The following is a 56139-nucleotide window of genomic DNA, read 5'->3' as shown; positions in this document are numbered from 1 at the left end:
GCAACGTCGCCAGAACTCCGCTTCGACGCAATGTCACTCATTGCATGCTCCGGCGCGTTGCAGGCTGTCCTCGTCCCGATGCCCGACATCCGAGAGAATCGTAGTGCCGTCGAGGCTAGCCTGGGCGCGCCGGGGGCGTCAGAGGGCGGCCGCACGGGCCGTGGGTTGTCCCCATCTTCCTGCGGCGAGGCGCCGCGGGCGGCCCATTCCACGTGTCATGGACCATGCGGGCCGGGGCCTGGCACCGAGCCGCGGAGCGAACCGGCCGGCTATTCGCCCGGGCGCAGCCCGGGATCGGTGCGCGCCGGTGCCGCGCCGCCGGCGGTTCTCAGGCCGCGGCACCAGAGGCGGAACCGCTCGACATAGATATAGATCACCGGCGTCGTGTAGAGCGTCAGCATCTGGCTGAGGATCAGGCCGCCGACGATCGAGATGCCGAGCGGCCGGCGCAGCTCGCTGCCTTCGCCGAGGCCAATGGCGAGCGGCAGCGCGCCGAGCAGGGCCGCCATGGTCGTCATCATGATCGGCCTGAAGCGCAGCAGGCCGGCCTCGTAGATCGCATCGAGCGCCGACAGCCCGCGCGTGCGCTGCGCATCGAGGGCGAAATCGATCATCATGATGGCGTTCTTCTTGACGATGCCGATCAGCAGGATCACCCCGATCAGCGCCATGATGCTGAATTCGGTGCCGAACGCCATCAGCGCCAGCAGCGCGCCGACGCCGGCGGAGGGGAGGGTCGACAGGATCGTCAGCGGGTGAAAGGTGCTCTCGTAGAGCATGCCGAGGACGATATAGATCGTCACCAGCGCCGCGAGGATCAGATAGGGCTGGTTGCCGAGCGAGTCCTGGAACACCCGCGCCGTACCCTGGAAGCTGCCGTGAATGGTTGCCGGCACGCCGATCCGGTTCATGGTCGCGTCGATCACCGCCACCGCCGTGCCGAGCGAGGTATCCGGCGCGAGATTGAATGTGATCGTATTCGCGGCGAGCAGGCCCTGGTGATTGACGGCGAGCGGCGTCGCGCCCTGGGTGAAATGGGCGACGGCCGAGAGCGGGATCATCGTCTCCTGGCCGGTGCTCACCGCGGTGCCGGTCGACACCGCGCCATGGCCGGTGGCGCCGATCGAATTGGTCGCGAGATTGCGCGCGGCATCGGCCGCGACGCTGTTGACCGAGCTCGCCTGGCCCGCCGCGCTGACCGTGCCGGCGACCGCATTGGTCGCCGCCGAGCCGCCGACGGACCCGCCCGAGGTGCTGATATAGACGTCGTTCAGCGTCGCCGGATTCTGCCAGTAGCGCGGCGCGACCTCCATGATCACGTGATACTGGTTGCGCGCGACATAGATGGTCGAGACCTGGCGCTGGCCGAAGGCGTCGTAGAGCGTGTTGTCGATCTGGCTGACCGTGATGCCGAGGCGCGCGGCGGCGTCGCGGTCGATGACCAGGTTGGATTCGAGGCCCTTGTTCTGCTGGTCGCTGTTGACGTCGGTCAGGCCGGGCGCGGTCTGCAGCGCGGCCAGGATCTTCGGCGTCCACGCGTTGAGTTCCTCCAGGGTCGCGCCCTGCAGGGTATATTGATATTGCGCGTTGCTGGCGCGGCCGCCGGCGCGGATGTCCTGGACCGCCTGGAGGAAGAGGGTCGCGCCCGGCACCACGGCCAGGTCCCGCCTCAGGCGGGCGATGACGCGGTCGGCGGAGATCTTGCGCTCGGCGAGCGCGCGCAGCGACACGAAGACGAAGCCGGAATTGGTCTGGCCGCCACCGGTGAAGCCGACCACGGTCTCGACCGCCGGGTCGGCTTTGACGATCGAGACGAACTGATTGAGCTTCTGCTGCATCAGCTGGAACGAGATGCTCTGGTCGGCCTGGATCGAGCCGACCAGCCGGCCGGTATCCTGCTGGGGAAAAAAGCCCTTGGGGATGACGTCGTAGAGGTAGAAATTGAGGCCGAGCACGGCGAGCAGGATCAGCATGACCGAGCGCGGATGGCTGAGCGCGACGATCAGGCTGCGCCGGTAGCCGGCCAGCATCCGCTCGAAGAAGCCCTCGCTCGCCCGATAGAGCCATCCCGGCGGCCGCTCGCCCTTGGCGCGCAGCAGCACGGCGCACATCATCGGCGTGGTTGCCAGCGAAACCGCCAGCGAGATCAGGATGGCGACCGAGATGGTCACGGCGAATTCGCGGAACAGCCGGCCGACAATGCCGCCCATCAGCAGGATGGGAATGAAGACCGCGATGAGCGAGACGCTCATCGACAGCACGGTGAAGCCGACCTCCTGGGCGCCCTGCAGCGCCGCCTGGATCGGCGACAGGCCACCCTCGATATGGCGCGTGATGTTCTCCAGCACCACGATGGCATCGTCGACGACGAAGCCGGTCGCCACGGTGAGCGCCATGAGCGACAGATTGTCGAGACTGTAGCCCATGAGATACATGGCCGCGAACGTCGCGATCAGCGAGACCGACACCGCCACCACAGGGATCAGCGTGGCGCGGCCGTTGCGCAGGAATGCGAAGACCACGATGATCACCAGCAGGATAGCGATGAGCAAGGTCACCTCGACGTCGCGCAGCGACGTCCGGATGGTGGTCGAGCGATCGACCGCCACCGCGATGTCGATGGCCGGCGATACCGAAGCCCGCAGTTGGGGCAGCAGCGCCTTGACCCGGTCGACGGTGCCGATGATGTTGGCGCCGGGCTGCCGGTAGAGCACGATCAGGACCGCCGGCTTGCCATTGGCGAGGCCGGCATTGCGCAGGTTCTCCACCGAATCGGTGACGGTGCCGACATCCGACAGGCGCACCACCGCGCCGTTGCGATAGGCGACGACCAGCGACTGGTATTGCGCGGCCCTGTCGGCCTGGTCGTTGGCATAGATCTGATAGCGCCGGTCGGCGACGTCGATGCCGCCCTTGGGGCTATGGGCATTGGCACTGGCGATCGCCGCGCGCACGTCCTCCAGGCCGATGCCATATTTGTACAGCGCCTGCGGAATGAGCTCGACCCTGACCGCCGGCAGCGAGCTGCCGCCGACCACGACTTCGCCGATGCCCTGGACCTGCGACAGCTTCTGCGCCAGCACGGTGGAAGCCGCGTCATACATCGGCCCGCGCAGCAGCGTGTCGGAGGTCAGGGTCAGGATCATGATCGGCGCGTCGGCCGGATTGACCTTGCGATAGGTCGGGTTGGACCTGAGGCTGGTCGGCAGGTCGGCGCGCGCCGCGTTGATCGCCGCCTGGACGTCGCGGGCGGCGCCGTCGATGTTGCGGTTCAGGCCGAATTGCAGGGTGATGCGGGTCGATCCGACCGTGCTCGACGAGGTCATCTCGGTGACATCGGCGATCTGGCCGAGATGACGCTCGAGCGGGCTGGCGACCGTTGTCGCCACGTCCTGCGGACTGCCGCCGGGCAAGGTCGCCTGGACCGAGATGGTCGGAAAATCGACCTCCGGCAGGGGCGAGACCGGCAGTTGGAAAAACGCCACGACGCCGGCGGCCGCGAGCCCGAAGGTCAGCAGCGTGGTGGCGACCGGACGGCGAATGAAGATGCTGGAGAGGCTCATGGGTCCATTCGGTTCATCGTTCCATGCGACGCAGGTCTCGGTGCGTTTCCGCGCGCTTCAGTTGGGGTCCTGGACCTGGCCGAGGCTCGCCGGACGACCGGCGAAGCGCACGGCCAGGCGGTCGAACCAGAGATAGATGACCGGGGTGGTGAACAGCGTCAGCAGCTGGCTGAGCAGCAGGCCGCCGACGATGGAGATGCCGAGCGGATGCCTGAGCTCCGAGCCGGCGCCGGTGCCGAGCATCAGGGGCAAGGCGCCCAGCACGGCGGCCATGGTGGTCATCAGGATCGGCCGGAAGCGCAGCAGGCAGGCCTGGTGGATCGCCTCGCGCGGCGACTTGCCCTCGTTGCGTTCGGCATCGAGGGCGAAGTCGATCATCATGATGGCGTTCTTCTTGACGATGCCGATCAGCAGGATGATGCCGATGATCGCGACGATGGTCAGGTCCTGGCCGGCGGCCATCAGCGCCAGCAGCGCGCCGATACCGGCCGAGGGCAAGGTCGAGAGGATGGTCAGCGGGTGGATGAAGCTCTCATAGAGCACGCCCAGCACGATATAGACGGTGACGATGGCGGCCAGGATCAGGAAGGCCTGGTTGGCGAGCGAGGACTGGAAGGCGAGCGCGGCGCCCTGGAAGCTGGTGATGATGCTCGGCGGCAGGGCGAGCTCGGCCTGCGCCTGCCTGATCGCGGTCACGGCCCCGCCGAGCGCGGCGCCGGGCGCCAGGTTGAACGATATGGTGGTCGCCGGAAACTGCCCGAGATGGGTCACCTGCAGCGGCGCGACGCCCTCCCTGATCTTGGCCATGACCGAGAGCGGCACCGGCGTGCCGCCGACGGATGAGGGCAGGTAGATCCAGGACAGCGTCTGCAAGGAGGTTTGCAGCACGGGATCGGCCTCGAGAATGACCCGGTACTGGTTGGAATTGGTGAAGATGGTCGAGACGATGCGCTGGCCGAAGGAATCGTAGAGCGCGTTGTCGATGGTCGCGGGCGTGATGCCGAAACGGGCCGCCTGGTCGCGGTCGATATCGACGAAGACGGCAAGGCCCTGGGCGGCGATGTCGCTGGTGACATCGGTGAGTTCCGGCAGCGTGCGCAGCTTGTCGACCAGCCGCGGCGTCCATTCGGCGAGTTGCGCGGCATCGGCGTCCTGCAGCGAGAACTGGTATTGCGTGCGGCTGACGGTGCCCTCGACGGTGAGGTCCTGCACCGGCTGCATGTAGAGGGTGGTGCCGGGCAGGCCGGCGGTCCGGTCCTTGAGGCGCTGCATGACGGTCGCGATATCGGAGCCACGCTGGTCGTGGGGCTTGAGATTGATCAGGATCCGGCCGTTGTTGAGCGTGGTGTTGGTGCCGTCGACGCCGATGAACGAGGACAGGCTCTCGACGTCGGGATCCTCGAGAATGGTGCCGGCGAGCTCCTGCTGGCGCGCCGCCATGGCGGCGTAGGAGACCGATTGCGGCGCCTCCGAGATCGCCTGGATGACGCCGGTGTCCTGCAAGGGGAAGAAGCCCTTGGGAATGACGACATAGAGATAGCCGGTCAGCGCGAAGGTGCCGAGCGCGATGAACAGCACGAAGGTCTGGCGGTCGAGCACCCAGTTGAGCATGCGGCCGTAGCCCGCGATCAGCCGGTCGAAACCCACCCGGCTCAGCCGCTGCAGCAGGTTCTCGCGGGCCTCGGTCGCCGGCCTGAGCAGCTTGGCGCAGGCCATCGGCACCAGGGTCAGCGACACCACGCCGGAGATCAGGATGGTGACCGAGAGCGTGATGGCGAATTCGCGGAACAGCCGGCCGACCACGTCGCCCATGAACAGCAGCGGGATCAGCACGGCGATCAGCGACACCGTCAGCGAAATGATGGTGAAGCCGATCTGTTCGGAGCCGCGCAGGGCGGCCTGGAGCGGCGTTTCGCCCTCTTCGATGTAGCGCGAGATGTTCTCGATCACGACGATGGCGTCGTCGACCACGAAGCCGGTGGCGATGGTCAGCGCCATCAGCGAGAGATTGTTGAGGCTGAAGCCGAACAGGTACATGGCGCCGAGCGTGCCGACCAGCGACAGCGGCACGGAGAGGCTCGGGATCAGGGTCGCCCGCGCGCTGCGCAGGAAGACGAAGATCACCAGCACGACCAGGATGACGGCGAGCGTGAGCTCATATTCCACGTCGCGCACCGAGGCGCGGATGGTCACGGTGCGGTCGGTCAGCACGGTCACGTCGATGGCACTCGGCAGCGAGGCCTGCAATTGCGGCAGTAGCGCCTTGATGCCGTCGACGACCGAAATGACATTGGCGCCGGGCTGCCGTTGAATGTTCAGGATGATCGCAGGCACCTTGTTCATCCAGGCGCCGAGCTTGTCGTTCTGGGCGCCGTCGACGACGTCGCCGACATCGCTGAGCCGGATCGGCGCGCCGTTGCGATAGGCCACGATCAGCGACCGGTAGCCGCTGGCATCGCGGATCTGGTCATTGGCGTTGATCGTCGAGGCCCGCATCGGCCCGTCGAAATTGCCCTTGGGCGTGTTGATATTGGCATTGCCCAGCGTGGTGCGCAGGTCGTCGATATTCAGGCCATAGGCGGCGAGCTTGCGGATGTCGGCGCGGATGCGCACCGCCGGCCGCTGGCCGCCGCTGATGCTGACCAGCCCGACGCCGGGAAGCTGGGAGATCTTCTGCGCCAGGCGGATGTCGACGACATCCTCGACCTGGGTCAGCGGCATGGTTTCCGAGGTGATGCCGAGCGTCAGGATCGGCGCGTCCGCCGGGTTCACCTTGGCGTAGATCGGCGGCGCCGGCAGATCGGTGGGCAAGAGGTTGCCGGCGGCATTGATGGCGGCCTGCACCTCCTGCTCGGCGACGTCGAGGGAAATGGCGAGGCCGAACTGCAAGGTGATGACCGAGGCGCCGGCGGAACTGACCGAGCTCATCTGGCTGAGATTCGGCATCTGGCCGAACTGCACCTCCAGGGGCGCGGTCACCGAGGAGGTCATCACGTCGGGGCTGGCGCCGGGATAGAAGGTCTGGACCTGGATGGTCGGATAGTCGACCTCCGGCAGGGCTGCGACCGGCAGGAAGCGGAAGGCGAGGATGCCGGACAGCATGATCGCCGCCATCAGCAGCGTCGTCGCCACCGGTCTGAGGATGAAGGGCCGTGAGGGGCTCATGATCTCGCCCGCCTATGTCTGGCCGCCTTGCGGACGCCGCCCCGTGCGACCGGGAGTAGGAGTGGGAGTGGCGGCCGGAGCGCCGGTTTCGGTGCGAATGTCGATCCTGGCGCCGTCGCGCAGCTTGTCGGCGCCGTCGATGACGACGCGGTCACCGGCGGCGAGACCGGCGCGGACCTCGACCCGTTCGCCCTCGGTCACGCCGAGCTCGACCTTGCGGACCGAGACGGTGCTGTCGGCATTGACGAGATAGACGAAGGTGCCGGGCACGCCACGCTGGACGGCGGCGGTCGGCATCACCACGACGTCCTTGCGCGTGTCGAGCAGCAGCCGGACATTGACGAACTGGTTGGGATAGAGCGTGCGCGCCTCGTTGGCGAACAGCGCCCTGAGCTTGATCGTTCCGGTCGTCGGGTCGATCTGGCTGTCGAAGGTCTGCAGCGCGCCATCGGCGATCCTGGTCGCGCCGCTGCGGTCGAGAGCGCTGGCGGGCAAGGTGGCGCCGGCCCGCATCCGCGCCGAGATGGCCTGCAGGTTGTCCTCGGGCAAGGTGAACAGGACGCTGATCGGCTGCAGCTGGGTGATCACCACGATGCCGTTGGCATCGCCCGGGGTCACGTAATTGCCCTCGTCGACCTGGCGCAGGCCGACCCGGCCATCCGCCGGCGAGACGATGCGGCAATAGATCAGGTTGACCTCGGCAGCCCGGACCAGGGCACGGTCGGCCAGCACCGTCCCCTCGTCCTGGGCGACGAGGGCGACCTGGGTGTCGAGCGTCTGGCGCTGCACGGCGTTCTGCGCCGCCAGGCCGCGATAGCGGGCGAGATCGACCTGGGCGCCCTTGAGCAGCGCCTCGTCGCGGGCCAGCTGGCCTCTCGCCTGGGCGAGCGCCGCTTCATAAGGGCGTGCGTCGATCTCGGCGAGCAGGTCGCCCTTCTTGACGTCCTGCCCTTCCTTGAAGGCGATGTGGATCAATTGCCCGTTGATCTGCGTCCTGATGGTGATGGTCGCCAGCGAGGTGACGGTGCCCAGCGCATTGAGGTTGATGCCGATATCGCCGGTGCCGACCACCGCCGGGACGATCGACACGGTCGCGGCATTGCGGCCGGCGCCCGGCGGCCGGCCCGTGCTGTCCGGGCGCGCCCACCAGACGATGCCGGCCAGGATCAGCAGAAGCAGCAGCGACAGATAGGGAAAGCGCAGGCGCGACCTTCGCTTCGCGGTCTGCGGAACCTCGACGGGAGGCGCCGCCTTCGGGGGCTTTACTGGCTGGTTCATGGTCGCGCCACCAAAGAGGCAATGTTCGCGCCGGCACTGCACTGACCGAAATCCTCTTGACGCATGCGGTGCCCCGGGAGATCGGGTGGCGGCGTCGAGGAGACCATTCAAAACATAAGACAAAAAGGGCCGTTTCCAAGGCGAACAGCCTTCCTCTGGGGCCGCCATGGGCGCCGGCGGCGGCGCGTCCGCTGGCCGAGAAGGGGCCGGCCGCCCGGCAGGCGAGGCTCGCGCCGGCGCCGGTCGCGCGACGATGCCGGGAACCGGAAAACTCTCTGTCGATGTTGATTTTAAAAGGATAATTGTCCGGCGCCGCGCGTGTTCCGGCCCCGTTCCATCGCCGTGCGCGGGTAACTGCGGCTATCCCGTTCGCGCTGGATTGGGCGTGTCTTGGCCTGGTTGGCCTATAGGTTTCCCGATGTTTCCATCAAGCACATTCTTGTGTTCGACTTTGCGCGTTCTTGTGTTCCATTACGGCTGACGCTGGGTTGAGCGGAGGAGGGGACTCGAAATCAGCCAATGGGCACGATGTATGGATGGTCTATGCGCTCCAGGGCGGAGCGCCTGTCCTCCGGGGAGGCCGGCGAAGCGTTGCCGCGGTTCGGCCGCGCAGCATCGCGCGACGGGAGATTGTCCATTCCGGCGGTTCCGAGCCAGGGTGCGTGGGGCGAGGGGCCGTCATGCACGGATCCTCAGGTTTTGATTCTGAGTCCGGGTCGGACTGGAAGTCGTTGTGGTTTCGGGCGATTTGAGTACGGAGCCGGCCAGCGGGCTGCCGGCATACGCTCTACGTCATCCTCGGCCGGGGGTGACGTAGAGGTTCACATGCGAGAGCAGCTACGTCGCAACAGCTGCGGCAGCCACACTCCTAAAGCTTCAGTTCGCACCAGACCGGCACGTGGTCGCTCGGCTTCTCGAAGGCGCGGACATGTTTGTCGATGCCAGCGGTGACCAGCCGGTCGGCGGCCAGCGGCGACAGCATGAGATGGTCGATGCGGATGCCGTTGTTCCGCTGCCAGGCGCCGGCCTGGTAATCCCAGAACGAATAGAGCCCGGGCGAGGTGTCGCAGGCGCGGATGGCATCTGTGAAGCCGAGCGCCGCGAGTTCGCGCAGCTTGCCGCGGCTTTCCGGCTGGAACAGCGCGTCATTGACCCAGTCCTTGGGGTTCCTGGCGTCTTCCGGCATGGGAATGACGTTGTAGTCGCCGCAGAGCACGAAGGCCTCTTCGAGCTCCAGCCGGTTGCGGGCATGGGCGATCAGCCGGTTCATCCAGGCGATCTTGTAGGGGAATTTCTCGGTGCCGAGCGGGTTGCCGTTGGGCAGGTAGATCGAGCCGACGCGCAGGGCGCCGCTCGGCGTCGAGATCACCGCCTCGATGTAGCGCGACTGTTCGTCGCCGTCGTCGCCGGGCAGGCGCGGCGTGACGTCCTCCAGCGGATGTTTCGACAGGATGGCGACGCCGTTATAGGTCTTCTGGCCGTGCACCGCGACATTATAGCCGGCGGCCTCGAAGGGCTCGCGCGGGAAAGCCTCGTCGACGCATTTCAATTCCTGCAGGCAGACGATGTCGGGATCGCGCTCCCTGAGCCAGGTCAGCGTGTTTTCGACGCGAATCTTGATGGAATTGACGTTCCACGTGGCGATGATCATGGCGGGCTCGCGATTCTGATGATGCCAGTCTAGCCGGAACCTGAAATAAGGTCGCGGTCGCGTGCAACCGCGGGCTGGAGATGATCATGTGGATCGATGACGAGGCAACGCTGACCGCCCTCTACGGCGAGCCGGGCGAGGCCTCGATCCTCAAGGAAGTGCCGCGCCTGACGCCCGAATACCGCGCCATCATCGTCGCCTCGCCGTTCTGCGTGCTGGCGACGGCCGGTGCCGAGGGGCTCGATGCGACGCCGCGCGGCGACGCGCCGGGGTTCGTCGACGTGATCGACGACAAGACCCTGGTCATGCCGGACCGGCGCGGCAACAACCGCGTCGACAGCCTGAAGAACGTGGTGCGCGACCCGCGTGTCGGGCTGCTGTTCATGGTGCCGGGCGTCAACGACACGCTGCGGCTCAATGGCCGGGCCCGGATCTCGGTCGATCCGGAGCTGCTCGCGCGTTATGCGGTCGACGGCAAGGCACCGCGCAGCGCGCTGGTGATCACGATCGACACGGTGTTTTTCCAGTGTTCGCGGGCGCTGCACCGGTCGAAGCTGTGGGATCCCGGCCAGCACCGGGCGCGCGGCGAATTGCCGAGCGCCGGGCAAATGCTGAAGGGCGCCTACGAGCCGTTCGACGGCCAGGACTACGACAAGGGCCTGGCCGAGCGGCAGAAGGCGACGCTGTACTGAGCGGCGCTAAGGCTCAGGTTCGCCCGCATCTCGCACATCTGCGTTTTTCAGCAGCTATGCGGCATCTTTCCATCTTTCGAGGCTTGCGCCGGAACCACTGCCCACGCCTCTCCCCGGCGGGGAGAGGTCGACCGCGAGTGTAGCGAGCGGTCGGGAGAGGGGGCCAGGCGCTCGACGAGATGTCACCATGCGAAACGCGTAAAGCCTTGTTCTGAAGCTACAAATCCCCCTCTCCCGGCGCTACGCGCCGACCTCTCCCCGCCGGGGAGAGGTCAGGAGTGGTGCTTCCCGCGCGAAATCGCGAGGGGCGATGTCTTCAGGCTCACCTGAAAGATGCCTACGGGCGCTGGCGCGCCGTCCCTCGCCTCAAACCGAGAAGCTGGTGCCGCAGCCGCAATTGGCGGTCGCATTGGGGTTCTGCAGCTTGAACGCCGAGCCGATGAGATCGTCGACCCAGTCGAGCTCGGTGCCGGCCATGTAGGGCAGGGAGATTTCGTCGACCAGCACGGTGGCGCCGGCCTTTTCGATGACCAGGTCGTCGTCGTTGCGGGCGGTGGTGAAATCGAACTTGTACTGGAAGCCCGAGCAGCCGCCTCCCTCAACCGAGATGCGCAGCATCGAGCCGGGAGGTTCGGTAACGAGGATCTTGGCGATGCGCTGGGCGGCGCGTTCCGTGACGGTGACGGTATCGGACATCAATGTCTCCCCGGTTCAAGGCCGGAAACACAGGCGTTGAAATTCGGCTACGTCTTGCGAGGCCGCTGTCCAATAGGTATGTGCGACCAAGGCCCTGGTCAATGTCGCAGGGCGTGGTGAAGAGGCAGGTCATGGCGGTCGCGAGTTATTTTTACCCGCCGCTCGCCCCCTATGCCAGCGACGCGCGCGCCAGCCGGGGCCGGCTGATCGACGAGCCGGCGTCGCCGACGCGCACCGAATTCCACCGGGATCGCGACCGCATCATCCACACGACGGCGTTTCGCCGGCTGAAGCACAAGACCCAGGTCTTCGTCGCCCCGGAAGGCGACCACTATCGCACCCGGCTGACCCATACGATCGAGGTGGCGCAGATCGCCCGCTCGCTCGCCCGCGCGCTCGGCCTCGACGAGGACCTGGCCGAGACGCTGGCGCTCGCCCATGACCTCGGCCACACGCCGTTCGGCCATACCGGCGAGGACGCGCTCGACGACGTCATGCGCCCCTATGGCGGTTTCGACCACAATGCCCAGTCGCTCAGGATCGTCACGCGGCTGGAACGGCGCTATGCCGCCTTCGACGGGCTGAACCTGTGCTGGGAGACGCTCGAGGGGCTGGTCAAGCATAACGGCCCGCTGCTCGAAGCCGCCGGTGCGCCGGTCGCCCGCTATCGCGACCGCGGCGTGCCGGTGGCCCTGCTCGAATATGACGCGCTGCAGCCGCTCGACCTTGCCAGCCACGCCAGCGCCGAGGCCCAGGCAGCGGCCATTTCCGACGATATCGCCTATGACGCCGCCGATATCGACGACGGGCTGCGCGCCGGGCTGTTCACGCTCGACGACCTCGGCTCGGAGGTTCCGCTCGCCGGCCGGTTCCTCGAAGAGATCCGCCAGCGTTATCCGACCCTGGAAAAATCCCGCGAGATCAACGAACTGACGCGCCGGGTGATCACCCGGCTGGTCGAGGATGTGATCACCGAGGCGACCCGGGCGATCGCCGAGGTCAAACCCGAAAGCGTCGACGACATCAGGCAGTGCGGCCGCACGCTGGTGCAGTTCTCGGGGCCGATCCAGGCCTATGACCGCGGCATCAAGGATTTCCTGTTCAAGAGCGTCTATCGGCACGCGCGTGTCGTGCCGATCCGGCACGAGGCGGGATTGGTGGTGCGCGACCTGTTCACCGCCTTTTTCGACCATCCGGTCGCCATGCCGCCGGTCTGGTCGGCGGGCCTGGAGACGGTCGACGCGGCCAAGCGGGCGCGCCGCGTCGCCGACTATATTGCCGGCATGACCGATCATTATGCGCTCGACGAACACCGGCGCCTGTTTGCTCACACTCCCGATCTACGCTAGACGCAGCCTCCGTTCTTCGAGGCTTCCGGCATGAATATCTTCGCCCTGTTCACCGATCATGTGCGCGACGCGGTCCGTTCGCTCGGCGCCGACGGCATCAGCATCGCCGAAGCGGGGCTCGACCGCATCGTGGTCGAGGCGCCGCGCGATGCGAGCCACGGCGACCTCGCGACCAATGCAGCGATGGTGCTGTCGAAGGAAGCCGGCCTGAAGCCGCGCGACCTCGCCGAGAAGATTTCGGCCAAGCTCGCGGCTCTGCCCGATGTCGCCAAGGTCGACATCGCCGGGCCGGGCTTCATCAACCTGACGCTCAAGCCAGCCGTCTGGCCCGAGGTGCTGAAGGCGGTGGTCAGGGAAGGCGAGGGCTTCGGCCATGTCGGCACCGGGACCAAGGCCAAGGTCAATGTCGAATATGTCTCGGCCAATCCGACCGGGCCGATGCATGTCGGCCATTGCCGCGGCGCGGTGTTCGGCGACGCGCTGGCCAATCTGCTGGCGGCCGCGGGCTTCGACGTCACCCGCGAATATTACATCAACGATGCCGGCGCCCAGGTCCAGGTGCTCGGCCGCTCGGCCTATCTGCGCTACCGCGAGGCGCTGGGCGAGACGGTGACGATCCCGGAAGGGCTCTATCCCGGCGATTACCTGAAGCCGGTCGGCCAGGCGCTGGCGGCGAAATATGGCCAGAGCCTGCACAATGTGCCGGAAGAGCAATGGCTGCCGATCTGCCGCGACGTGGCGATCGACATGATGATGGACGAGATCCGCGGCGATCTCGCGGCCCTCAACGTTCAGCACAAGGTGTTCTTCTCCGAGCGCTCGCTGCAGGCGCCGACCGACAAGGTGCGTGCCGCGATCGAAACGCTGAGAGCCAAGGGCGACGTCTATGAAGGCGTGCTCGAGCGGCCGAAGGGCGCCGATGCCGAGGATTGGGAGGAGCGCGAGCAGACCCTGTTCCGCTCAACCGATTTCGGCGACGACGTCGACCGTCCGCTGATGAAGTCGGACGGCTCCTACACCTATTTCGCCTCCGACATCGCCTATCACAAGGACAAGGCCGATCGCGGCTTCCACGAGCAGATCGACGTCTGGGGCGCCGATCACGGCGGCTACGTCAAGCGCATGCAGGCGGCGCTGAAAGCGATCAGCGGCGGCACGGCGGCGCTCGACGTCAAGCTCGTCCAGCTCGTGCGCCTGTTCCGCGGCGGCGAGCCGGTGCGCATGTCCAAGCGCTCGGGCGATTTCGTCACGCTGCGCGAGGTGGTCGACGAGGTCGGCCGCGACGTGGTGCGCTTCATGATGCTGTTCCGCAAGAACGACGCGCCGCTCGACTTCGATCTGGCCAAGGTGCTGGAACAGTCCAAGGACAATCCGGTTTTCTATGTGCAATATGCCCATGCACGCTGCCGATCGATTCTGCGCAACGCCCACGAGGCCATGCCGGATCTCGATCTGACACCGGCGGGATTGGCATCGGCATCTGTCGAGAGCCTCGACGACACGGGGGAAACCGCAATAATTCAGCGCCTCGCGCAGTATCCGCGAATGATCGAGGCGGCGGCCCAAGCCCATGAGCCGCATAGGGTTGCGTTCTACCTGTACGAGCTCGCGGCGGACTTCCACTCGCAGTGGAACCGCGGAAAAGATTCGCCGCATTTACGCTTCATTATCGAAAATGATCGAAAAACAACAACGGCGCGCCTTGCGCTGGTCCAGGGTATCGTGACCGTTCTGAAGTCGGGACTCGCGATCCTCGGTGTCGAGGCCGTCGAAGAGATGCGTTGATCGCGCTGCGGCCATGATATGGTCGTGGCGCCCACCGACGGCGGGGCCCATGGCCAACGAGACAAGTCTGCGTAGCTATCGCGATTTCGATGCCTATAACCGTGACGGCTCCGCCGACGATACGGTGCGCAAGGCATCGCCCGGCGATCCCCTGGCCGAACTCGCCCGGATCATGGGCCAGGACGACAATTACGCGGATCTCCTGAAGAGCGTGGCGCGAACCCGTGGCGAGCTGCCGGCGCGCCGGCCGGTCGCCGTCGAAGCGGGCGAGGGTGCCGATGGTCCGGCGGCCCCGGCGCGGGCGGCGGCCGACTGGGATGATCTCGAAGCCGAGCTCGAGAGCTATGTCCGCTCCGGGGAAGGCGCGCGGCCGAAGGCCGATGCCGGCCGGCAGGCCGCCGCGGCCGAGGCCCCCGACCACCTGTTCGACGACGCCCTGGACGAGGAGGAGGCCGATCTCGGTCGCTCCGCTCCGGCCGCGCCGGCGCCCGTTCCGGTCGAGATTCAGGCCGATGGCCTGCGCGGCAGCTACGCCGCGGCCGCCGATCCGGCGGTCGATGAGGCCGCCGGCAGCCTGCACGACCTGGAGCGCATGCTGGCCGAGGACTATGACCGGCAAAGGCCCGGCCATCGCAGCGCGAGCGCTCAGGAACCGGTTTTCGAGGAGCCGGTCTATCAGGAGCCGGTTCAGCCGGAGCCGGTCTACCGGCAGGCGGCCTATCGCGAACCGGTGGCCTATCAGCCTGAAGCCTATCGGCATGAGACCTATCAGGAGCCGGCCCGGCAGCACTTCGATACAGGCCATGGCACGCAGGGACAGGGTGCTGCGACCGGCTATGACAGGGCCGCCGTCGACGATGCCGATGAGCGCATCGCGCGGGCTTTCGCCGACGATCAACCCCGTGATTCGCACGCCCGGACACCCGGCTATGGTGCGGCCGTCGTTGCCGGTGCCGGAACTTTGGCGGTCAGCGCGGCCATGGCCAATAGCTGGCGCCAGCACGGAACCCGCGCCGCGGCGCCGCAAGTGGCGGCCGAGCCGCGCGGCGAGCCGGTGCATTATGCCGAACCGGCCTATTTGCCCGCCGCCGAGCGTGCCGCTTCCGACCCGGTCTTCGTCGAGGACGGGCATATGCCGCAGCACGATCCCGAGGTGTTCGACGCGGCCCCGCCACGGCGCCGGCGCGCCGGCCTGACCGCGATCATGGCGGTGGTCGGCCTGGCGGTTGCCGGCGGCGGCAGCGTGCTCGGCTATCGGGCGCTGACCGGCGGATCCGCCGGCAGCGGCGAGCCGCGCGTCGTGCGCGCCAATACCGATCCGGTGCGCATCCCGGTGCAGCAGGCGCAGGATCCGAAACCGGTGACCGACCGCGTCCCCAGCGGCGATCGCGTCGTCTCCCGCGAGGAACGGCCGGTGACCCCGCGCGAGCAGGCGGCACAGGTTCAGGCGCCGCCGCAGCCGGCTGCGCCGCGCGTCATTCCGCTGTCGCCGGCAGCTCCCGCCGGCAGCGTGACCGATCCGGGCCAGCCCCTGGTGCGCCAGGTCCAGTCGGTCGTCGTGCCGAGCGCCAATGCGGCGCCGGCGGCCGTGCTGCGCCCGGCGACCCCGGATGCGGTCGCGACCATTCCCGCGGCGCCGCGCGGCGGCGCCGAAGAGCCGCGCCGGGTGCGCACGGTGACGGTCGGACCGGACAACCAGATCCTCAACCCGACGCCGCGCCCGGCGCCGGCGCCGGGCGGCATGCCGCTGTCCGTGGTGCCGTCGGCGCCCGGCCAGGCGCAGCCGGCACCGCAGTCGGCAGTCCCGGCACCGGCCGCACCGGCGCTCGCCTCGGCCGACAGCCGTTCCACCCCGACGCCTTTGCCGCGACCGGCCCGCCCCAGCCGGCCGGCCGCCGAAGAGGACGACGCGCCGGCCGCGCGCGCCGGGGCGCGTCCGCTCGACCTCGCGCCGCAACGCACCGCGTCGCTGCGTCAGCCGCAGCCGGCCGCGGCGCCCGCCGCCGCCGCCGGGGGCTCGTCCTTCGTGCAGATCTCGTCGCATCAATCCGAGGCCGAGGCACGCGGCGCCTTCGCCAATGCCCAGCGGCGCTTCTCGGTGTTGCAAGGCCAGACGCCGAATATCCGTTCGGCCGAGCTGCCGGGGCGCGGCACCTGGTATCGCCTGCGGGTCGGGCCGTTCTCGCGGACCGATGCGCAGAGCTTCTGCGAACGGCTGAAGTCCTCGGGCGGATCCTGCGTCATCAACTGAGCCATGCCTGTCCATGCCCTGATCGTCGGCTGTGCCGGCCACGTCCTGACGCCCGACGAGATCGCGCTGTTTCGCGATCTCGATCCCTGGGGCCTGATCCTGTTCCGGCGCAATTGCGACAGCCCGGACCAGATCCGGAGCCTCACCGAGACCTTCCGCGCGATCAGCGGCCGGGCCGACGCGCCGGTGCTGGTCGATCAGGAGGGCGGACGGGTGCAGAGGCTCGGGCCGCCGCATTGGCCGAAATACCCGGCCGGGCGCGCCTTTTCGCGGATCGCGGCCAATGATCCGCTGGTCGGACGCGAGATGGCCCGGCTCGGCGCGCGGCTGATCGCCAACGACCTCCGCTCGGTCGGCATCACCGTCGACTGCCTGCCGGTGCTCGACGTGCCGGTGCCCGGCTCCCACAGCATCATCGGCGACCGCGCCTATGGCGAAGGGCCGGACATGGTCGCCGCTTTCGGCCGGGCGGCCGCGGAAGGTCTCCTCGCCGGTGGCGTGCTGCCCGTCATCAAGCACATTCCCGGGCATGGCCGGGCGGCGGCCGACAGCCACGACGCGCTGCCGGTGGTCGATACCGACAGGGCGAGCCTGGAAGCGACCGATTTCAAGCCGTTCCGGACGCTGACCGACATGCCGCTCGCGATGACCGCGCATGTCGTCTATTCGGCGGTCGACCGGCGCCGCCCCGCCACCACGTCGCGCAAGGTCATGCGCGAGGTGATCCGCGGGGCGATCGGTTATGACGGCCTTGTCATGACCGACGACCTGTCGATGAATGCGCTGGCGGGGAGCCTGGGCGAGCGCACGCGGGCGAGCTTCGGCGCCGGCTGCGACATGGCCCTGCATTGCAACGGCAAGATCCCGGAAATGCTGGCGGTCGCCGCCGAAACGCCGGTCCTGGCCGGCAAGGCCCGGCGGCGGGCGGAAGCGGGGCTCGGCCGCATTCGCCATGAGCCCGAGCCGCTCGACGTGACCGAGGCCAGGGCACGCTTCTTCGAGGTGTTGGAACGCACCAGCCTTGCGCCGTCCACGGGCTTCGCGCCGACCCACGCCTTGAGCGTCTGAGAGAGCGTCGGGGAATGCGGCCTGGTGAGGCCGCAGGGTATCCTGGCCGGGCTTGGGGCGGTTTGTCCACGTCCTATTCTGGTTTGATGGGTGGGTCTCCAGGCCCAGCCGGGGATGGCTAGATGTGCTTTGGGGCAGGGCGTGCCGCACCTCGGGTCATGGGGCCGCGCTGTGGTCCAATACGCGGTGACGTCGACACATCGTCTTGCCCAGGCTTGTCCCGGGCATCCATGACTTGTGCCGGCCGACCCTCGCGTAGAACCCGGATTGGTGCGATCTCCAGGACCAACTGGCTCAAATTCGTGGATGGCCGGGACAAGCCCGGCCAAGACGAGAATGGCCGTCGCGGAAAGTGTATTGGATTGACTGAGCACGGCATCTGAGTTCGACCGGGCTCGTCCCGCAAACGACGACGCGACGGCGAACCGCTTTGATGCACTCTTGAACCGATCTCGAAAACCGCGGCCGAATTGCCTTGCCGGTTCGAATGCGGTCTATGATCGGCCGGGCGCCGCGCCCGTCGCGCGGCCGGGACCGATCATGGCCAAGTCGCCGCAAGAAATGACCAGCGTGCTGCCCTTCGAGGCTGCTCCCGAACGGGGCAGCGCGGAGCCGGCTTTCGTCGTCGATGTCGACGGCTTCGAGGGGCCGCTCGACATGCTGCTGGCGCTGGCGCGCACGCAGAAGGTCGATCTCGCCAAGATCTCGATCCTGGCGCTCGCCACGCAATATCTCAATTTCATCGACGAGGCGCGCAAGATGCGCCTGGAGCTGGCGGCCGATTACCTGGTCATGGCGGCCTGGCTGGCCTATCTCAAGTCGCGGCTGCTGATCCCGGATCCGGGCAAGGGCGACGAGCCCTCGGGCGTCGAGCTCGCCGAGGTGCTGGCGTTCCGGCTGCAGCGCCTGCAGGCCATGCGCGAGGCGGCGGCCAAGCTGATGACCCGTCATCGGCTGGGCCGCGACGTCTTCGCCCGCGGCGCGCCGGAGCCGGTGGTGGCGATCGCGCTGCACCGCTGGGACGCGACGCTCTACGACCTCCTGACCGCTTATGCCCAGCAGCGCCAGAAGAGCGCGCTGTCGCATGTCCATATGGCCAGGCGGCAGGTCTGGTCGCTGGCCGAGGCGCGCGAGATCCTGGAGCGGCTGATCGGCGCGACCATGGACTGGGCGCCGCTCGACAGCTTCCTGTTCGACTATCTGGTCGAGCCGGAGCGGCGGGCGACCGTGCTCGCCTCCAGTTTCGCCTCGTCGCTGGAGCTGGTGCGCGAGGGCGTGCTGGAGGTGCATCAGGACCGGCCGCTCGGCACGCTCTACATGCGCAAGCGGCGCGACGAGCCCGGTTCCCCGCCGCGCGGGACGTGATGGCCCGATGTCTGAAACCAGCAAGACAGGCCATGGCCCGCATGAGAAATCCGGGCTAGAACCCGAGCGAATGAGCACGGAACAGGCAACAGACGACAGCGGGAGCGAGGTGCATCTCGGCGCGGCCATCGGCATTGTCGAGGGCCCGGTCGAGCAATTGCGCATCGTCGAGGCGCTGCTGTTCGCCGCCGCCGATCCGCTCGACGAGGAAGCGCTGGCTGAGCGCTTGCCGAAGGGCGCCGACCTGAAGTCGCTGCTGGTGACGCTGCAGGCCTTTTACGCGCCGCGCGGCGTCAATCTGGTCCGGGTCGCGGGAAAATGGACCTTCCGCACCGCCGAGGACCTGAGCTTCCTGCTGCACAAGGAGACGGCGGACGAGCGCAAGCTGTCGAGAGCGGCGCTCGAGACGCTGGCCATCGTCGCCTATCACCAGCCGGTGACGCGCGCCGAGATCGAGGAGATCCGCGGGGTCAGCATTTCCAAGGGGACGCTCGACCTGCTCCTGGAGACCGGCTGGCTGCGGATCCGCGGCCGGCGCAAGTCGCCGGGCCGCCCGGTGACCTTCGGCACCACGCCGGCCTTCCTGGAGCATTTCGGTCTGGAGGCGATCGGCGACCTGCCGGGGCTCGACGACCTCAAGGCCGCCGGCCTGCTGGACGGGCGGCTGCCGCCGGGGTTCCAGATCCCGATGCCGAGCGACGACCACACCTTGCGCGACGACGAGGAGCCGGACGACCAGTCCGAACTCGACCTGTCGCTCGGGCCGCGGATCGCCGACGACGAGGCCGGCCGATGACGCCAGCCGAGGCTGACGGCGGCATGACGGCCGACGACACGCGCTGGGGCCGGCGCGGCACGGCGGGGCCGGCGATTGCGGTCGCGCTCGGCTTCGAGGCCGTGTCCCATGCCTATGGCAGGATCCGCGCGCTCAACCAGGTGTCGCTCGACGTGAGGCCTGGCGAAATCGTCTGCCTGCTGGGTCCCTCGGGCTGCGGCAAGACGACGCTCCTGAGGATCGCCTCGGGCATCGAGCGGCCGAGCGCCGGGCGCATGCTGATGGACGGGCGCGAAGTCGCCGGCCCGGCCGCCTTCGTGCCGCCGGAACGGCGCGGCGTCGGGCTGGTGTTCCAGGATTTCGCCCTGTTTCCGCATCTCAGCAACCTCGCCAACGTCATGTTCGGCCTGAAGACCTTGCCCCGCGCCGAGGCCGAGAAGGCCGCCCGCCTGGCGCTCGGCCGGGTCGGCCTGTCGCAGCATGCGCTCGACTATCCCCATGCGCTCTCGGGCGGCGAGCAGCAGCGCGTGGCGCTGGCCCGCGCCATCGCGCCGCGCCCGGGCGTGCTCTTGATGGACGAGCCGTTTTCCGGGCTCGACAGCCGCCTGCGCGACACCATTCGCGAGGAGACGCTCGCCGTCATGCGCGAGACCCGGGCCACCTGCATCGTTGTGACGCATGATCCCGAGGAGGCCATGCGCATGGCCGACCGCATCGTCCTGATGCGCGGCGGGCGCATCGTGCAGGTCGGAACGGCCGCCGATCTCTACCGCCGCCCGGTCGATCTCGCCGCGGCGCGGTTCTTTTCCGACATCAACGAGGTGCCGGGCACCGTCCGGGCCGGCAAGATCGTCACGCCGGTCGGATATTTTCCAGCCCCCGGCCTCGCCGATGGGACGAGGGCGGTCGCCGCCATCCGGCCGCAGGCGATCGTCCCGATGCCGGCGCAAATGTGCATTCCGGGCCGACTTTTGGCCAAACGCTTCCTCGGCGAGGTGGAATTCCTCGAAATCGCTGTGGAAGGGTTGGACGCGCCCTTGAAGGCGAGGGTACGTTCGGCGGAAACCTTGATCCCAGGTCGCGACCTCGGCATCGACGTTGCGGCATCCGAGGTCCTTGTTTTTGCCTTACCCGAAGCCTAGTTTCCCCCCAACACGGCACGCTGTGGCCGCAACGGACAAAACCGCGCTCGCGATCCGACGGATCAGCCGGTGACATGAATAGAGGAGTGAGTCATGGGTAGCTTCAGCGCTTGGCACTGGATCCTGGTCGGGGTCGTGGTGATGCTGCTGTTCGGGCGCGGCAAGATTTCCGAATTCATGGGCGACGCGGCCAAGGGCATCAAGGCGTTCAAGAAGGGCATGGCGGAAGACGATCCGAAGCCGGAGACCGCCGCTGCGCCGCCCGCCACCGAGGGACGGACGATCGATCATGCGCCGGCGGAAACCGCTTCCGCTTCCGCGCAGGCAACTCCCGCCCAGACGCCCAAGGCGAGCTGAACGAACATTGCCTGTCGAAGGGCGAGCCTGAACGGGTAAGGGACCGTACCCGCCAATGGGACGGTGAGATGTCATGTTCGATTTGAGCTGGGGCGAGATTGCACTGGTCGGCGCTGTGGCGCTGATCGTCATCGGCCCAAAGGAACTGCCCGGCGTCTTGCGCGGCGTCGGTCAGGCGGTGGCGAAACTGCGCCGCATGGCATCCGACTTCCAGTATCAGTTCAATCAGGCGCTGCAGGAAGCCGAGGTCGACAAGGTCAAGTCGTCGATCGACAGCGTCACCGAAAGCGTTCAGTCGGCATCGTCGTTCAATCCGATCGACTATGCCCGCGAGCAGATCAAGACGGCCGTCGACGACGTGAAGGCCGTGGTGTCGCCAGCCGACAAGGCCGTGCCGCCAGCTGATCAGATCGGGCCGCCGGCGCCTGGTGCTCCGGCTGCCGTCGAACCGGTCCCCGCCGGCATTCCCGCGCCGCCGAGCTATGCGGTCGACCCGCAGTCCATCCAGAACGCGTTCGCGCCGCCGGCGCCGGTCGAGACGCCGGCCGCCGAGCCGGTGGCCGAGGCCGCGCCGGCCAAGCCGAAGCGCACGCGCAAGGCCGCCGCCGAGGCACCCGCCGCTGCCGAAGCGCCTGCCGAGCCGGCGCCCGCACCCGTCCCAACCCCTGAGCCTGCTGCCGAGCCCGCTGCCGAAGATGCACCGGAGAAGCCGAAGCGCGCCCGAAAGACCAAGGCATGACGCTCGCCGACCCCAAGGAAGACAAGCTCAAGGCCGACGAAGACGCCATCGAGGCATCCAAGGCACCGCTTATCGAACATCTGATCGAACTGCGCTCGCGCCTGATCAAGGCGATGCTCGGTTTCGTCGTCTGTTTCATCTTCTCGTTCGTCTTCTCCAAGCAGATTTTCCAGATCCTGGTGCTGCCCTATGAATGGGCCGCCGACTATCTGCATATCCCGAAGGCCGAGGTGCGGCTGATCTACACCGCGCCGCTGGAATATTTCTTCACCCAGCTGAAGATCGGCATGTTCGGCGGCGCCTTCCTGGCTTTCCCGGTCATTGCCATCCAGCTCTACAAGTTCGTCGCGCCCGGGCTCTATTCCCACGAGAAGAACGCCTTCCGCCCCTATCTCATCTGGACGCCCATCTGCTTCTTCGCCGGCGGCGTCTTCGTGGTCGTCTTCGTCATGCGGGCGCTGATGCTGTTCTCGCTCGGCATGCAGCAGGCGCCGAGCGATACGGCGACCGCCATCCAGTATCTCGGCCGGGTCGAGGACTATCTCGGCCTGATCATGACGCTGGTCTTCGCCTTCGGGATCTCCTTCCAGCTGCCGGTGATCATCGCGCTGCTCGGCCAGATCGGCATCGTCGACACCGGGTTCCTCAAGAAGCAGCGGCGTTATTTCATCGTCATCGCCTTCATCCTGGCGGCGGTGCTGACGCCGCCCGACGTGATCAGCCAGCTCTCGCTCGCCATTCCGCTCTGCCTGCTCTACGAGATCGGCATCCTGGTCGTCGCCCGCATGGAGAAGCGGCGCGCGATCGAGGACGCGGCGCGCGATGACGACGACAAGAGCGACGACGACGGCAAGGGTGGGGACCCCGCGGCCAAACCCGCGACCTGACGCCGCGACCGATCGGCGCCCGTCCGATCCATTGCCACCATTGACCACGTGACGCGCATCCGGCTACCAAGCCGGATCGCCAGGGGGTAGTCCATGTCCATTCTCGACAGCGTCAAGACGACGGTGCTCGTGCCGATCCATCGCGAGGGCTACCCGTTCATCGGCATCGCCGCCGTCGGCACGCTGCTGCTGATCTGGTGGGGCGCCTGGCTCGCCTGGCCGATGCTGGCTTTAACCGTCTGGGTGATTTTCTTCTTCCGCGACCCGGTGCGCGTGACGCCGGTGCGCGACGGGCTGGTGATCGCGCCGGCCGACGGCCGCATCTCGCTCGTCACCAACGCCGTGCCGCCGCTCGAGCTCGGCCTCGGCGAGACGGCGCTGCCGCGCGTCTCGATCTTCATGTCGGTGTTCGACTGCCACGTGAACCGGGCGCCGATCGGCGGCAAGATCACCGCCATGGCCTATCGCCCGGGCAAGTTCCTCAATGCCGATCTCGACAAGGCCTCCGAGGACAATGAGCGCAACGGGCTGACCATCAAGTCGTCCTGGGGCGCTTTCGGCGTGGTGCAGATCGCCGGCCTGGTGGCCCGGCGCATCGTCTGGTGGGTCGAGCAGGGCCATCAGATCGGCACCGGCGAGCGCTTCGGCATGATCCGTTTCGGTTCGCGCGTCGACGTCTATTTCCCCGAAGGCACCAAGCCGCTGGTCGCGGAAGGCCAGAAATCGGTCGCCGGCGAAACCGTCCTGGCGGACATGGCCTCGAACGAGGGAGCGCGTGTTGTGCGCATCGGCTGACGCCGCGGCATTTTCACGCTAGTTTCGCGCCATGAGTTCCCTGTTCCAGCCTTTCACCCCCGACCGGAACGAGCCGCCGCGGCGCCGGTTTCGGCCGGTTCCGCTGCGCCTGCTGATCCCCAACCTGATCACGCTGCTCGCGCTCTGCGCCGGCCTCAGCGCCATTCGCATGGCGCTCGAAGGCAAGATCGAGCTCGGTGTCTACCTGATCCTCGGCGCGGCAGTGCTCGATTCGGTCGACGGGCGCATTGCCCGCCTGCTGAAGGGCACGTCGAAATTCGGCGCCGAGCTCGACAGCCTCGCCGACTTCGTCAGTTTCGGCGCGGTTCCAGCCCTGGTGCTCTATCTCTGGGGCATGAACGAGGCCGGCCCGATCGGCTGGATCGCGGTCCTGGTCTTCGCCATTTGCGGCGCGCTCCGGCTCGCCCGCTTCAACGTCCAGATCGAAGATCCGAACCAGCCGGCCTGGATGGCCAATTTCTTCACCGGCGTGCCGATCCCGGCCGGCGCGGTGCTGGTCATGCTGCCGATCTACCTGGAAAATGTCGGCGTTCCCAAGGGCTTCATCCATCCCTGGCTGGTGACCGCCTTCACCATGGCGATCGCGCTCCTGATGGTGTCGCGCGTGCCGGTGTTCTCCGGCAAGAAGATCGGCGCCAAGGTGCCGCGCGAGAGCGTGCTGCCGCTGTTCGTCGCGGCGATCGCCTTCGTGGCGCTGCTGATGAGCTATCCCTGGATCGTGCTGACGGTGGGCACGGTGGCTTATCTGGCGTCGCTGCCGTTCGGCGCGGCCAAGGCGCAGGCGATGGCGCGGGCCGAAGCCGGATCAGCGGCGGCCAAACCCGCGGCCGATGTGGTCGACGAGAAAGAGCCGGATTGACGGCCGTTCAGGTTTCGAATCCGAAGAGCCCGCCAAGTCGTTGATGCCGCGGGCTTTGAGCGCCGGCCTCGAAGGGCGGCCCGCCGCCGCCCAAGGCAATCCGTCGCGACAAAAAGAGAATGGTCCCGTCCTCAGCCGCCGTGCCAGCGGTCGATCACCGCGACGCGATCGCTCAGCGGGCTGGACGGGAAGCCCCGGCGCAGCAGTCGGAACGCTTCCGAATCGGTCTGGGGTTTCATGCCGCGCAGCAGCGCCAGCATGTCGTCGAACTCGAAGGACGCGGATGACCGCTTCGTCTCGATGCGGCTGTCGGCATGCGCCTGCGCCATGACGGCCTCCGGATGGCGTTCCACTCGGACAATTCGCTGCTCACGCGATGCACGTCTCGTTTGAGGCTCCCACCGCGAGGTTAACGATTCATGACCTGACGATCAGGAGCCTGCACGCACCATAGGCGTCAATTCGGGCGATTCTCGGGATGCGGCCAATATCCATGCGCTGCGCCGGGACACCGCGACGGTGCGGGGCGACGGATGCTCAGGAAATGGTCGCTTCGTGCTCATTTTCTCGGCTTGCGGGCATTGTGGCGGCATTCCAAGATCACGCCGGCTGAGGTGGATATGCAGGCGACGCAAGCGGTCGGGGCCGACCGCGACGCTTTTCGGTGGCGGCACGAGGGCGCACGCATGCAGCGCGCCCATGGCGTCGGGCGTTTGTCCTTCATCTGCCGTGGCGCCGAGACGGTCATCAAGGATTGCTATCAGGAAGCCGGCCTGCGCATCCGGCTGCCGCGGCCCGGTCCGGGCATGCCGGTCGAGGCGGTGATCATCAATACGGCGGGCGGGCTGACCGGCGGCGACCGGTTCCATCTGGAGATCGCGGCCGGGGAGGGGACCAGCGCGGTGGTCACCGGCCAGGCGGCCGAGAAGATCTATCGCTCCAGCGGCGGCATCGGCTCGTTTCACACAGGCATCGTCCTCGCCGAGGGCGCGGCGCTCGACTGGCTGCCGCAGGAAGCGATCCTGTTCGACGGCGCGGCTCTCGATCGCCGGCTCGATGTCGCGATGGCCGAAAGCGCGCATTTGCTGGCGGTCGAAAGCGTGGTGTTCGGCCGGCTGGCGCGCGGCGAGAGCGTTGCCAGCGCCTTCCTGTCCGATCGCTGGCGGATCAGGCGCGGCGGCCGGCTCGTTTATGCCGAGGGCCTGCGTTTCGACGGGCCGGTGGCGGCAAGGCTCGGCGCCAGGGCGGCGGGCGGCGGCGCGGTCGCCGCGGCGAGCCTGGTGATGGTTTCGCCGCGCGCCGAGACGTGGCTCGCGCCGGCGCGCGACCTGCTGGCGGGCCTCGACACGACCGGCGTCGAAGCGGGAGCAAGCGCCTTCGACGGGCTGCTCTCGATCCGGCTCCTGTCGGCGGATCCCTTTGCGTTGCGCCGCGGACTGGTCCAGCTTCTTGAAATGCTGCGCGGGCCGCTGCCCCGCGTCTGGTCTTGCTGAGGGTCCCGGATGAATCTGTCGCCGCGTGAGAAAGACAAGCTGCTGATCGCGATGGCGGCCATGGTGGCGCGCCGCAGGCTGGAGCGCGGCGTCAAGCTCAACTACCCCGAAGCGATCGCCCTGATCACTGATTTCGTCGTCGAGGGCGCGCGCGACGGCCGCGCCGTCGCCGACCTGATGGAGGCCGGCGCCCATGTCGTCGGCCGCGACCAGGTGATGTCCGGCATCGCCGAGATGATCCACGACGTCCAGGTCGAGGCGACCTTTCCCGATGGCACCAAGCTCGTCACAGTGCACAATCCGATCCGCTGACAGAATTGCAGAGACACGCACGATGAAACCGACCTCTCCATTCCTGACATTCCTGGTCGCCGTGATGATGACGACCGCTGCCGAGGCCCATACCGGCATCGGCTCGACCTCGGCCTTCGCCGCCGGTTTCATGCATCCGCTCGGCGGCCTCGACCATATGCTCGCCATGGTCGCGGTCGGCCTCTGGGCCGGTTCGCGTGGCGGCGCGGCCATCTGGGTCTGGCCGGCGACCTTCGTCGGCGTGATGGTGCTCGGCGGAGTGCTCGGCATGGCCGGCGTGGCGCTGCCTTTCGTCGAGCAGGGCATCCTCGCTTCGGTCCTGCTGCTCGGCCTGGCGGTGGCGCTCGCCGCCCGGCCGAGTGTCGCGGCGGGTGCCGCGGCCATCGCGCTCGCGGCGCTGTTCCACGGCCACGCCCATGGCATGGAGGTGCCGGCCAACGCGTCGGGAGCGGCTTATGCGCTGGGCTTCGCGCTTTCGACGGCGGCGCTGCATCTGGCGGGCATCGCCGTGACCATTCTGGCGACGCGCCTGACCGTGCCGCTGGCGGTGCGCACGGCCGGCGGCTTGACCGCCGCCGCCGGCATCGCGCTCGCCATGTCCGGCGGGCTCGCCTGACACCGACGACGCTCCATTCCCGGCGGGCGCCCGCCGATCCGACAGGAGGCATCGATGCTCGAACTGCGTCCGAACTGCGAATGCTGCGACCGCGACCTGCCGCCGGAGGCGCGCAACGCGGTGATCTGTACTTTCGAATGCACCTTCTGCGCCGATTGCGCCGACAAGGTGCTCGGCGGCACCTGCCCGAATTGCGGCGGCGAACTGGTTCGCCGCCCGGTCCGGCCCGCGGGCAAGCTCGCCAGGTTCCCGGCCTCCGCCAAGCGGGTGCTGAAGCCTGAGGGCTGCGCCGGCCTGCAGGCGAGGGGACAGTGAGATGAAACCGGGCGAGATCATCACGCCCGCCGGCGACGTCGTGCTCAATGCCGGCGCCAACAGCGTGACGCTGACCGTTTCGAATACCGGCGACCGGCCGGTCCAGGTCGGCTCGCACTACCATTTCTTCGAGACCAATCCGGGTCTCTCGTTCGATCGCGACACGGCGCGCGGTATGCGGCTCGACATTCCCGCCGGCACGGCGGTGCGGTTCGAGCCGGGCCAGACCCGCGAGGTGACGCTGGTGCCTTACCGCGGCGACAAGACCGTCTATGGCTTCCGCCAGGGCGTGATGGGCAAGCTTTGACTGGCCGTATCGGGGCCTGACCGCCCCAGGAGAACGCGATGCCCTACCGGATTTCCCGGGCCGCCTATGCCGACATGTTCGGGCCGACCGTCGGCGACAAGGTCAGGCTGGCCGATACCGAACTGCTGGTCGCGGTGGAGAAGGACTTCACCATCTATGGCGAGGAGGTGAAGTTCGGCGGCGGCAAGGTGATCCGCGACGGCATGGGCCAGAGCCAGGTCACCAACAAGGCCGGCGCGGTCGACACCGTCATCACCAATGTGCTGATCATCGACCACTGGGGCATCGTCAAGGCCGATGTCGGCTTGAAGGACGGCCGCATCGCCGCCATCGGCAAAGCCGGCAATCCGGACATCCAGCCCGGCATCGACATCATCATCGGGCCGGGCACGGAAGCGATCGGCGGCGAGGGCAAGATCCTGACCGCCGGCGGCATCGACACCCATATCCATTTCATCTGCCCGCAGCAGATCGAGGAAGCCCTGATGAGCGGGCTGACCACCATGCTCGGCGGCGGCACGGGGCCGGCCTCGGGCACGACCGCGACGACCTGCACGCCCGGGCCCTGGCACATGACCCGCATGCTGCAGGCGGCCGAAGCCTTCCCGATGAACCTCGCCTTTGCCGGCAAGGGCAATGCGGCGCTGCCGGATGCGCTGATCGAGCAGATCGAGGCGGGCGCCTGCGCGCTCAAGCTGCACGAGGACTGGGGCACGACGCCGGCGGCGATCGACAATTGCCTCGCCGTCGCCGACGACCACGACGTGCAGGTGATGATCCATACCGACACGCTGAACGAGAGTGGTTTCGTCGACGACACGATCGCGGCGCTGAAGGGCCGCACCATTCATGCCTTCCACACCGAAGGCGCCGGCGGCGGCCATGCGCCCGATATCATCAAGGTGGCGATGATCGAGAACGTGCTGCCGTCCTCGACCAATCCGACCATGCCCTACACCGTGAACACGCTCGAGGAACATCTCGACATGCTCATGGTCTGCCATCACCTGTCGTCGTCGATCCCGGAGGATGTCGCCTTCGCCGAGAGCCGCATCCGCAAGGAGACGATTGCGGCCGAGGACATCCTGCACGACATGGGGGCGCTCTCGATCATGGCCTCCGACAGCCAGGCCATGGGACGCATCGGCGAGGTGATCATCCGCACCTTCCAGACCGCCCACAAGATGAAGGTGCAGCGCGGTGCTTTGACTGAGGATGTCGGCACCGGCGCCGACAATTTCCGGGTCAAGCGCTATATCGCCAAGGTGACCATCAACCCGGCGATCGCCCATGGCCTGTCGAAACATATCGGCTCGGTGGAGGTCGGCAAACTCGCCGACCTCGTGCTGTGGGAGCCGAAATTCTTCGGGGTGAAGCCGGCTCTGGTGCTGAAATGCGGCACCATCGCCGCGGCCCCCATGGGCGACCCGAACGCCTCCATCCCGACGCCGCAGCCGATGCATTACCGGCCGATGTTCGGCGCCTTCGGCAAGGCCATGACCGCCTCCTCGGTCACCTTCGTGTCGAAAGCGGCCTATGACAACGGCGTCCACGAGAAGCTCGGGCTGGAACGCATCGTGCTGCCGGTCGAGAATGTCCGCGGCGGCATCTCCAAGAAGAGCCTGATCCACAACAGCGCGACGCCGCATATCGAGGTCCATCCGGAAACCTATGAGGTGCGCGCGGACGGGGAGTTGCTGACCTGCGAGCCCGCCCGGGAATTGCCCATGGCGCAGCGCTATTTCCTGTTTTGAGAGGGCAGGGGGCGAGCGGGCGAGAGCGGCCACCGCCAGTCGGTAGCTCTCTACGTCATCCCCGGCCGAGCGAAGCGAGGGGAAGGGGATCCAGGGGTTGCAGGGCTCATTGTTCAACGCGGAGAAATCCTTGACCGGCACGCACTTGGAGGGTGGATGAGGCCGCTCCTGGACCCCCTTCCCCTCGCTTCGCTCGGCCGGGGGTGACGTGGGGGGCCTGACCGCACGCGGTGGAGAGTTGTCGCGTCCTTGCCATTCCGACCCCTTCGCCGCTCCGGCTGAACCAAGCGTGTCGTCCGTGTAGCCAGAACGTCGCCGCGGCTCTATTCCTTGTCCACCCATTGCCATTTTGCGGGAAACCCCATGATCCGCGCCGTCGCCGTCCGCTCGCCCCGTTCCTTTCCCGACAGCGCGGTGATCGACCGCGTCGTGCTCGACTATGACGACCGGCATCGCCGGCGCATGGCGATGGAGGGGGTCGAGGGCACGGAATTCCTGCTCGATCTCGCCGAGGCCGTGCCGCTCGTCTCCGACAGCGGGCTGGAGCTGGAGGATGGCCGGATCGTCCTGGTGGTGGCTGCCGCCGAGCCGCTGCTGGAGATCCGCGCCAAGGATCCGAACCATATGGTCAGGATCGCCTGGCATCTCGGCAACCGCCATTTGCCGACCCAGATCCTCGGCTCCAAGCTGCGCATCCGCCGTGATCACGTCATCGAGGACATGGTGAAGGGGCTGGGCGCCAGGGTCGTGGCGATCGAGGCGCCGTTCGATCCCGAAGGCGGCGCCTATGGCCATGGCACGGTGACCGGCCACGATCATTCCGAGCATGATCACGACCACGGCCACAAGCACGGCCACGGCCACAAGCACGACCACGGTCATAAGCACGACCATGGCCACAAGCACGACCATGGTCACAAGCATGATGATGGCCACAAGCATGTCCACGATCATGCGGCCAGGCCGCGCGACGTGTTGGGCGTCCAGAGCGCCGGGCACGTGCATGACGATGCCTGCGGCTGCGGCCATGATCACGACCACAAACACGACCATGACCACAAGCACGATCATGGCCATCACCGTCACGGCCACGACCACAAGCATGGCTGAGCCGTTTCGACCGGCGGCGCTCTACCGGTTGCTGGCCTGGATGTCGCCGTCCTATCCGGTCGGCGCCTTCAGCTATTCCCACGGGCTGGAATGGGCAGTGGAAACCGGCGACATCACCAGCGCGGCGACGCTTGTCGATTGGCTGGGCGTGGTGATCGGGGCGGGATCCGGGCACGCCGACGCGACCTTTTTCGTTCATGCCCATCGGGCAACGGCGACAGGCGACGCGGTGGGGCTGACCGCGGTGGCCGAACTGGCGCTGGCCTTTCAGCCCTCCAAGGAGCGCCTGCTGGAGACGACGGCGCAGGGCAATGCCTTCATGCTGGCGACCGAGGCGGCATGGCCGGCCGCCGGCCTGGCCTTGCTGCGCCGGGCCTGGGGCGGGGCGGTTGCCTATCCCGTCGCGGTCGGCGTGGCGACCTCGGCCCATGGCATCGACGAAGCGGTTGCACTTCACGCCTTCCTGCATGCGGTGACCGCGAACCTCGTCTCCGCGGCGGTGCGCCTGGTGCCGCTCGGCCAGACCGACGGCCAGCGCGTGCTGGCGGCCCTGGAGCCGCTGGTCGAGACGACGGCCGCGCTTGCCGCCGGGACGGCGCTCGACGACATTGGCGGCCATGCGCTGCGCTCGGACATCGCCTCGATGCGCCACGAAACCCAATATACCCGACTGTTCAGGAGCTGACCCATGTCTTATGGATCGATGCCTTCCCCCCACGGTCCTCTTCGTGTCGGCATCGGCGGGCCGGTCGGTTCCGGCAAGACCGCGCTGATGGATGCCTTGTGCAAGGCGCTGAAGGGCTCGTTCGAGATCGCCGCGATCACCAATGACATCTATACCAAGTGGGACGCCGAATATCTGATGCGCTCCGGCGCGCTGCCGACCGAGCGGATCATGGGTGTGGAGACCGGCGGCTGCCCGCATACGGCGATCCGCGAGGATGCCTCGATCAACCTGGCGGCGGTCGCCGAGATGCGCGCCAAATTCCCCGAACTCGACCTGATCCTGATCGAATCGGGCGGCGATAATCTGGCCGCGACCTTTTCACCCGAGCTGGCCGACCTGACCATCTATGTCATCGACGTCGCCGCCGGCGAGAAGATCCCGTCCAAGGGCGGTCCGGGCATCACCCGCTCGGACCTGCTGGTCATCAACAAGACCGATCTCGCCCCGATGGTCGGCGCCGATCTCGGCAATATGGACCGGGATTCGAAACGCATGCGCGGCCAGCGGCCCTTCGTCTTCACCAATATCAAGACCGGCGACGGCGTCGACACGGTGGTGCGCTTCATCCGCGACAAGGGCGGCCTCAAGGCTGCGTGAGCCGCGCGGCGGCCATTCCGCACGGCGCGCTCGGCAAGCTTTGCGTAAATCGTTTCAAGAGCCATTATAAACAGCGAAGCAGGCGGATAACGCCGGGCAACGGATTTTCGGGAGTGACGCCATGACCACGCAACCGCGTTTCATCCGGCTCGCGGCGGGGGACAATGTCGTCGTCGCGGTCGACCTCATCGATGCCGGCAAGCGGGTCGACGGCGTCACCGCCACCGCGCGCGTGCTGAAGGGCCACAAGATGGCGACCCAGCCGATCGCGCTGGATGCGCCGGTGGTCAAATACGGCCAGATCATCGGCTTCGCCTCGCAGCCGATCGCGCCCGGCGAATGGGTGCACAGCCATAACTGCCACTTCGCCACTTTCGACCGCGACTATGCCTTCGCCCAGGGCGCCGAACCGGAGGCGATCCTGCCGCTGGCCGAGCGCGCGACCTTCCAGGGCTTTCGCCGCGCCAAGGGCCGCGCCGGCACGCGCAACTACATCGCCATCCTCACCTCGGTGAACTGTTCGGCTTCGGTCGCCCGCTTCATGGCCGAGGCGGTCAACCGGTCGGGCATGCTGGCCGAGTTTCCCAATGTCGACGGTGTCATCCCGCTGGTGCATGGGACCGGCTGCGGCATTGCCGGCGAGGGGCTGGGTTTCGATATCCTGGAGCGGACAATCTGGGGTTACGCCACCAATCCGAACGTCTCGGCGGTGCTGATCGTCGGTCTCGGCTGCGAGGTGTTTCAGATCCCCAGGCTGATGAAGGATTACGGCATCGAGCCGGGCGCTCATTTCCAGTCGATGACCATCCAGGAAACCGGCGGCACGAAAAAGTCGATCGAGGCCGGCGTCGCGCGCATTCGCGAGATGCTGCCTTTGGTCAATCAGGCGAAACGCGAGACGTTGCCAGCCTCGGAGCTGTGCCTCGCGCTGCAATGCGGCGGTTCGGACGGCTATTCCGGCATCACCGCCAATCCGGCGCTCGGCAAGGCGGTCGACCTGCTGGTCCGCCATGGCGGCACGGCGGTGCTGTCGGAGACGCCGGAGATCTACGGCGCCGAGCATTTGCTGACACGCCGGGCCGAGAGCCGCGAGGTCGGCGAGAAGCTGGTCTCGATCATCAAGTGGTGGGAGGCCTATACGACCAAGCACGAGGGCTCGATGGACAACAATCCCTCGCCCGGCAACAAGGCCGGCGGCCTCACCACCATTCTCGAGAAGTCGCTGGGCGCCGCCGCCAAGGGCGGTTCGACGACGCTGCGCGCGGTCTATCATTATGCCGAGAAGATCGACCGCGCCGGCTTCGTCTATATGGACACGCCCGGCTACGATCCGGTGGCCGCCACCGGCCAGGTCGCCGGCGGTTCCAATGTGCTGTGCTTCACCACTGGCCGCGGCTCGGCCTATGGCTGCAAGCCGACGCCGTCGATCAAGCTCGCCACCAATTCCGACATCTACACGCGGATGATCGACGACATGGACATCAATTGCGGCGATGTGCTCGACGGCGTGTCGCTGGAGGACAAGGGTCGGGAGATCTTCGAGCTGATCCTCAGGACCGCGTCCGGCGACAAGACCAAGTCCGAACTGCTCGGCTATGGCGACAATGAATTCGTGCCCTGGCAGATCGGCGCGACCATGTGAGGCGTGAGCGATGCGACGACGCGTGGTCAGTTCGGACGATACGCCTTGCCATCGGCGGCTATGCCCAGGCCGTCGAGGTGACGGCCGCCACCCGGACGCTTTATGTCAGCGGCCAGATCCCGGTGGATGCCAAGGGCGAATGTCCGAAGGGCTTCGCTGCGCAGTGCCGGCTCGCTTGGCGCAATGTACTGGCTCAGCTCGCGGCGGCCGACATGACGGTCGCTAATCTCGCCAAGGTGACGATCTTCCTGGCGGAACGCCGCTTCGCCCTGGAAAACCGCGAGATACGCCAGGAGGTGCTCGGCGCGCATCAGCCGGCTTTGACGGTGATCATCACGGGCATTTTCGACGAGGCCTGGTTCATCGAGATCGAGGCCGTCGCGGTCGCGTAACGGGCGGGCGCGCCCTTCCTTGCGCGCCGGTCGGACGGTGCAACCCAGCGAGACCCATATCATGCAACGACGCGCCATCAGTGCCGCGGAGGCCCCGCGCGCCATCGGTTATGCCAGGGCCGTGGAGGTCACGGCAGCGACCCGGACGCTCTATGTCAGTGGCCAGATTCCGGTCGATGCGAACGGGCGGTGCCCCGGTGATTTCGATGGCCAGTGCCGGCTTGCCTGGCGCAATGTGCTGGCGCAGCTGGCCGCCGCCGACATGAGCCTGACCAATCTCGTCAAGGTGACGATCTATCTCGCCGATCGCCGCTTCGGGCTGGAGAACCGGGCGATCCGCCAGGAGATCATGGGCGATCACCTGATCGCCTCGACCGTGATCATCGCCGGGATTTTCGACGAGGCCTGGCTGATCGAGATCGAGGCGGTGGCGGTGGCCTAGAGGGGAATTGCATTGCGAGCCTCGAAGGACGGCTGCCCGATGGGCAAAGCGCTCGATGCACTGCTCGCACTTACCCCAGCCGCGCGTCGACCCCATCCCAGAAGAGCCGCCCGGTCGACGCCCGGAAGAAGCCGAAATGGCCGATCTTGCCGCCGGGAACGGCCTCGGCCGTGATGAATTCGGTGCTCGCCAGCCCGGCGGGGAAGCCCTTGGCCAGCCCTTCGATGGCGGCCTTTGGCCCGAAGGGATCATCGTTGAAACCAATGAGATGGATCGGCGCCTTGACGCCAGCGAAGCGCCCGGCGGCGTCGACCGCGGGATCGCCGAAGAAATAGCCCGGGGTCAGGCACCAGCGCGTCCATTGCCGGAACACGTCGCCGGGCATGTTTTCGCCCATGCCGAACCAGCCGGCTGGAAAGTGGCCGGCGAGCGGGATCAGCGCCGGCGCGACATAACGGGACAAGAACCGGATGCGGCGTGCGACGGCGGGCGTGAAAAGCCGCATGTCGCCGATCTGCGCTGCGATGCCGACCGCATGGGTGACGCGGGGATGGGGCGCGAGGCCGAAGGCCTGGCCGCCGAAACTATGCCCGACAAGGCCGAGCCGCTGGTCGGGCCAGGTTGCCGCGGCATGGTCGGCGACCGCGCGCGCGTCGAGATCTGCCCAGTCGAGCATGCTGGCGCGAAAGCCGCGCAGCGTCGCCGGCCGCGATCCGCCGATGCCGCGATAGTCGAAAGTGACCACGCGCCGGCCGAGACCGGCGAGATGACGGGCGAAGGCGGCGTAGAAGCCCTGGGGAACGGCGGTCGCGGCCTGGACGATGACAGTCGAGCGCGCCGGACCGGCGGGTTCGAAGACGGCCGCCGCCAGCGGCAGGCCATCGCGCGCGGCGATCGTGACGGCCTCGACGGTAGCTTTCGACATGCCAGTGCTCTGCGCTTACGTGTAACAGCACGATGCTAGGTGGCCGACGTCGCGCTGTCCACCGCATCCGGTCATCGGCGCGCCACGAAAAATGGTCGCAACTCCAACCAAATGCCCTTGTCGCCAAGGCCCGAACATCTTTATCGTCGGCGCGCTAGAAAAGAGGCGCGGCCATAGCGCTACCGGCCCACAAGAGCCGGCGATCGAGGACTATCTGGGGAGGATTTGAGCGAATGACCCTGTCTCGCCGTCACCTGCTGGCTTTCGCCGGCAGCACCGTCGCAATGCCGGCCGTGATGCGCACCGCCTGGGGCCAGGCCCCGCAGGTGACGCTGCGCATGCACCATTTCCTGCCGCCGGCCTCGAATGCCCATCAGCGCTTCCTGGTGCCCTGGTCGCGCAAGGTGGAGGCCGAATCGGGCGGCCGGATCAAGATCGACATCTTTCCGGCCATGCAGCTCGGCGGTGCTCCGCCGCAGCTTTACGATCAGGCGCGCGACGGCGTCGCCGACATCATCTGGACGCTGCCGGGCAATACGCCCGGGCGGTTCCCGTCGATCGAGGCGATCGAGCTGCCGTTCATCGCCGGCAAGCGGGCCGTGACCAATTCGCGGGCGCTCGCCGAACTGGCGCCGACCCATTTCGTCAAGGAATTCTCGGAGGTTCAGCCGCTGTGCCTGTGGGCGCATGATCACGGGCTGATCCACGCGAACAAGCAGGTGAAGAGCCAGGCCGACCTTGCCGGCCTGAAGCTGCGCTTCCCGACCCGCCAGGCCGGCGAGGCCTTGCGGGCGCTGGGCGCCACCGCCATCGGCATGCCGATCCCGCAGGTGCCGGAGGCCCTGTCGCAGAATGTCATCGACGGCGCCGTGGTGCCCTGGGAGGTCGTGCCGTCGCTGCGGCTGCACGAGCTCGTGCGCTACCACACCGAAATCCCGGGGTCGCCAACGCTCTATACGGCCTCCTTCATCCTGGCGATGAACAAGCCCAAATATGAAAGCCTGCCGGCCGACCTGAAAAAGGTCGTCGACGACAATTCCGGCATGCCGGCCGCCATCATGGCCGGCGAGATGTGGGACGAGCGTGGCCGTTCGGTCGCCGAGATGGTCAAGGGCCGCTCGCGCAACACCATCACCATGCTGGCCGAGGACGAAGCGGCCAAATGGCGCGCCGCGACCAAACCGGTCGAGGAGGCCTGGCTGAAGACGGTGAAGGAGCGCGGCATCGACGGCCAGAAGATCGTCGACGACGTTCGCGCCGCCGTCGCCAAGCACATGATGGCCTGAATCCGATGACAGCGGAACCGGAAGGAGAGCGGGGCGGGCCGCCCCGCGACGCGATCGGCCGCGCCGCGCGCGCGCTTGCCGTGTTCGGCGGCTGCGTCATGCTGGCGGCGGCCGCCATGGTCACCCTTTCGGTGCTGTCCCGCTGGCTGTTCAAGACCGGCATCAACGGCGATTTCGAGATGGTGCAGATCGCGACCGCGGTCGGGGTCTTCGCCTTCCTGCCGCTGTGCCAATGGGGCCGGGGCAATGTCTTCGTCGACACCTTCACCTTGAAGGCGCCGGCCTGGTTCAATCGCGGCCTGGATACGCTCTGGGACCTGACCTATGCCGGTTTCGCCTTGCTGATCGCCTGGCGGCTCAGCCTCGGCGCCTATGATGCGATCGCGTCGCGGACCAGCTCGATGGTCCTGGCGATCCCGATCGGCTGGGCGATCGCCGCCACCGCCGGGATGGCGGCCTTCCTGTTCATCGTGACGCTGGCGACGGCCGCGCGGCTGCGCCGAGGTAACCCATGAGCGGCGCTGCCGTTGCGATCACAGGCTTTGCCGGAATGCTGGTCCTGCTCGGCCTGCGCATGCCCATCGGGCTTGCCATGCTGACGGTGGGCTCGTTCGGTTATATGCATTTCACCAGTCTGGCGATCTTCCTCAACTATATGAAGACGACGCCCTACCACCTGTTCGCCAATTACACGCTGTCGGTCATTCCGCTGTTCGTGCTGATGGGTGCGCTCGCGGAGAAATCCGGTCTGTCGACCGCCTTGTTTCGCGCCGCCGCCGCCTTTCTCGGCCATTTGCGCGGCGGCCTCGGCATGGCGCTGATCGGCGCCTGCACCGGTTTCGGCGCGATCTGCGGCTCGTCGGTGGCGACCACCGCGACCTTCGGCCGGGCGACCCTGCCCGAGTTCCGCCGCTACAATTACGATCCGGGTTTCGCCACCGGCATGATCGCGGTCGGCGGCACGCTCGGCATTCTCATCCCGCCCTCGGTCATCCTGGTCGTCTATGCGATCACCACCGAGCAGAACATCGCCAAGCTGTTCATGGCGGCGCTGATCCCGGGCGTGCTCGCCGCGTTGTTCTATTGCGTCGTCATCGCCATCATGGTGCGGCTGCGCCCGGAGGCCGGGCCGGCGCTCGAGCGGGTCGGCTGGGCCGAGCGCCTGAAGGTCGTCGTCGGCGTCTGGCCGGTCATGCTGATCGCCGTCACCGTGGTCGGCGGCATCTATGGCGGCATCTTCACGCCGACCGAGGGCGCGTCGGTCGGCTGCATCGCCATGCTGGCCGTCGGCCTGCTGCAGCGAACCCTCGGCTGGCGCGAGATCAAGCTGTCGGTGATCCAGACCGCCGAGACCTCGGCAATGATCTTCATGATCCTGCTCGGCGCCGAGGTGTTCAACGCCTTCCTCGCCCTGTCGCAATTGCCCGAGCTCGCCGCCCAGGTGGTCACCCAATCTGGCTTGCCGCCCTATGGCGTCATCGTCGCCCTCCTGATCTTCTACATCATCCTTGGCGGGGTGATGGACGAGCTCGCCATGATCCTCCTGACCTTGCCGATCTTCTTCCCGATCGTCGTGGCGCTCGATCTCGGCATGCCCTCCGACGACGTCGCCATCTGGTTCGGCATCCTGGTGCTGATGGTGGTCGGTATCGGGCTGACCGCGCCGCCCATCGGCCTGAACGTCTTCGTGATCTCGGCGATCGCCAAGGATGTGCCGATCGTCTCGACCTATCGTGGCGTCTTGCCTTTCGTGGCGGCCGACGTCTTCAGGCTCGGCCTGGTGGTGGCTTTCCCGGCGCTGGCGCTCTGGCTGGTCAACTGGCTGACGTGAGGTTCAGCGCTCCATCGTCTTCCGGTCTTGCCGGTACCCATGGTCATCCGATGGAAGTCTCGTCTCGGATGGCCGACCGATGCCTGGCGCTGCTGGCCAATAATCGCGACCGCCGGCTGCAGGAGGAGGCGAGGGTTGCCGCGATCCGCCGGCGCGACATCAAGGCCATCCTGACCGAGGCGCTTGTCTAAGCCCCTTCAGGTCGGCGGCCAGTGCCGGAAACCGCTCAGCGGCGGGTCAGCCGCCGGGCATTGGCCTTGGCGGTGCGTGCGGCCGGCTCCGCGGCGGCGACGCCGATCGCCATCAGGCCGTGGGCGACGTCGTCGGGCGACACATGGCCGAGCGCCGAGCGCATCATGAACCGGCCGGTTTCAATGGCCGCTTCGAAGGAGCCTTCGGTGGCCGCGGCCAGTTTTTCCGAGACCATGCGCAAGGCCTCGCGCTGGCCGGCGGCATCAAACCCGGAGGGGGTGGCCATCATTGCCATGCGATGGGCAATGGTGACGCCGGCGGCGACCGCCGTGGAGGCTGAAAGGGTGGCGGCGCTGAAGGCGCTGTCGGTGAAACGGGGCAGGTACCAGAACAACAATGAGAGCCCTCATTCGTCCGGACAGGTTGCCCGACGGGAATCAAGTTTGCGAACATCCCAACCGATTGCAAGGAAGGAACATCGCATGGCTGCCGATCATCCCAGGTTTCCGCCGAAGGACCCGGATTTCGAGGCGCGCGGCCGGGACGGTTTCGGCCGCCAGTCGCTGATGACGACGCTCGGCGCCGAGATCGCGCTGGTCGAAGCCGGTTATGTCGAGATCACCATGCCTTTCGGGCCGCATATCCTGCAGCAGCATGGCTTTGTCCATGCCGGCGCGATCTCGGCCATTGTCGACACCGCCTGCGGTTTCGCCGCCATGACCCTGATGCCGAAGGGCGCCGGTGTGCTGACCACCGAATTCAAGATCAATCTGATGTCGCCGGCCAAGGGCGAACGCTTCGTCGCGACCGGGCGGGTGGTGCGTCCCGGCAACACGCTGATGGTGACGCTCGGCGAGTGCTTCATCGCCGACGGCGGCAAGCGCAAGCTGATCGCCATGATGACCGCCAGCATGATGGTGATGAATACGCCGGGTATCGTCGATTGAGGAGAAAGCCATGTCCGACCTGATCATCGCGCGCGACGGCCCGGTCACCACCTTCATCCGCAACCGGATGGTGGCACGCAACGCGATGAACCCGGAAGGAGCGGCGGCGCTTTGCGCGGCGCTTCTCGCCTTCGATGCCGACCCGGACGCCAGCGTCGGCGTCCTGTGGGGCGCGGGTGGTGCCTTTTGCGCCGGTTTCGACCTGAAACATGCGGCAAGCGCGGGAGACGGGCCAGCCTTCGGCGGTCCGCTGGACATTCCCGAAGGCGACGACAACTGGCCGCGCGGGCCGATGGGGCCGACCCGCCTGATGCTGTCCAAGCCGGTAATCGCCGCGATCGCCGGCCCGGCCGTCGCCGGCGGCATGGAGATCGCGCTCTGGTGCGACCTGCGGGTGATGGAGGAGGATGCCTATATGGGCGTCTATTGCCGGCGCTGGGGCGTGCCGCTGATCGACGGCGGGACGGTGCGCCTGCCGCGCATCGTCGGCCAGGGCAGGGCGCTCGACCTGATTCTCACCGGCCGCAAGGTCGAGGCGGAAGAGGCCTTGCGCATCGGGCTCGCCGATCGCGTGGTCCCCAAGGACACGTCACGCCAGGCGGCGGAAGCGCTGGCCCACGACATCGCGCGTTTCCCGCAAGGCTGCATGCGCGCCGACCGCGCTTCGGCCTATGCGCAATGGGACCTGCCCGTCGCCGCGGCGCTGCGCAACGAATGGCGCGGTTCGGCGCCGCTGGTCGAGGCCGAAGGCGTGGCCGGGGCCGCCCGTTTCGCCGCCGGCAAGGGCCGCGGCGGCGATTTCGGGGATATTTGAGGCGAATGGCGAATGGCGAATGGCGAATGGGGGATGATGCGGCGCGCGCCGTGAGGTGAGGGTGGCTGCGTCAAACCGTGACGTGCATTCCCGCTGGACATGAAGGGCCGGCCCTCTTCAAGCCCTCGCCCGGCGCCTGGCGGCGCCACCCGCTCCCGCAAGCGGACGAGGGTTTACGCGCGCTGCGGTTTTCGCTTCATCCCTATTCGCTATTCGCTATTCGCCCTACCGCAACGCGGCGGCCGCCAATGTCTCGGGCACGCCGACCTTGCGCGCGGTGGCGACGATCGAATCCCAGGTGCCATCCGACAGCGGCACGCCGTCCTTCAGCTTCTTCGCCTTGGAGCGCATTTCGGCCTCGCCCGGGACCAGCACCTCGCCGCCGGCCTCGACCGGCCGCGCGCTCTTGTAATAGGCGACATATTCGGCGCATTGGCCGGGGAAGAAGCCGTCGGGATCGATCACCCTGGGGTCGATATAGATCGACATCATGCCGTTGCAGAAGCGTTTTCCCGGACCGGTGGTGCCGGCACCGGTCAGGCCGCCGCCGAGGATTTCGCACATGAAGGCGAGTCCCGAGCCCTTGTGCTCGCCGAAGGCGCGGATGGCGCCGGGGCCGTTCATGGGATCGCGGGTGCCGGCACCGGCCGGATAGGGCCCATAGAGCACGGCGGGATCGCCGCTCTTGGCGCCGTCGGGCGAAATCAGCGCATCCGCGGGCACCGGCTTGCCGCCCATCGAGGCGACCAGCACCTTGCCCTCGGCCACCAGCGAGGTGGCGAAATCGAGCAGCAGCGGCGCCTGGCCCGGGCGTGGCACGCCGACGCAATAGGGGGCGGTGGAAATGCGCCGGTCGACGCCGCCATAAGGCGCGACCAGGATCGAGCCGACGACATTGACGAAATGGATCGAGACGAGGCCTTCGGCCGCGGCCATCTCGGCGAAATCGCCGATCCGGCCGAGATGGCCGGCATGGCGCAGCGCGACCGCGGCCAGGCCATGCGCCTTGGCCTTGTCGATGCCGATCCTGACCGCCTGCGGGCCGACCGTCTGGCCGAACCCGTAATGGCCGTCGAGGACCGCCAGCGAGGGCGTGTCGACGATCGCCGTGACCGACTTGCCGGCCTCGACCTTGCCTTCCTTCAACCAGCCGACATAACGCTCGACGCGCGCCACGCCGTGGCTGTCATGGCCGGTGAGATTGGCTTCCGTCAGGTAGCGGCCGATACGGCCGGCCTCGTCGGGCGCGCAGCCCGCGGCCTCGAAAATTGCGGTCACCAGCGCCACGAGGCGGCCGGCATCGACGATGGCCATGGAATCCCTCCCGATTTTCCGGTGATCATGCCGGGCTATCGGGCGCGCGGGAAGCCTGTTGACGGGCAGGAGGGATGCGCGGCGCCAACCCTTTCGGCTCTGCCGGCCCCGGTCTAGGCTCCGGTCCGGAGGAGCTGCCCATGTCAAAACCCATTCCTGCCTTCGACACCGGCCGTCTGGTGCGCCCCGACGGCGCCGTGATCCATTACGAGGTCGCGGGCGAGGGCCCGGCCATTGCCTTCGCTCACGGCCTCGGCGGCAACCACCTGAGCTGGTGGCAGTCGGCGCCGGTCTTTGCCCAGCGCCACCGGGTCGTCACCTTCTCGCATCGTGGCTTTCCGCCCTCGACCGCCCCGGGCGGCGTGGCGGATCCGACACTTTATGCCGGCGACCTGCTGGCGCTGCTCGACCATCTCGGCATCGACAAGGTGGTGATCGCCGGCCAGTCGATGGGCGGCTGGACCGCGGTCGAGACGGCACTCGCCGCGCCATCGCGGGTGGCCGGCATCGTCATGGCCTGCACCTCGGGTTCGTTCGATTATGACCATTTCGACGATGCCGGCGTGAAAGCCTGGCGCGCGGCGGCGCCCAAGGCGATCGCCGCCCTGGTCGAGCGCGGCATTCACCGTGCCGCCGGCGCGCGCATGGCGGAGGAACAACCTGACATCCACGCGCTCTACCAGGCGATCGACCGGCTGTCCTTCGGGCTGGACAAGAACGAGGTCGGCAACCGCATCCGCAAGATGCGCGTGCGCGGCGCCGAGGACGCCGCCAGGATCGCCTGTCCGGCGCTGTTCGTCATCGGCGAGGAGGACCTGCTGATCTGCCCGCGCGGCATCGAGCTGGTGGCGGCGACCTTGCCCAAGGCGCGCACGGTGGTCGTGCCGGTGTCGGGCCATTCGGTCTATTTCGAGCGGCCGACTTTGTTCAACGCCACGATGCAGGGGTTTTTGGCGGAGATCGGCTGGGCGTGAGGGGGGCACTCTGATCTCGCGGCGCTTATCGTCTTGGCCGGGCTTGTCCCGGCCATGACGAAGTGGGAGGCTCCCAAGGGTTGGACCCGAGGGCAGGATCGCGCTCTTGGCGATCGGCTCGTGTCTTTCATAGGGCCTTCAGCGCCGACGAATGCGGGCCCGTTGAGAAACTGCGCGAACGCCGCAGCCCTGCCTGGGAGGGGCAAAGAACGCCCCTTCCCAATAGCCTGGGGGCTGAAACCCAGCCCGCCGACCGCTCGCGCGCAGTTCAATTGCCCAGGATCGACCGCGGCGCCACCGGCGCTTCCTTCATGATCAGGATCGAGATGCGCCGGTTGGCCGCCAGATAGGGGTCGTCGGGGAACATCGGCTCGGTGTCGGCCTTGCCGGTGACGGCGTAGATCCGGTCGCTCGGCAGGCCGTTTTCCTCCAGGATCATGCGGACCGCGTTGGCGCGGTCCGAGGTCAGGTCCCAGGGGCCGTAGCCGGGCCGGCCGAGCACGCGCAGGCTCGACGTATGGCCGGTGACGGTGATGCGGTTGGACAATTGGCGCAGTGCCGGCGTGATCGCGGCGATCAGGCGGCGGGTGCGCTCATAGGGCTCGCGTCCGTCCGGCGGGAACATGGCGCGGCCGTCCTGGTCGACGATCTGCAGGTCGAGGCCGTCCGGCCGCTCCTCCATGATGACGTTCTTGGAGATTTCGGCGATCTCGGGAAAGGCCTGCAGGGCCTGGCGCAGGCTGGCGGCGGCCAGCGCCATCTGGCGGTCGGCCTGCAGGGCGAGCGCATTGGGCTCGTCGCGGTTGGACTGCGGGCCGGGCCGGTCGGAGGGCGAATCCGGGGTCGGCGAGACATTCTGCACATAGGGCCGCATCGGCACGCCGTTGAGCTCGATCATGCCGGTCATCAGCGTGTTGTTGGTCGTGCCGAAGGCCTCCCGGAACGATCCGGTCATCATGTGCTTCTTGCGCTCGTCCTGGTTCGAGGTCGCGACCAGCACGACGAAGAACGACATCAGGAGGCCCATCAGGTCGGCGAAGGTGACGAACCAGCCGTGACCGCCCGCGTGACCACCACCCTTGCGCTTGGCCATGGAAACCTCAGGCTGCTTCCGCGAGTTCGTGGCGGTCGTGCGGCGTCAGGTAGGCCAGCAGCATTTCCTTGACGATCTGCGGGCTCTTCTGATTGCGGATTTGCACGACGCCGTCGATGATGATCGAGCGCGCGATGTCCTCCTCGACCATCTTGACGTGACATTTGTCGGCGATCGGCATGCACACCATGTTGGCGACCACGGCGCCATAGAGCGTCGCGATCAGCGCCATGGCCATGATCGGCCCGAGCTTCGAGGGGTCGGTCATGTTGGCGAACATGTTGACCATGCCCAGCAGCGTTCCGATCATGCCGAAGGCCGGAGCGCAGTCGCCGATCGAGCGATAGATCTTCTGCGCCTCGTCGAGTTGGACGTAGACGTTGTCCTTTTCCGTTTCCATCGTGGTGCGGATGAACTCGGCGTCGTAGCCGTCGGCGATGTAGCGAACCCCCTGGGCGAGGGTGGGGTCGGACACTTCGAGTTTTTCCAGGGCGTTCGGCCCCTGCTTGCGCGCGACGTCGGCGATCTTGGCGATTTCCTCGACCAGGTCGCGGTGGCTGACCATCGGCATGGCCAGGGCGGCCTTGAAGCCCATGGGGATGCCATGCAGCACCACCGGCAGCGGGTAGCGCGTCAAGGTCGCGGTCAAGGCACCGCCGAAGATGATGATGATGGCATGTTTGTCGACATATTGGCCGAAATTGCCGCCGTCGATCATGATCAGCGTCACGATCGTGCCGACGGCACCGACCAGGCCCAGGATGGTTGCGATATCCATTGATGGCTCCGCGCGGGCCCTTGCATGTGATCGATCTGTGGAAACCCTAGGCGATGGGCCTTAAAGGCCTCTTAAGGTTGAGGCATCGTTGCGCTTCACCCGACAATTCGAAGGGGCGCGCGGTGCGGCGAGAGGACATGCGTCCGGGCCCGGGCGGGCCAGTCCCGGGCAGCGACCAAGGCGGTCGAGACGCGCACTTGAGTCTTGCCCTTGAGTCTTGCGACAATCACCACCCTCCGGCGCCAGCCGGAATCGATCGTCAAGACAAGGACATTCCCATGCAGAAGAAGGCCGCGCTGATTTGCGCCGTCCTCTCGCTCATCGCCGTCGCTGGCTGCGCGCAGACCCCGCCGGCGCAGGCGCCGGTGGCACCCGTGACCAATGCCACGCCGCCGCCGCTGCCGCCGGATCCGGCCTTGGGGCAGCCGACGACGCCGGCCGCGCCCGCGCGCCAGCGCCGAGGCGGCTAAGCTTGCCACTTTTTCGACAAGACATGCCGATCAAGTGAATTTGACCGGGATTTCGGCCCGGGCCCAAGGCAGAGGTGCTGATTGGCTGACTACCGGCTTCATTGTTTCGCCCAGTCGGGAAACTCCTACAAGGTCGCGCTGATGCTTGCGCTGTGCGGCCTCGATTGGGAGCCCGACGTCGTCGATTTCTTTCACGGCGCGACGCGCGAAGCGGAGTGGCGTGCCGGGGTCAATGCCATGGGCGAGGCGCCGGTGCTCGAACACGCGGGCAAGCGGCTGGCCCAGTCGGGGGTCATCCTGACCTATCTGGCGCGCCGGACCGGCCAGTTCGGCCCGGCCAACGAGGACGAGGAACTGGAGATCCTGCGCTGGTTCCTGTTCGACAATCACAAGTTCACCAGCTATTTCGCCACCCATCGCTTCATGTTCTCGCTGGCCGGCAAGCCCGCCGACCCCGCGGTTCTCGGCTTTCTCAGGTCGCGCATCGACGCGGCGCTGGCGATCGTCGAGACCCATCTGGCCGACCGGCCGTTCATCGTCGGCGGCCGGCCGACCATCGCGGACCTTTCGCTCGCCGGTTACATGTTCTATCCGATCGCCGAGACCGGCTACGACCTCGCGGCGTCGCATCCCCATATTCACGCCTGGCGTGAACGGATCGCGTCGCTGCCGGGCTGGAAGCCCCCCTACGACCTCATGCCCGCCGCGCCGGCGGCGACCTGATCGGATCCATCATGCGCCTTGTCCTGGTTCTCGCTTCGGCCGCGGCGCTCGCCGCTTGCACGACGGCGTCCGAAGCGCCCGTCGCGTCGAATGCGCCGGCGCGGATGGAGGCGGCCCCGGTCACGCCGGTGACCGCGACGGCGTTGCCGCCGATCGGCGGCGCGCCTGCCGCATCGCCGGTCGCGACCACCTCGGTTTCGAGCGGAGCCATGATGCAGCGGGCGCCCGGCGCCCGCGAAAGCGCCGGCCTGAGCAATGTCTCGCAGGTGTCGCGCGGCGGGGCCACCAGCGGCAATGCGCTGGGCGGAACCATTGTCAGCGGGCAAACCGCGAGCGCGATTCCGAGCGTCATCGACCGCAATCGCACCTTGCCGTCGCGGCGGAGCACGGCGCCGGCCGACCCGCTCGGGCCGGGCACGGCGCCGCCGATCGTCGCGCCGGAATTGCGCGATACCACCGGCAATACACTCAGAAACCGCCAGCGCGTCGACTTCTGACGCGCCGGACGGGAAATGACCGAAATAGAGCCCCAAGCGTCGCACCACGCCGCTGCAACGGGGACATGCCAAAAGCGCCTCCAGATCCTGGAGGCTTCGTCATGATCGATTTCGGCAACACCCGTCGCATGCTTCTGGCCGGCATCGTCGGCGTCATGGCGACGTTCGCGGCTCAGGCGCCGGCCTCGGCCACCGCTTTCTGCGAGGTCAAGCAAACCGCCGATGGCTTCGTGGCCTTGCGCGCCGCCCCCGACCGCAATGCCGCGACGCTGGTCCGTATGAAAGCCGGAGACGAAGTGATGCTTCGCGACGGCCGCCGCGGAGCCTGGCAGGAGGTCCTGTATTGGCCTGCTGGTACGCGGCTGGAGGGGCCAGGAGCCAGCGCCGGCCGGCGCGGCTGGGTTCACGTGCAACTGCTCGACATCTGCGGCTGACGTGTCACTCCAGGACGTGGAAGGCCGCGTCGTGAAGCGCTTCGCTCCAGTCCTGCTGGCCTCCGCCCTGCTCGGTGGTGCCGCCTCTCGCTTGCGCCGCATGTCGGCGCAGCGACCCGCGAGGCCCTGGACGAGACTGGCCATCCCCTCGGCATTGAGGGGATCGCCGCGGCACATCTTCGCCTGCTCGGGTTCCTGAGCCCTGGTGGAGGCGATGGCCGGTGCACGCGGCTGGTGGTGCAGTCTCTGCTCCAGCCAGGTGACCAATTGCAGCTAGCGGATCGCGCCCGGCGGAGGAGGGGGGCGATGTTGGGGCAGGGCATAGGGACACCCTATCTTCGGACGAAACATCGCTATTGGCCGAAGCGCCGGGACGCCGTCATCTTGCCCGATCGGGGGCGACCAGCCGCAAGGCCGGTTTGCATCCCCTCGCGCGGCCAGACAGGCGGATGAGATGTCGACCAACTCGCTTTTGAATTTTCGCAGCGACAACAATGTCGGGGCGGCGCCGGAGATCCTGGAGGCGATCCTCGCCGAGAATGGCCGTAAGGACGATGCCTATGGCCGCGACATGCTCACCAGCCGGCTCGACGAGGTCTGGTCCGCGATCTTCGAGACGAAAGTCCATGTCATCCCGGTCATCGGCGGCACGGCGGCGAACGCGATCGCGCTGTCGATGATGGCGCCGTCGCATGGCATCGTCTTCGCGCATGCTGGCGCCCATATCCTGGCCGACGAGGTGAACGCGCCGGGCTTCCTCAATCCGGGCATGACGATCGAGCCCGTCCAAGGGGATCATGGCCGGGTCGCGGCGGCTCTGTTCGCGCAGGCCCTGGCGCGGCGCATGCCCGTTTCGGTCAACCGGTCGCGCCCGGCGGTCCTGTCGCTCACCCAGTCGACGGAAGTGGGCACGGTCTATTCGCCGGCGGCGCTGGCCGAACTCAACGCGACCGCCGCATCCCAGGGCGTGGCGATCCACATGGATGGCGCCCGCTTCGCCAATGCCGTCGCGCATCTCGGCTGTACGCCGGCCGACCTGTCCTGGCGCGCCGGGGTCAAGGTCCTGTCGCTCGGCGCCACCAAGAACGGCTGCCTGACGACGGATGCGCTGGTCCTGTTCGACGAGGACGACCGTATGAAGTGGTGGTATCGACTCAAGCAGTCCGGCGGGCTGATGTCCAAGCTGCGCTTCAACTCGGCGCAGCTTCTCGCCTATGGCCTGGATGGCCGCTGGCTGAGCTATGCGCGGGCGGCCAATCAGCGGGCGGCCGAGCTGGGCCGCGCCATTGCCGGGATCGGCGGTCTCGAACTGGTGCATCCGGTCGAGGCCAACGAGGTCTTCGTTCGGCTTTCCGAGCCCGCGGTCGCGGCGATGCGGGCGGAGGGGTTCGCCTTCCTGTGGAACCCGACGACGATGGTCGCCCGCTTCGTCACGGCGTTCGACACGCAGAGCCGGGCCAACGACCGGCTTGTCGAGGCACTGGGGCGGCAGGTGGAGCAGCGCCGTTGAGGCGGCCGCCCGGACGGCGCAACGCCGAACGCGTCTCGCGCCCGGCGCCGGCATGGCCCGGCGGGCCATTCGGGCGGGCTGCCATGCGATCGGCCTCTTCAAAGGGAGGCTGTGTCGGCCTATAAATCGCGGGTCCCTGCGTCACGCATAGGATATTCTTATAGTCCTCCCGAGGTGCGGATGGCGCTGAACTTGCGGCAGATGGAGGTCTTCCGCGCGGTGATGAAGAGCGGCAGCGTCACGGCGGCCGCCAAGGCGCTGAACGTCTCGCAACCTTCGGTGAGCGAAATCCTGCGCTATTCGGAACAGCGGCTGGGCTTCCAGCTGTTCGACCGGTCCGGCGGCCGTCTCAAGCCGACGGATGCGGCCAATCGCCTCTTTGCCGGGGTCGAGCGGGTGTTCGACGAGGTGGCCCGGGTGAACCGGACCGCGATGGATCTGCGCGAGGCCCACCGGACCTCGTTGCGCATCGGCAGCATCAGCGCGCTGGCCATGACATTGGGGCCCATGCTGGTCGCCGAGTTTCAGCGGCTCGCGCCCCGCGCCAATGTCCGTCTCAGCGTGCTGAAGCGCGGCGAGATGGCACAGGACCTGATCGCCGAACAACTGGAAATCGGCCTGACCTTCCTGTCCGAGGACTTCGCCGGTCTCCGCATCGTCGAAATCGCCCGCAGGCCGCTGCAATGCGTGGTGCCGATCGGCCACGCGCTCGACCGCGACGAGCCGGTCACCCTGGCGCAGATCGCCGAACATCCCCTGATCGGCTACGACCCGCGCCTGACGACGGCCCAATTGCTGAAGCGGATCTTCGCGGAGGCGTCGGTCCCGTACCGGCCCGTTTGCGAGGTCGAGCAGGTCCTGCAGGCCTGGTCCCTGGTTCAATCCGGCATCGGCATCTGCCTGATCGAGCCATTTTCGTCCATGGGGCCGTTCTTTCCCGGCGCACGGGTCGTGCCGCTCGTCTGTTCGGCGACGGTTCCGCTGCAGCTGCTGGTCGCCGAGGGGAATCCGGAATGGAGCATGGTCGAGGCCTTCGTCGCCCATGCCCAGCGTATCGTGTCGCAGATGCCGTGAGCCCTGGCGCCGACCGGCGGGGCACATTTGGCTGGTCTGATGTTTCGAATGGACGACGCTTTGAGAGGGCGTGCCCCGGCGGCCGGCCGGCGTTGCCGCGGGCCCTGCCGAACATGCCGGCGCGTCCCCTGTTCCGCCAGATCGACGGCCATTCTCGGCGCTCTGGCGCGGAGCCATAGGAGTTTCCTATGGCATGCGGAAGAATGGCTATTGGATGGTGCCGGCCAAACCGAGTTCCATTGCCCGGCGGATGACGACCTGCACGGCGCGGTCAGGTTCGCGCCTCATAGCAAGGTCCAAACAGCATGGCACGCAGCACAGGTCCCGTCGAAGAACCCTCGCTCCCCGGCAATGGCGGACCGGGCGGGAGGCGAGAGGCCGCCATTCCCGAGCGGGTGAAGGGGCGCGTTCCCGACGCGTGCCTCGACGGCAGCACGCTCTGGATCGACGGCGCCTGGTCGAAAGCCTCGGATGGCGGCCATTTCCGCACCTCCTGCCCAAGCGACGGCGGCGCGCTTCTGGACATTGCCGAGGCCCACGCCACGGATGTCGATCGCGCGGCGGCTGCCGCGCATGGCGCCGCGCGCGCCTGGGCGGAGCTGGACGGCGCGGAGCGTGGACGGATCCTGCGGCGCGTCGCCGAGGGCATTCGCGGGCATGCGGAAGCGCTGGCCCATATCGAGACGCTGGACAGCGGCCGTGTCATCACGGACACGCGCGGCGCCGCCGCGAAGGCCGCCGCACTGTTCGATTTCTACGCAGGCTTCGCCGACAAGATTCATGGTCATTGCCCGCCGGCCGGGGTGAGCCGGACAGCCCTGGTCGAGCGCGAGCCCTTCGGTGCGATCGCCGCGATCGCGCCATGGAATTATCCGCTCGGCAATGCCGTCACCAAGCTCGCGCCGATCCTGGCCTGCGGCAACACGGTCGTGCTGAAGCCGGCCGAGCAGACGCCGCTGGTGACCTTGCTGCTCGCCCATATCATGCGGGATGCCGGCATCCCCAAGGGCGTGGTCAATATCGTCACGGGGGGCGGGGCGGCCGGAGCCGCGCTCGTCCGGCATCCCCTGATCGCCAAGATCAGCTTTACCGGATCGACGCAGACCGGGCGCCAGATCGCCGCGGAAGCCGGGCGCCAGCTCAAGGGGGTGGTCCTGGAACTCGGCGGCAAATCGCCGCTTGTCGTGTTCGACGATGCGGATATCGAGGCGGCCGCCAGCGCCGCCGTCTTCACGGCCTTCATGAATCTCGGCCAGACCTGCACCTCCTGCAATCGCGTGCTGGTCGCCGACAGTGTCAAGGAGCGCTTCTTGGCGCTGTGCGAGACGAAGCTCGCCGCGCTTCGCATCGGTGATCCCTTCGACCCCGCGACCCGGCTCGGCGCGATCGTCTCGCCCGGGCAACTGGAGCGGATCCGGTCGCTGACCGAGGGGGTGGCGGGGCGGCCGCTGGCGCTTCCGCACTACAAGCCGATCGACGGCGGCAATTTCTTCAGGCCGATGATCGTCGACGGTTTCGATGCCGACAGCGCTTTCGCGCGCCAGGAAATCTTCGGCCCGGTGCTGTCCGTGACCGGCTTCGCCGACGACGAGGAGGCCTATGCCGCGGCCAATGACACCGAATACGGCCTGGCCGCCTCGGTCTGGACCAGCTCGCTCGGCCGGGCCGAGCGGGCGCGCCGCCGGATTGCCGCGGGCGTCGTCTGGGTCAATTGCGTGCATTCGCTGACGCCGGGAACGCCGGTTTCCGGTCACAAGGCAAGCGGCCTCGGCAGCGAGTACGGACTGGAAGCCGCCGAGCACTATATGAAGATCAAGACGACGGTCGTGATGGCGGGGGGCTGGACCAGTCCCTTCGAGCCGGCGAGCGTGTCGTCGTGACCGCCGCGATCTCCCGGGCGGAGGCGCTCGTCGCCGGGCCGGAACTGGTCGAGCGGCTGGTCGGCTGGCGTCGGCACCTCCACGCCAATCCCGAACTGTCGGGCGCCGAGGCCGGGACGGCGGCCTTTGTCGGCCAGCGGCTGGCCGAGATGGGGATCCCGTTCGTCGCCGGTGTCGGCGGCCATGGCGTGGTCGGCACGCTGACGCGCGGCTCGTCGCGGTCGAGCGTCGGACTGCGCGCCGACATGGACGCGCTGCCGCTCAGCGAGGAAACGAACCTGGCCTACGCCTCGCGGCGCGGCGGCCTGATGCATGCCTGCGGCCATGACGGCCATACCACCTGCCTGCTGGGGGGCGCGGCGCTGCTGGCGGCCGACCGGAGCTGGTCCGGCACGGTCCATTTCATCTTCCAGCCGGCCGAAGAGGCCGGCACGGGGGCGCGCGCCATGGTGGCGGACGGCTTGATGACGCGCTTCCCCATGGATCGGGTTTTCGCCTTTCACAATTGGCCGGGCCTGGCGGCGGGCACGGTGGCGGTCAGGCCCGGCGTCATGACGGCGGGGACCGCGCGCCTCGAGATCATCGTCTCCGGCCATGCCGCCCATGCCGCCGCGCCGCACCGCTCGCGCGACCCGCTGCTCGCGGCCGCGCAGTTGATCGTGGCGATCCAGTCGATCGTCTCGCGCGAGGTCGACCCTCAGGATTCGGCGGTCGTCTCGCTGTGCACGATGGAGGCGGGCACGGCCCTGAACCAGATCCCCGACAAGGTCGTCCTGCGCGGCACGATGCGGCTGCATCGTCCCGAAATGCGCGAGCCGCTCGAAGCCAGCCTCCGGCGCATCTGCGGCGGCATCGGCCAGGCCTTCGCGGTCGAGGTGGTCTGCAACATCGTGCGCGGATCGGATCCGTGCCCCAATACCGTGCAGGAAGCGGCGATCGCCCGGGACGCGGCGATCCTGGCCGGGCTCTCGGTCGACACCGCGCCGCGACCGAGCATGGTGGGCGAAGACTTCGCCTGGATGCTCAGGGAGCGGCCGGGCGCCCTGGTCTGGATCGGCAACGGGCCGGCCGACGGCGGCCGGGAACTGCACAATCCTCGCTACGACTTCAACGACGCCGTTCTGCCGGCCGGTGCCGCCTGGTTTGCCGCGGTCGCCCGCCTGGCGCTGTCGGAGGACCCGTCTGCGGACGCTGCCGACCATTCATTCGAGCGCTGACCCTGATGGCCAGGGGCGACACAATCATAAGGGGGAAACGTCAATGACATCTCGGTTTGGACGGATATTGAAGGCGGGTTCGGGCCTTCTCCTGGCATCGGCGCTCGCGCTCGGCGGGGCCTCCCCGGCGGTGGCGCAGACCGTCATTCGCTATGTTCCCTCGGCCGAGCCGCGCACGATGGACCCGGTCGCCAACAATCTCGCGGTCACCCATCAGCATGCCTACCTGGTCTACGACACGCTGTTCGCGCTCGATGCGGACCTGCGGCCGCAGCCGCAGATGGTGGAGGGTTTCGAGAAAAGCGACGGTGGGCGAACCTACACGATGACCTTGAGGCCCGGCCTCAAGTTCCACGACGGCAGCCCGGTCAGGTCGGCGGATGTGGTGGCCTCGATCAACCGCTGGGCCAAGCGCGACACGGTCGGCCGAAAGCTGGTCGAGCTCGGCATGCAGGTCACCGCGGTCGACGACCGGACGTTCCGGGTGACGCTCGCGCAGGACACGCCGCTGCTGATCGAAGGTTTCGCCAAATCGACCTCGGCGGCCCTCTTCATCATGCGCGAGAAGGAGGCCTTGACCGAGCCGACCAGGCCGGTGACCGAAATTGTCGGATCCGGGCCTTTCCGGCTGGTCGACTACCGGCCGGGCGCCAGCATCACCTATGAGCGCAACCGCGACTATGTGCCGAGGTCGGAACCGCCGAGCTATTTTGCCGGCGGCAAGGTGGCCCGGGTCGACCGTGTCGAATGGACCATCATGCCGGATTCGGGCACCGCGATCGCCGCGCTGCAGACCGGCGCGATCGACATCTACGAATCGCCGCCGCTGGATCTGTTGCCGCTGCTCGAGGCGCGCCCGGGAATCGTCGTGCGCATGCCCGGCGGGCAGGGCCAGGTCGGCTTTCTCAGGCCCAATTTCAAGCAACCGCCCTTCGACAAGCCGGAGGCGCGCCGGGCTCTCGCGCTGCTGATGGACCAGGCCGATGCCATGGCGATCACCGCGGGCGTCGACGGCAAATACTGGAACCGCTGTTACAGCTTCCTGGGCTGCGGCGGCGTCAACGAGGACCAGTCCGGCACCGAATGGATGCGCACCGCCAATATCGAAGAGGCGAAACGCCTGTTCAGGCAGGCCGGATATGCGGGCGAGCGGATCGTCGTCATCGCGCCTGGCGACAACGAGGTGATCAAGGGCTTCGGCATCCTGGCGGCCGAGCGGCTGCGCGCCGCCGGCGTGAACGTTGATCTCCAGCTGTCCGATTTCGCGTCGATGATGGCCCGGCGGATCAATCAGGGGCCGAGCACGCAGGGCGGCTGGAATCTCTTCCCGATGTGGTCCTACGGCTTCGAGATGGACAATCCGATCGCCAACCCGGCGCTCAACACCGTCTGCAGCGATGGCGCCTATGCCGGCTGGGCCTGCTCGCGGGAAATCGAGGAGCTGAAGAGCGCCTGGGCCACCGAAACCGATCCGGCCAAGCGCCGGGAGATCGTCCGCCGCATCCAGGTGGCGGCCGCCGAACTGGTGCCGATCATCCCGCTCGGACGGTTCTTTTCGCCGATGGCCTATCGGCGGAACGTGACCGGCGTTCTCAGGACGCCGCTGCCGGTGTTCTGGGAACTGGAGAAGAAGTAACCGGCGGGCTGGCCGTCAAGCGCCGCAAGGCTGCAGTCGGGGGGCTCGGCGAGCCTCCCGATAGCGTTGCGCCGGGCATCGTCAAACCCGGCCTGGCTGGAGTCTTCGCCGGACTATGATCGTATCAGATGGACATATTGCACGAAGGTTTGCCGTCAAAGGACGACCTATGCTCGATGCGACGCTTCGATCTGAGAGACGGTTTGAGAATTTCATCCGGGCGGTTTGCTGCCGCTCGTCTTCCCCGGGCTTGGCCCGGGGATCCACGCATTCGAACCACAACAAGTCGTGGATGGCCGGGCCAAGCCCGGCCAAGACGACGTGAGACCTCGCTGGAACGCGTTCTCAAGAGGTCTCCGAGGTGATCAGAGCTTCGAACCGGCACCCCCGTCATCCCGGCCCAACGTCCTGTCCGGTCCATTCGGGCAAGCCGATAACCCCCTCATCGCCGCCCTCCTCGCGCCCGGCACGGGGCAGGATCGGCGCCCCGCAGTCCCGAGCCATGTGACCCCATGTCCGAACCACAAACCTATGATGTTGCAATCCTTGGCGGCGGCTCGGCGGGATGCGTGCTCGCCGCGCGGCTGAGCGAGGATCCCGGCCTGTCCGTCCTGCTGGTCGAGGCCGGGCGGGACGTCGCGCCCGGCGCGTTGCCGGCCGAGATCGCGTCGCCTTATCCGGGGCGGGCCTATTTCAATGCCGACAACACCTGGCCGGGCCTCAAGGTGGCCATGGGGCGCGACGGCCGCAACACGGCCGGAGGCGTGGTCCGGGGCTACGAACAGGCGCGCATTCTCGGCGGCGGTTCGACCATCAACGGGATCGGCGCCAACCGCGGCTCGCCGGATGATTATGCCGAATGGGTTGCCGCCGGTGCGCGCTCGTGGGGCTGGGACGACGTGCTGCCTTATTTCCGCAAGCTCGAGAACGACCTCGACTTCGCCAATGACGAGGCGCTCCACGGATCCAGCGGACCGTTTCCGGTCCAGCGGATCCGGCGTTCGGATTTTTCCGGCTTCATCCAGGCCGTCTCATCGGAGATGCAGGGCAGGGGCTTTGCCGAGCGCGCCGACCAGAACGGGGTGTGGGAGACGGGGCTCTATCCGACGGCCGTCAACCTCGACCAGGAGGGAAAGCGCGCGTCGACGGCGACGGTCTATCTGAGCCCGGCCGTCAGGGGGCGCCGCAATCTCGAGATCCGGACGCAGGCGCGGGTCGATCGGCTGCTGTGGGAGGGCGCGCGCGTGACCGGCGCGGTCCTGTCGCACGGGAACCGCAGCGAGCAGATCTCCGCCCGGATCGTGATCGTCAGCGCCGGGGCGCTGCACAGCCCGGCGCTGCTGGAGCGCAGCGGCATCGGACCGGGCGAGGTGCTGGCGGCCGCAGGCGTGCCGGTTCGGGTGGAACGTCGCGGCGTCGGCCGCAACCTGCTGGAGCACCCCTCCATCGGGGTCTCGGCTTTCCTGGCGCCGCGGACGCGGCTGGCGCCCGGTGACCGCTATCACATCCAGTCGGTGCTGCGCTGGTCGTCGGGCCTGCCGGGCATGCCCTTGGGCGACATGCACACGGCGATGACGGCGAGGTCCGGCTGGCATGCGGTCGGCCAGCGGATCGGCACGTTGTTTTCCTGGGTCAACAAATCCTATTCGCGGGGCGAGGTCAGGATCGTATCGGCCGATCCGGCGGTTCCCCCCGATATCGATTTTCGCATGCTCTCGGACGGACGGGATCTCGAACGCCTCGGGGCGGCGTTCCGCCTCTGCGCCGGCATCCTGCGGGCGCCTTCGCTCGCCGCCACGGTCGTCGAGACTTTCCCCACGACCTATTCGGATCGGGTCAAGAAGCTGCTCAGCCCCGGCTGGCGCAATGGCCTGCTCACCGCCATCGCCGCGCCGCTCATGGACCGGAGCCAGGTCTTTCGGTCGCGGGTGCTGGCGCTGGCCCAGGAGGGCGGCGCCTCGCTCGACCAGCTCTGCGCCGACGAGGATGCCCTGCGCGCCCATCTCGTGCGACATGTCGGCGGTGTCTGGCATCCCTGCGGCACCTGTCGCATGGGTACGGAGGGCGATCCGATGGCTGTGACCGATTCGGATGGCCGGCTGATCGGTGTTGCCGGCCTCTATGTGTGCGACGCATCGCTGATGCCGACCATACCCTGCGCCAACCTCAACGTGCCGGTGATCATGATGGCCGAAAAGATCGCCCACGGTCTCAAGCAGAGCCTGAGGTCCGGCGCCGCTGGATAGGGGCCGCCGGGACATGCTGGCCGGCCGCCGCTTCAGCCAGATTTGGAAAGGGCTGTGATGTTTGTCTACGTCGTCAGGCGCATTCTCTCGACCATCCCCGTGATGGCGGTTGTCGCCCTGTTCGTGTTCTCGCTGCTTTATATCGCGCCGGGG

General features: G+C 67.6%; 54 protein-coding genes and 1 pseudogene (1 of these 55 only partly in view). 43 read left to right on the top strand and 12 right to left on the bottom strand.

Features of this window, described 5'->3' with window-relative positions; all coding sequences use genetic code 11:
- From AC07WJ_RS30835 to xth, 5 genes are all read right to left on the bottom strand, one after another.
- Nucleotides 1–41: the 5' portion of an efflux transporter outer membrane subunit gene (locus AC07WJ_RS30835; RefSeq protein WP_494938549.1), read on the bottom strand. The gene continues 1477 nt to the left of window position 1, outside the view; the window shows 41 of its 1518 coding nt (coding positions 1–41); the start codon lies at nt 39–41; its stop codon lies off the left edge, out of view.
- A 228-nt stretch (nt 42–269) separates the two neighbouring features.
- A complete protein-coding gene (locus AC07WJ_RS30830; RefSeq protein WP_494938548.1) occupies nt 270–3563 on the bottom strand; it encodes an efflux RND transporter permease subunit in 3294 nt (1097 codons plus the stop codon).
- A gap of 57 nt (nt 3564–3620) precedes the next feature.
- A complete protein-coding gene (locus AC07WJ_RS30825; RefSeq protein ID WP_494938547.1) occupies nt 3621–6728 on the bottom strand; it encodes an MdtB/MuxB family multidrug efflux RND transporter permease subunit in 3108 nt (1035 codons plus the stop codon).
- Nucleotides 6729–6740: 12 nt separating this feature from the next.
- Nucleotides 6741–8006 carry an MdtA/MuxA family multidrug efflux RND transporter periplasmic adaptor subunit gene (locus AC07WJ_RS30820; RefSeq protein ID WP_494938546.1) on the bottom strand — a complete coding sequence of 422 codons (1266 nt, stop codon included), beginning with the start codon at nt 8004–8006 and terminating at the stop codon, nt 6741–6743.
- Nucleotides 8007–8874: 868 nt separating this feature from the next.
- Complete coding sequence (gene xth / locus AC07WJ_RS30815; RefSeq protein WP_494938545.1) at nt 8875–9657, bottom strand: exodeoxyribonuclease III; 783 nt, start codon at nt 9655–9657, stop codon at nt 8875–8877.
- An 86-nt stretch (nt 9658–9743) separates the two neighbouring features.
- On the opposite strand from xth, the gene AC07WJ_RS30810 reads away from it, so the two are divergent.
- Nucleotides 9744–10349, top strand: coding sequence for a pyridoxamine 5'-phosphate oxidase family protein (locus tag AC07WJ_RS30810; protein WP_494938544.1), 606 nt, complete (start codon nt 9744–9746; stop codon nt 10347–10349).
- A gap of 366 nt (nt 10350–10715) precedes the next feature.
- On the opposite strand, the gene erpA is transcribed toward AC07WJ_RS30810, so the two are convergent.
- Nucleotides 10716–11045 (bottom strand): iron-sulfur cluster insertion protein ErpA, encoded by a 330-nt coding sequence (gene erpA, locus AC07WJ_RS30805; protein WP_494938543.1) that lies wholly within the window; start codon nt 11043–11045, stop codon nt 10716–10718.
- Between the two features lie 131 nt (nt 11046–11176).
- Between erpA and AC07WJ_RS30800 the strand changes: the two genes are divergently transcribed.
- The 12 genes from AC07WJ_RS30800 (at nt 11177) to pssA (ending at nt 24438) form a co-directional block, all read left to right on the top strand.
- The gene (locus tag AC07WJ_RS30800) at nt 11177–12394 is read left to right on the top strand and encodes a deoxyguanosinetriphosphate triphosphohydrolase (RefSeq protein ID WP_494938542.1); all 1218 of its coding nucleotides are present in this window, start codon (nt 11177–11179) and stop codon (nt 12392–12394) included.
- A 30-nt stretch (nt 12395–12424) separates the two neighbouring features.
- Complete coding sequence (argS, locus tag AC07WJ_RS30795) at nt 12425–14179, top strand: arginine--tRNA ligase (protein WP_494938541.1); 1755 nt, start codon at nt 12425–12427, stop codon at nt 14177–14179.
- Nucleotides 14180–14228: 49 nt separating this feature from the next.
- Entirely contained in the window at nt 14229–16430 is a 2202-nt protein-coding gene (locus AC07WJ_RS30790) for an SPOR domain-containing protein (protein ID WP_494938540.1), read from the top strand.
- 3 nt (nt 16431–16433) lie between these two features.
- On the top strand, nt 16434–17498 hold the full coding sequence (gene nagZ, locus AC07WJ_RS30785; protein WP_494938539.1) for a beta-N-acetylhexosaminidase: 1065 nt from the start codon (nt 16434–16436) through the stop codon (nt 17496–17498).
- A 540-nt stretch (nt 17499–18038) separates the two neighbouring features.
- Nucleotides 18039–18863: a segregation and condensation protein A gene (locus tag AC07WJ_RS30780; RefSeq protein WP_494938538.1), complete on the top strand. Its 825-nt coding sequence runs from the start codon at nt 18039–18041 to the stop codon at nt 18861–18863.
- Nucleotides 18864–18933: 70 nt separating this feature from the next.
- Nucleotides 18934–19659, top strand: a complete 726-nt coding sequence (gene scpB, locus AC07WJ_RS30775; protein ID WP_494938537.1) for an SMC-Scp complex subunit ScpB — start codon at nt 18934–18936, stop codon at nt 19657–19659.
- A complete protein-coding gene (locus AC07WJ_RS30770) occupies nt 19656–20780 on the top strand; it encodes an ABC transporter ATP-binding protein (protein WP_494938536.1) in 1125 nt (374 codons plus the stop codon). Before scpB ends, AC07WJ_RS30770 begins: the two co-directional genes overlap by 4 nt.
- Nucleotides 20781–20873: 93 nt before the next feature.
- Nucleotides 20874–21137 (top strand): twin-arginine translocase TatA/TatE family subunit, encoded by a 264-nt coding sequence (locus AC07WJ_RS30765; RefSeq protein ID WP_494938535.1) that lies wholly within the window; start codon nt 20874–20876, stop codon nt 21135–21137.
- Nucleotides 21138–21210: 73 nt separating this feature from the next.
- A complete protein-coding gene (tatB, locus tag AC07WJ_RS30760) occupies nt 21211–21876 on the top strand; it encodes a Sec-independent protein translocase protein TatB (RefSeq protein ID WP_494938534.1) in 666 nt (221 codons plus the stop codon).
- A complete protein-coding gene (tatC, locus tag AC07WJ_RS30755; protein ID WP_494938533.1) occupies nt 21873–22763 on the top strand; it encodes a twin-arginine translocase subunit TatC in 891 nt (296 codons plus the stop codon). Before tatB ends, tatC begins: the two co-directional genes overlap by 4 nt.
- Nucleotides 22764–22856: 93 nt before the next feature.
- Nucleotides 22857–23558 (top strand): phosphatidylserine decarboxylase, encoded by a 702-nt coding sequence (locus AC07WJ_RS30750; RefSeq protein ID WP_494938532.1) that lies wholly within the window; start codon nt 22857–22859, stop codon nt 23556–23558.
- Nucleotides 23559–23589: 31 nt separating this feature from the next.
- Complete coding sequence (gene pssA, locus AC07WJ_RS30745) at nt 23590–24438, top strand: CDP-diacylglycerol--serine O-phosphatidyltransferase (RefSeq protein ID WP_494938531.1); 849 nt, start codon at nt 23590–23592, stop codon at nt 24436–24438.
- A 131-nt stretch (nt 24439–24569) separates the two neighbouring features.
- Here pssA and AC07WJ_RS30740 read toward each other — a convergent pair whose 3' ends face one another.
- Nucleotides 24570–24767 (bottom strand): hypothetical protein, encoded by a 198-nt coding sequence (locus AC07WJ_RS30740; protein ID WP_494938530.1) that lies wholly within the window; start codon nt 24765–24767, stop codon nt 24570–24572.
- 357 nt (nt 24768–25124) lie between these two features.
- On the opposite strand from AC07WJ_RS30740, the gene AC07WJ_RS30735 reads away from it, so the two are divergent.
- From AC07WJ_RS30735 to AC07WJ_RS30680, 12 genes are all read left to right on the top strand, one after another.
- Nucleotides 25125–25931 (top strand): urease accessory protein UreD, encoded by an 807-nt coding sequence (locus AC07WJ_RS30735; protein ID WP_494938529.1) that lies wholly within the window; start codon nt 25125–25127, stop codon nt 25929–25931.
- Between the two features lie 9 nt (nt 25932–25940).
- A complete protein-coding gene (locus tag AC07WJ_RS30730; RefSeq protein ID WP_494938528.1) occupies nt 25941–26243 on the top strand; it encodes an urease subunit gamma in 303 nt (100 codons plus the stop codon).
- 22 nt (nt 26244–26265) lie between these two features.
- Nucleotides 26266–26859, top strand: coding sequence for a HupE/UreJ family protein (locus AC07WJ_RS30725; RefSeq protein ID WP_494938527.1), 594 nt, complete (start codon nt 26266–26268; stop codon nt 26857–26859).
- A 54-nt stretch (nt 26860–26913) separates the two neighbouring features.
- Nucleotides 26914–27174 (top strand): DUF1272 domain-containing protein, encoded by a 261-nt coding sequence (locus tag AC07WJ_RS30720; RefSeq protein WP_494938526.1) that lies wholly within the window; start codon nt 26914–26916, stop codon nt 27172–27174.
- Between the two features lies 1 nt (nt 27175).
- Entirely contained in the window at nt 27176–27481 is a 306-nt protein-coding gene (locus AC07WJ_RS30715; protein ID WP_494938525.1) for an urease subunit beta, read from the top strand.
- A 38-nt stretch (nt 27482–27519) separates the two neighbouring features.
- Nucleotides 27520–29235 (top strand): urease subunit alpha, encoded by a 1716-nt coding sequence (gene ureC, locus AC07WJ_RS30710; RefSeq protein ID WP_494938524.1) that lies wholly within the window; start codon nt 27520–27522, stop codon nt 29233–29235.
- A 363-nt stretch (nt 29236–29598) separates the two neighbouring features.
- Nucleotides 29599–30345, top strand: a complete 747-nt coding sequence (locus AC07WJ_RS30705; protein WP_494938523.1) for an urease accessory protein UreE — start codon at nt 29599–29601, stop codon at nt 30343–30345.
- Nucleotides 30338–31030 (top strand): urease accessory protein UreF, encoded by a 693-nt coding sequence (locus tag AC07WJ_RS30700; protein ID WP_494938522.1) that lies wholly within the window; start codon nt 30338–30340, stop codon nt 31028–31030. Before AC07WJ_RS30705 ends, AC07WJ_RS30700 begins: the two co-directional genes overlap by 8 nt.
- An 18-nt stretch (nt 31031–31048) precedes the next feature.
- Nucleotides 31049–31669 carry an urease accessory protein UreG gene (ureG, locus tag AC07WJ_RS30695; RefSeq protein ID WP_494938732.1) on the top strand — a complete coding sequence of 207 codons (621 nt, stop codon included), beginning with the start codon at nt 31049–31051 and terminating at the stop codon, nt 31667–31669.
- A gap of 121 nt (nt 31670–31790) precedes the next feature.
- The gene (locus tag AC07WJ_RS30690) at nt 31791–33311 is read left to right on the top strand and encodes a UxaA family hydrolase (protein WP_494938521.1); all 1521 of its coding nucleotides are present in this window, start codon (nt 31791–31793) and stop codon (nt 33309–33311) included.
- Between the two features lie 77 nt (nt 33312–33388).
- Nucleotides 33389–33703 (top strand): RidA family protein, encoded by a 315-nt coding sequence (locus AC07WJ_RS30685; RefSeq protein ID WP_494938520.1) that lies wholly within the window; start codon nt 33389–33391, stop codon nt 33701–33703.
- Between the two features lie 61 nt (nt 33704–33764).
- Nucleotides 33765–34145 (top strand): RidA family protein, encoded by a 381-nt coding sequence (locus AC07WJ_RS30680; protein ID WP_494938519.1) that lies wholly within the window; start codon nt 33765–33767, stop codon nt 34143–34145.
- 70 nt (nt 34146–34215) lie between these two features.
- On the opposite strand, the gene AC07WJ_RS30675 is transcribed toward AC07WJ_RS30680, so the two are convergent.
- Entirely contained in the window at nt 34216–35070 is an 855-nt protein-coding gene (locus AC07WJ_RS30675) for an alpha/beta hydrolase family protein (RefSeq protein WP_494938518.1), read from the bottom strand.
- Between the two features lie 233 nt (nt 35071–35303).
- Between AC07WJ_RS30675 and AC07WJ_RS30670 the strand changes: the two genes are divergently transcribed.
- The 4 genes from AC07WJ_RS30670 (at nt 35304) to AC07WJ_RS30655 (ending at nt 38378) form a co-directional block, all read left to right on the top strand.
- Nucleotides 35304–36356 (top strand): TRAP transporter substrate-binding protein, encoded by a 1053-nt coding sequence (locus tag AC07WJ_RS30670; RefSeq protein WP_494938517.1) that lies wholly within the window; start codon nt 35304–35306, stop codon nt 36354–36356.
- A gap of 5 nt (nt 36357–36361) precedes the next feature.
- Nucleotides 36362–36871 carry a TRAP transporter small permease gene (locus tag AC07WJ_RS30665; protein ID WP_494938516.1) on the top strand — a complete coding sequence of 170 codons (510 nt, stop codon included), beginning with the start codon at nt 36362–36364 and terminating at the stop codon, nt 36869–36871.
- Entirely contained in the window at nt 36868–38187 is a 1320-nt protein-coding gene (locus AC07WJ_RS30660; protein WP_494938515.1) for a TRAP transporter large permease, read from the top strand. The genes AC07WJ_RS30665 and AC07WJ_RS30660 overlap by 4 nt, the downstream gene beginning before the upstream one ends.
- 68 nt (nt 38188–38255) lie before the next feature.
- Nucleotides 38256–38378: a hypothetical protein gene (locus AC07WJ_RS30655; RefSeq protein ID WP_494938514.1), complete on the top strand. Its 123-nt coding sequence runs from the start codon at nt 38256–38258 to the stop codon at nt 38376–38378.
- A gap of 35 nt (nt 38379–38413) precedes the next feature.
- Here the strand turns inward: AC07WJ_RS30655 and AC07WJ_RS30650 are convergent, their stop codons facing one another.
- Nucleotides 38414–38773: a hypothetical protein gene (locus tag AC07WJ_RS30650; RefSeq protein ID WP_494938513.1), complete on the bottom strand. Its 360-nt coding sequence runs from the start codon at nt 38771–38773 to the stop codon at nt 38414–38416.
- A gap of 88 nt (nt 38774–38861) precedes the next feature.
- On the opposite strand from AC07WJ_RS30650, the gene AC07WJ_RS30645 reads away from it, so the two are divergent.
- Both AC07WJ_RS30645 and AC07WJ_RS30640 read left to right on the top strand, forming a co-directional pair.
- Nucleotides 38862–39326, top strand: a complete 465-nt coding sequence (locus AC07WJ_RS30645; protein WP_494938512.1) for a PaaI family thioesterase — start codon at nt 38862–38864, stop codon at nt 39324–39326.
- 10 nt (nt 39327–39336) lie between these two features.
- Entirely contained in the window at nt 39337–40140 is an 804-nt protein-coding gene (locus tag AC07WJ_RS30640) for a crotonase/enoyl-CoA hydratase family protein (RefSeq protein WP_494938511.1), read from the top strand.
- Nucleotides 40141–40365: 225 nt separating this feature from the next.
- Here AC07WJ_RS30640 and AC07WJ_RS30635 read toward each other — a convergent pair whose 3' ends face one another.
- On the bottom strand, nt 40366–41454 hold the full coding sequence (locus AC07WJ_RS30635) for a malate/lactate/ureidoglycolate dehydrogenase (protein WP_494938510.1): 1089 nt from the start codon (nt 41452–41454) through the stop codon (nt 40366–40368).
- A gap of 140 nt (nt 41455–41594) precedes the next feature.
- Between AC07WJ_RS30635 and AC07WJ_RS30630 the strand changes: the two genes are divergently transcribed.
- On the top strand, nt 41595–42428 hold the full coding sequence (locus tag AC07WJ_RS30630) for an alpha/beta fold hydrolase (RefSeq protein ID WP_494938509.1): 834 nt from the start codon (nt 41595–41597) through the stop codon (nt 42426–42428).
- 268 nt (nt 42429–42696) lie between these two features.
- Here the strand turns inward: AC07WJ_RS30630 and AC07WJ_RS30625 are convergent, their stop codons facing one another.
- Entirely contained in the window at nt 42697–43521 is an 825-nt protein-coding gene (locus AC07WJ_RS30625) for an OmpA/MotB family protein (protein ID WP_494938508.1), read from the bottom strand.
- A 7-nt stretch (nt 43522–43528) separates the two neighbouring features.
- A complete protein-coding gene (locus tag AC07WJ_RS30620) occupies nt 43529–44299 on the bottom strand; it encodes a motility protein A (RefSeq protein ID WP_494938507.1) in 771 nt (256 codons plus the stop codon).
- 278 nt (nt 44300–44577) lie between these two features.
- Here AC07WJ_RS30620 and AC07WJ_RS30615 point away from each other — a divergent pair, with 278 nt between their 5' ends.
- The 11 genes and pseudogenes from AC07WJ_RS30615 to AC07WJ_RS30565 form a co-directional block, all read left to right on the top strand.
- Nucleotides 44578–44769: a hypothetical protein gene (locus tag AC07WJ_RS30615; RefSeq protein WP_494938506.1), complete on the top strand. Its 192-nt coding sequence runs from the start codon at nt 44578–44580 to the stop codon at nt 44767–44769.
- An 81-nt stretch (nt 44770–44850) separates the two neighbouring features.
- The gene (locus tag AC07WJ_RS30610) at nt 44851–45492 is read left to right on the top strand and encodes a glutathione S-transferase family protein (protein ID WP_494938505.1); all 642 of its coding nucleotides are present in this window, start codon (nt 44851–44853) and stop codon (nt 45490–45492) included.
- 11 nt (nt 45493–45503) lie between these two features.
- Nucleotides 45504–45989 (top strand): hypothetical protein, encoded by a 486-nt coding sequence (locus AC07WJ_RS30605; RefSeq protein WP_494938504.1) that lies wholly within the window; start codon nt 45504–45506, stop codon nt 45987–45989.
- Between the two features lie 101 nt (nt 45990–46090).
- Nucleotides 46091–46423, top strand: a complete 333-nt coding sequence (locus tag AC07WJ_RS30600; RefSeq protein WP_494938503.1) for an SH3 domain-containing protein — start codon at nt 46091–46093, stop codon at nt 46421–46423.
- Between the two features lie 454 nt (nt 46424–46877).
- Nucleotides 46878–47933, top strand: a complete 1056-nt coding sequence (locus AC07WJ_RS30595; RefSeq protein WP_494938502.1) for a threonine aldolase family protein — start codon at nt 46878–46880, stop codon at nt 47931–47933.
- Between the two features lie 180 nt (nt 47934–48113).
- On the top strand, nt 48114–49007 hold the full coding sequence (locus tag AC07WJ_RS30590) for a LysR family transcriptional regulator (protein ID WP_494938501.1): 894 nt from the start codon (nt 48114–48116) through the stop codon (nt 49005–49007).
- Between the two features lie 305 nt (nt 49008–49312).
- Nucleotides 49313–50887, top strand: a complete 1575-nt coding sequence (locus tag AC07WJ_RS30585; protein ID WP_494938500.1) for an aldehyde dehydrogenase family protein — start codon at nt 49313–49315, stop codon at nt 50885–50887.
- Nucleotides 50884–52104: an amidohydrolase gene (locus tag AC07WJ_RS30580; RefSeq protein ID WP_494938499.1), complete on the top strand. Its 1221-nt coding sequence runs from the start codon at nt 50884–50886 to the stop codon at nt 52102–52104. The genes AC07WJ_RS30585 and AC07WJ_RS30580 overlap by 4 nt, the downstream gene beginning before the upstream one ends.
- 43 nt (nt 52105–52147) lie before the next feature.
- Nucleotides 52148–53740 (top strand): ABC transporter substrate-binding protein, encoded by a 1593-nt coding sequence (locus AC07WJ_RS30575; protein WP_494938498.1) that lies wholly within the window; start codon nt 52148–52150, stop codon nt 53738–53740.
- Between the two features lie 512 nt (nt 53741–54252).
- Nucleotides 54253–55986 (top strand): GMC family oxidoreductase, encoded by a 1734-nt coding sequence (locus AC07WJ_RS30570; RefSeq protein ID WP_494938497.1) that lies wholly within the window; start codon nt 54253–54255, stop codon nt 55984–55986.
- Nucleotides 55987–56043: 57 nt separating this feature from the next.
- A pseudogene (locus AC07WJ_RS30565) lies at nt 56044–56139 on the top strand (ABC transporter permease); the annotation flags it as partial.

Source organism: Phreatobacter sp. GW821-FHT04C01 (assembly GCF_059420385.1).
The sequence above is the reverse complement of the archived record's forward strand: the minus strand, read 5'-3'. Positions and strand labels throughout refer to the sequence as shown.

Excerpts from the sequence above, each read along its gene's own strand:
- AC07WJ_RS30830 (WP_494938548.1), bottom strand. The coding sequence starts at position 3,563 with ATGAGCCTCTCCAGCATCTTCATTCGCCGTCCGGTCGCCACCACGCTG.
- AC07WJ_RS30825 (WP_494938547.1), bottom strand. The coding sequence starts at position 6,728 with ATGAGCCCCTCACGGCCCTTCATCCTCAGACCGGTGGCGACGACGCTG.
- AC07WJ_RS30820 (WP_494938546.1), bottom strand. The coding sequence starts at position 8,006 with ATGAACCAGCCAGTAAAGCCCCCGAAGGCGGCGCCTCCCGTCGAGGTT.
- xth (WP_494938545.1), bottom strand. The coding sequence starts at position 9,657 with ATGATCATCGCCACGTGGAACGTCAATTCCATCAAGATTCGCGTCGAA.
- AC07WJ_RS30810 (WP_494938544.1), top strand. The coding sequence starts at position 9,744 with ATGTGGATCGATGACGAGGCAACGCTGACCGCCCTCTACGGCGAGCCG.
- erpA (WP_494938543.1), bottom strand. The coding sequence starts at position 11,045 with ATGTCCGATACCGTCACCGTCACGGAACGCGCCGCCCAGCGCATCGCC.
- AC07WJ_RS30800 (WP_494938542.1), top strand. The coding sequence starts at position 11,177 with ATGGCGGTCGCGAGTTATTTTTACCCGCCGCTCGCCCCCTATGCCAGC.
- argS (WP_494938541.1), top strand. The coding sequence starts at position 12,425 with ATGAATATCTTCGCCCTGTTCACCGATCATGTGCGCGACGCGGTCCGT.
- AC07WJ_RS30790 (WP_494938540.1), top strand. The coding sequence starts at position 14,229 with ATGGCCAACGAGACAAGTCTGCGTAGCTATCGCGATTTCGATGCCTAT.
- nagZ (WP_494938539.1), top strand. The coding sequence starts at position 16,434 with ATGCCTGTCCATGCCCTGATCGTCGGCTGTGCCGGCCACGTCCTGACG.
- AC07WJ_RS30780 (WP_494938538.1), top strand. The coding sequence starts at position 18,039 with ATGGCCAAGTCGCCGCAAGAAATGACCAGCGTGCTGCCCTTCGAGGCT.
- scpB (WP_494938537.1), top strand. The coding sequence starts at position 18,934 with ATGAGCACGGAACAGGCAACAGACGACAGCGGGAGCGAGGTGCATCTC.
- AC07WJ_RS30770 (WP_494938536.1), top strand. The coding sequence starts at position 19,656 with ATGACGCCAGCCGAGGCTGACGGCGGCATGACGGCCGACGACACGCGC.
- AC07WJ_RS30765 (WP_494938535.1), top strand. The coding sequence starts at position 20,874 with ATGGGTAGCTTCAGCGCTTGGCACTGGATCCTGGTCGGGGTCGTGGTG.
- tatB (WP_494938534.1), top strand. The coding sequence starts at position 21,211 with ATGTTCGATTTGAGCTGGGGCGAGATTGCACTGGTCGGCGCTGTGGCG.
- tatC (WP_494938533.1), top strand. The coding sequence starts at position 21,873 with ATGACGCTCGCCGACCCCAAGGAAGACAAGCTCAAGGCCGACGAAGAC.
- AC07WJ_RS30750 (WP_494938532.1), top strand. The coding sequence starts at position 22,857 with ATGTCCATTCTCGACAGCGTCAAGACGACGGTGCTCGTGCCGATCCAT.
- pssA (WP_494938531.1), top strand. The coding sequence starts at position 23,590 with ATGAGTTCCCTGTTCCAGCCTTTCACCCCCGACCGGAACGAGCCGCCG.
- AC07WJ_RS30740 (WP_494938530.1), bottom strand. The coding sequence starts at position 24,767 with ATGGCGCAGGCGCATGCCGACAGCCGCATCGAGACGAAGCGGTCATCC.
- AC07WJ_RS30735 (WP_494938529.1), top strand. The coding sequence starts at position 25,125 with ATGCAGCGCGCCCATGGCGTCGGGCGTTTGTCCTTCATCTGCCGTGGC.
- AC07WJ_RS30730 (WP_494938528.1), top strand. The coding sequence starts at position 25,941 with ATGAATCTGTCGCCGCGTGAGAAAGACAAGCTGCTGATCGCGATGGCG.
- AC07WJ_RS30725 (WP_494938527.1), top strand. The coding sequence starts at position 26,266 with ATGAAACCGACCTCTCCATTCCTGACATTCCTGGTCGCCGTGATGATG.
- AC07WJ_RS30720 (WP_494938526.1), top strand. The coding sequence starts at position 26,914 with ATGCTCGAACTGCGTCCGAACTGCGAATGCTGCGACCGCGACCTGCCG.
- AC07WJ_RS30715 (WP_494938525.1), top strand. The coding sequence starts at position 27,176 with ATGAAACCGGGCGAGATCATCACGCCCGCCGGCGACGTCGTGCTCAAT.
- ureC (WP_494938524.1), top strand. The coding sequence starts at position 27,520 with ATGCCCTACCGGATTTCCCGGGCCGCCTATGCCGACATGTTCGGGCCG.
- AC07WJ_RS30705 (WP_494938523.1), top strand. The coding sequence starts at position 29,599 with ATGATCCGCGCCGTCGCCGTCCGCTCGCCCCGTTCCTTTCCCGACAGC.
- AC07WJ_RS30700 (WP_494938522.1), top strand. The coding sequence starts at position 30,338 with ATGGCTGAGCCGTTTCGACCGGCGGCGCTCTACCGGTTGCTGGCCTGG.
- ureG (WP_494938732.1), top strand. The coding sequence starts at position 31,049 with ATGCCTTCCCCCCACGGTCCTCTTCGTGTCGGCATCGGCGGGCCGGTC.
- AC07WJ_RS30690 (WP_494938521.1), top strand. The coding sequence starts at position 31,791 with ATGACCACGCAACCGCGTTTCATCCGGCTCGCGGCGGGGGACAATGTC.
- AC07WJ_RS30680 (WP_494938519.1), top strand. The coding sequence starts at position 33,765 with ATGCAACGACGCGCCATCAGTGCCGCGGAGGCCCCGCGCGCCATCGGT.
- AC07WJ_RS30675 (WP_494938518.1), bottom strand. The coding sequence starts at position 35,070 with ATGTCGAAAGCTACCGTCGAGGCCGTCACGATCGCCGCGCGCGATGGC.
- AC07WJ_RS30670 (WP_494938517.1), top strand. The coding sequence starts at position 35,304 with ATGACCCTGTCTCGCCGTCACCTGCTGGCTTTCGCCGGCAGCACCGTC.
- AC07WJ_RS30665 (WP_494938516.1), top strand. The coding sequence starts at position 36,362 with ATGACAGCGGAACCGGAAGGAGAGCGGGGCGGGCCGCCCCGCGACGCG.
- AC07WJ_RS30660 (WP_494938515.1), top strand. The coding sequence starts at position 36,868 with ATGAGCGGCGCTGCCGTTGCGATCACAGGCTTTGCCGGAATGCTGGTC.
- AC07WJ_RS30655 (WP_494938514.1), top strand. The coding sequence starts at position 38,256 with ATGGCCGACCGATGCCTGGCGCTGCTGGCCAATAATCGCGACCGCCGG.
- AC07WJ_RS30645 (WP_494938512.1), top strand. The coding sequence starts at position 38,862 with ATGGCTGCCGATCATCCCAGGTTTCCGCCGAAGGACCCGGATTTCGAG.
- AC07WJ_RS30640 (WP_494938511.1), top strand. The coding sequence starts at position 39,337 with ATGTCCGACCTGATCATCGCGCGCGACGGCCCGGTCACCACCTTCATC.
- AC07WJ_RS30635 (WP_494938510.1), bottom strand. The coding sequence starts at position 41,454 with ATGGCCATCGTCGATGCCGGCCGCCTCGTGGCGCTGGTGACCGCAATT.
- AC07WJ_RS30630 (WP_494938509.1), top strand. The coding sequence starts at position 41,595 with ATGTCAAAACCCATTCCTGCCTTCGACACCGGCCGTCTGGTGCGCCCC.
- AC07WJ_RS30625 (WP_494938508.1), bottom strand. The coding sequence starts at position 43,521 with ATGGCCAAGCGCAAGGGTGGTGGTCACGCGGGCGGTCACGGCTGGTTC.
- AC07WJ_RS30620 (WP_494938507.1), bottom strand. The coding sequence starts at position 44,299 with ATGGATATCGCAACCATCCTGGGCCTGGTCGGTGCCGTCGGCACGATC.
- AC07WJ_RS30615 (WP_494938506.1), top strand. The coding sequence starts at position 44,578 with ATGCAGAAGAAGGCCGCGCTGATTTGCGCCGTCCTCTCGCTCATCGCC.
- AC07WJ_RS30605 (WP_494938504.1), top strand. The coding sequence starts at position 45,504 with ATGCGCCTTGTCCTGGTTCTCGCTTCGGCCGCGGCGCTCGCCGCTTGC.
- AC07WJ_RS30600 (WP_494938503.1), top strand. The coding sequence starts at position 46,091 with ATGATCGATTTCGGCAACACCCGTCGCATGCTTCTGGCCGGCATCGTC.
- AC07WJ_RS30595 (WP_494938502.1), top strand. The coding sequence starts at position 46,878 with ATGTCGACCAACTCGCTTTTGAATTTTCGCAGCGACAACAATGTCGGG.
- AC07WJ_RS30590 (WP_494938501.1), top strand. The coding sequence starts at position 48,114 with ATGGCGCTGAACTTGCGGCAGATGGAGGTCTTCCGCGCGGTGATGAAG.
- AC07WJ_RS30585 (WP_494938500.1), top strand. The coding sequence starts at position 49,313 with ATGGCACGCAGCACAGGTCCCGTCGAAGAACCCTCGCTCCCCGGCAAT.
- AC07WJ_RS30575 (WP_494938498.1), top strand. The coding sequence starts at position 52,148 with ATGACATCTCGGTTTGGACGGATATTGAAGGCGGGTTCGGGCCTTCTC.
- AC07WJ_RS30570 (WP_494938497.1), top strand. The coding sequence starts at position 54,253 with ATGTCCGAACCACAAACCTATGATGTTGCAATCCTTGGCGGCGGCTCG.